The sequence below is a fragment of the Brevundimonas sp. 357 genome (genome assembly GCF_003938605.1).
GTDB lineage: Bacteria > Pseudomonadota > Alphaproteobacteria > Caulobacterales > Caulobacteraceae > Brevundimonas.
On record NZ_RHWX01000005.1, the window covers coordinates 110192 to 163450 of the forward strand.

Annotated in this window: 61 protein-coding genes, 2 tRNA genes and 1 other RNA gene (2 of these 64 only partly in view); 42 read left to right on the forward strand and 22 right to left on the reverse strand. The window is 68.6% G+C overall.

Features of this window, described 5'->3' with window-relative positions:
- A protein-coding gene (gene nudC, locus EGK63_RS06155; RefSeq protein WP_125900414.1) for an NAD(+) diphosphatase crosses the window boundary here: on the reverse strand, positions 1–116 show its start. It extends 802 nt beyond the left edge of the window; only the first 116 of its 918 coding nucleotides appear in the window; the start codon lies at positions 114–116; its stop codon lies off the left edge, out of view.
- A 71-nt stretch (positions 117–187) separates the two neighbouring features.
- Between nudC and ffs the strand changes: the two genes are divergently transcribed.
- From ffs to EGK63_RS06170, 3 genes are all read left to right on the forward strand, one after another.
- Positions 188–281: signal recognition particle sRNA small type (gene ffs / locus EGK63_RS06160), an RNA gene on the forward strand.
- Positions 282–634: 353 nt separating this feature from the next.
- Complete coding sequence (locus tag EGK63_RS06165) at positions 635–1033, forward strand: DUF3597 domain-containing protein (protein ID WP_125900415.1); 399 nt, start codon at positions 635–637, stop codon at positions 1031–1033.
- Positions 1034–1090: 57 nt separating this feature from the next.
- Positions 1091–2965, forward strand: a complete 1875-nt coding sequence (locus tag EGK63_RS06170; RefSeq protein ID WP_125900416.1) for a DNA polymerase III subunit gamma/tau — start codon at positions 1091–1093, stop codon at positions 2963–2965.
- A 41-nt stretch (positions 2966–3006) separates the two neighbouring features.
- On the opposite strand, the gene EGK63_RS06175 is transcribed toward EGK63_RS06170, so the two are convergent.
- Positions 3007–3621, reverse strand: a complete 615-nt coding sequence (locus EGK63_RS06175) for a malonic semialdehyde reductase (protein ID WP_125900417.1) — start codon at positions 3619–3621, stop codon at positions 3007–3009.
- A gap of 174 nt (positions 3622–3795) precedes the next feature.
- Between EGK63_RS06175 and EGK63_RS06180 the strand changes: the two genes are divergently transcribed.
- From EGK63_RS06180 to EGK63_RS06230, 11 genes are all read left to right on the forward strand, one after another.
- On the forward strand, positions 3796–4125 hold the full coding sequence (locus tag EGK63_RS06180) for a YbaB/EbfC family nucleoid-associated protein (RefSeq protein ID WP_003166260.1): 330 nt from the start codon (positions 3796–3798) through the stop codon (positions 4123–4125).
- Positions 4125–4742, forward strand: a complete 618-nt coding sequence (gene recR / locus EGK63_RS06185; RefSeq protein ID WP_125900418.1) for a recombination mediator RecR — start codon at positions 4125–4127, stop codon at positions 4740–4742. Before EGK63_RS06180 ends, recR begins: the two co-directional genes overlap by 1 nt.
- A 64-nt stretch (positions 4743–4806) precedes the next feature.
- Positions 4807–6021, forward strand: coding sequence for a DNA recombination protein RmuC (locus EGK63_RS06190; protein ID WP_125900419.1), 1215 nt, complete (start codon positions 4807–4809; stop codon positions 6019–6021).
- 93 nt (positions 6022–6114) lie between these two features.
- Positions 6115–6543: a hypothetical protein gene (locus EGK63_RS06195; protein ID WP_234287598.1), complete on the forward strand. Its 429-nt coding sequence runs from the start codon at positions 6115–6117 to the stop codon at positions 6541–6543.
- Between the two features lie 10 nt (positions 6544–6553).
- A complete protein-coding gene (locus EGK63_RS06200) occupies positions 6554–6997 on the forward strand; it encodes a hypothetical protein (RefSeq protein WP_125900420.1) in 444 nt (147 codons plus the stop codon).
- Entirely contained in the window at positions 6994–7191 is a 198-nt protein-coding gene (locus EGK63_RS06205; RefSeq protein ID WP_003164157.1) for a helix-turn-helix transcriptional regulator, read from the forward strand. Before EGK63_RS06200 ends, EGK63_RS06205 begins: the two co-directional genes overlap by 4 nt.
- A 37-nt stretch (positions 7192–7228) precedes the next feature.
- Positions 7229–8182, forward strand: a complete 954-nt coding sequence (locus EGK63_RS06210) for a TraB/GumN family protein (protein WP_243637596.1) — start codon at positions 7229–7231, stop codon at positions 8180–8182.
- Positions 8183–8277: 95 nt separating this feature from the next.
- A tRNA-Gly gene (locus tag EGK63_RS06215) sits at positions 8278–8352 on the forward strand.
- A gap of 29 nt (positions 8353–8381) precedes the next feature.
- On the forward strand, positions 8382–8801 hold the full coding sequence (locus EGK63_RS16455; RefSeq protein ID WP_165906544.1) for a hypothetical protein: 420 nt from the start codon (positions 8382–8384) through the stop codon (positions 8799–8801).
- Between the two features lie 42 nt (positions 8802–8843).
- Positions 8844–9275, forward strand: a complete 432-nt coding sequence (locus tag EGK63_RS06225; protein ID WP_125900422.1) for a TadE/TadG family type IV pilus assembly protein — start codon at positions 8844–8846, stop codon at positions 9273–9275.
- A 16-nt stretch (positions 9276–9291) separates the two neighbouring features.
- Positions 9292–10932: a TadG family pilus assembly protein gene (locus tag EGK63_RS06230; protein WP_165906545.1), complete on the forward strand. Its 1641-nt coding sequence runs from the start codon at positions 9292–9294 to the stop codon at positions 10930–10932.
- A 37-nt stretch (positions 10933–10969) separates the two neighbouring features.
- On the opposite strand, the gene EGK63_RS06235 is transcribed toward EGK63_RS06230, so the two are convergent.
- A complete protein-coding gene (locus tag EGK63_RS06235) occupies positions 10970–12325 on the reverse strand; it encodes a M23 family metallopeptidase (protein WP_125900423.1) in 1356 nt (451 codons plus the stop codon).
- Positions 12326–12658: 333 nt separating this feature from the next.
- Here EGK63_RS06235 and EGK63_RS06240 point away from each other — a divergent pair, with 333 nt between their 5' ends.
- From EGK63_RS06240 to EGK63_RS06255, 4 genes are all read left to right on the forward strand, one after another.
- Positions 12659–15847, forward strand: coding sequence for a YdbH domain-containing protein (locus tag EGK63_RS06240; RefSeq protein ID WP_243637597.1), 3189 nt, complete (start codon positions 12659–12661; stop codon positions 15845–15847).
- Positions 15848–15935: 88 nt separating this feature from the next.
- A complete protein-coding gene (locus EGK63_RS06245; protein ID WP_040346241.1) occupies positions 15936–16124 on the forward strand; it encodes a YnbE family lipoprotein in 189 nt (62 codons plus the stop codon).
- Positions 16125–16144: 20 nt separating this feature from the next.
- Positions 16145–16504: a YdbL family protein gene (locus tag EGK63_RS06250; RefSeq protein ID WP_125900424.1), complete on the forward strand. Its 360-nt coding sequence runs from the start codon at positions 16145–16147 to the stop codon at positions 16502–16504.
- A gap of 8 nt (positions 16505–16512) precedes the next feature.
- Positions 16513–16821, forward strand: a complete 309-nt coding sequence (locus EGK63_RS06255; RefSeq protein ID WP_125900425.1) for a hypothetical protein — start codon at positions 16513–16515, stop codon at positions 16819–16821.
- Positions 16822–16825: 4 nt separating this feature from the next.
- Here EGK63_RS06255 and EGK63_RS06260 read toward each other — a convergent pair whose 3' ends face one another.
- On the reverse strand, positions 16826–17974 hold the full coding sequence (locus EGK63_RS06260; RefSeq protein ID WP_125900426.1) for a DNA cytosine methyltransferase: 1149 nt from the start codon (positions 17972–17974) through the stop codon (positions 16826–16828).
- Positions 17975–18070: 96 nt separating this feature from the next.
- Between EGK63_RS06260 and EGK63_RS06265 the strand changes: the two genes are divergently transcribed.
- The 5 genes from EGK63_RS06265 (at position 18071) to EGK63_RS06285 (ending at position 21733) form a co-directional block, all read left to right on the forward strand.
- Positions 18071–18523 carry a COG3650 family protein gene (locus EGK63_RS06265; RefSeq protein ID WP_125900427.1) on the forward strand — a complete coding sequence of 151 codons (453 nt, stop codon included), beginning with the start codon at positions 18071–18073 and terminating at the stop codon, positions 18521–18523.
- An 82-nt stretch (positions 18524–18605) separates the two neighbouring features.
- Complete coding sequence (locus tag EGK63_RS06270) at positions 18606–19739, forward strand: acyltransferase (protein WP_125900428.1); 1134 nt, start codon at positions 18606–18608, stop codon at positions 19737–19739.
- Between the two features lie 32 nt (positions 19740–19771).
- Positions 19772–20302, forward strand: coding sequence for a CHAP domain-containing protein (locus EGK63_RS06275; protein ID WP_125900429.1), 531 nt, complete (start codon positions 19772–19774; stop codon positions 20300–20302).
- Positions 20303–20360: 58 nt separating this feature from the next.
- Complete coding sequence (locus EGK63_RS06280; RefSeq protein WP_003166213.1) at positions 20361–21203, forward strand: tryptophan 2,3-dioxygenase; 843 nt, start codon at positions 20361–20363, stop codon at positions 21201–21203.
- Between the two features lie 59 nt (positions 21204–21262).
- Positions 21263–21733, forward strand: coding sequence for a PA2169 family four-helix-bundle protein (locus EGK63_RS06285; RefSeq protein ID WP_243637598.1), 471 nt, complete (start codon positions 21263–21265; stop codon positions 21731–21733).
- 154 nt (positions 21734–21887) lie between these two features.
- On the opposite strand, the gene rplS is transcribed toward EGK63_RS06285, so the two are convergent.
- The 4 genes from rplS to EGK63_RS06305 form a co-directional block, all read right to left on the reverse strand.
- Positions 21888–22304 (reverse strand): 50S ribosomal protein L19, encoded by a 417-nt coding sequence (rplS, locus tag EGK63_RS06290; protein ID WP_125900431.1) that lies wholly within the window; start codon positions 22302–22304, stop codon positions 21888–21890.
- Positions 22305–22320: 16 nt separating this feature from the next.
- Complete coding sequence (gene trmD / locus EGK63_RS06295) at positions 22321–23031, reverse strand: tRNA (guanosine(37)-N1)-methyltransferase TrmD (protein WP_125900432.1); 711 nt, start codon at positions 23029–23031, stop codon at positions 22321–22323.
- Positions 23032–23102: 71 nt separating this feature from the next.
- Positions 23103–24941, reverse strand: a complete 1839-nt coding sequence (locus tag EGK63_RS06300) for a DUF885 family protein (RefSeq protein ID WP_125900433.1) — start codon at positions 24939–24941, stop codon at positions 23103–23105.
- A 98-nt stretch (positions 24942–25039) separates the two neighbouring features.
- Positions 25040–26704, reverse strand: coding sequence for a thiamine pyrophosphate-binding protein (locus EGK63_RS06305; RefSeq protein WP_125900434.1), 1665 nt, complete (start codon positions 26702–26704; stop codon positions 25040–25042).
- Between the two features lie 96 nt (positions 26705–26800).
- On the opposite strand from EGK63_RS06305, the gene EGK63_RS06310 reads away from it, so the two are divergent.
- The gene (locus EGK63_RS06310) at positions 26801–26938 is read left to right on the forward strand and encodes an entericidin A/B family lipoprotein (RefSeq protein WP_125900435.1); all 138 of its coding nucleotides are present in this window, start codon (positions 26801–26803) and stop codon (positions 26936–26938) included.
- A gap of 32 nt (positions 26939–26970) precedes the next feature.
- Positions 26971–27441, forward strand: coding sequence for a YidB family protein (locus tag EGK63_RS06315; protein ID WP_256375761.1), 471 nt, complete (start codon positions 26971–26973; stop codon positions 27439–27441).
- A gap of 9 nt (positions 27442–27450) precedes the next feature.
- Here EGK63_RS06315 and truA read toward each other — a convergent pair whose 3' ends face one another.
- The 6 genes from truA to EGK63_RS06345 form a co-directional block, all read right to left on the reverse strand.
- Positions 27451–28200: a tRNA pseudouridine(38-40) synthase TruA gene (gene truA, locus EGK63_RS06320; RefSeq protein WP_125900436.1), complete on the reverse strand. Its 750-nt coding sequence runs from the start codon at positions 28198–28200 to the stop codon at positions 27451–27453.
- Positions 28200–29123, reverse strand: a complete 924-nt coding sequence (gene fmt, locus EGK63_RS06325; protein ID WP_125900437.1) for a methionyl-tRNA formyltransferase — start codon at positions 29121–29123, stop codon at positions 28200–28202. The genes truA and fmt overlap by 1 nt, the downstream gene beginning before the upstream one ends.
- 27 nt (positions 29124–29150) lie before the next feature.
- A complete protein-coding gene (locus EGK63_RS06330) occupies positions 29151–29366 on the reverse strand; it encodes a hypothetical protein (protein ID WP_125900438.1) in 216 nt (71 codons plus the stop codon).
- Entirely contained in the window at positions 29366–29938 is a 573-nt protein-coding gene (def, locus tag EGK63_RS06335; RefSeq protein WP_125900439.1) for a peptide deformylase, read from the reverse strand. Before def ends, EGK63_RS06330 begins: the two co-directional genes overlap by 1 nt.
- Positions 29939–30011: 73 nt before the next feature.
- Positions 30012–30416, reverse strand: coding sequence for an acyl-CoA thioesterase (locus tag EGK63_RS06340; RefSeq protein WP_125900440.1), 405 nt, complete (start codon positions 30414–30416; stop codon positions 30012–30014).
- Between the two features lie 81 nt (positions 30417–30497).
- On the reverse strand, positions 30498–31265 hold the full coding sequence (locus EGK63_RS06345) for an alpha/beta hydrolase (RefSeq protein WP_125900441.1): 768 nt from the start codon (positions 31263–31265) through the stop codon (positions 30498–30500).
- Between the two features lie 60 nt (positions 31266–31325).
- Here EGK63_RS06345 and EGK63_RS06350 point away from each other — a divergent pair, with 60 nt between their 5' ends.
- Positions 31326–32402: an iron ABC transporter permease gene (locus tag EGK63_RS06350; RefSeq protein ID WP_243637599.1), complete on the forward strand. Its 1077-nt coding sequence runs from the start codon at positions 31326–31328 to the stop codon at positions 32400–32402.
- The gene (locus EGK63_RS06355) at positions 32399–33184 is read left to right on the forward strand and encodes an ABC transporter ATP-binding protein (protein WP_125900443.1); all 786 of its coding nucleotides are present in this window, start codon (positions 32399–32401) and stop codon (positions 33182–33184) included. Before EGK63_RS06350 ends, EGK63_RS06355 begins: the two co-directional genes overlap by 4 nt.
- Before the next feature lie 229 nt (positions 33185–33413).
- Here the strand turns inward: EGK63_RS06355 and EGK63_RS06360 are convergent, their stop codons facing one another.
- From EGK63_RS06360 to EGK63_RS06375, 4 genes are all read right to left on the reverse strand, one after another.
- On the reverse strand, positions 33414–34484 hold the full coding sequence (locus EGK63_RS06360; protein WP_125900444.1) for a YncE family protein: 1071 nt from the start codon (positions 34482–34484) through the stop codon (positions 33414–33416).
- A gap of 20 nt (positions 34485–34504) precedes the next feature.
- Complete coding sequence (locus EGK63_RS06365; RefSeq protein ID WP_243637600.1) at positions 34505–35644, reverse strand: ABC transporter substrate-binding protein; 1140 nt, start codon at positions 35642–35644, stop codon at positions 34505–34507.
- 288 nt (positions 35645–35932) lie between these two features.
- Positions 35933–36163, reverse strand: a complete 231-nt coding sequence (locus EGK63_RS06370; protein ID WP_125900446.1) for a hypothetical protein — start codon at positions 36161–36163, stop codon at positions 35933–35935.
- A gap of 101 nt (positions 36164–36264) precedes the next feature.
- On the reverse strand, positions 36265–36801 hold the full coding sequence (locus EGK63_RS06375; protein ID WP_125900447.1) for a hypothetical protein: 537 nt from the start codon (positions 36799–36801) through the stop codon (positions 36265–36267).
- A 153-nt stretch (positions 36802–36954) separates the two neighbouring features.
- On the opposite strand from EGK63_RS06375, the gene EGK63_RS06380 reads away from it, so the two are divergent.
- Positions 36955–38157: a threonine ammonia-lyase gene (locus EGK63_RS06380; protein ID WP_125900448.1), complete on the forward strand. Its 1203-nt coding sequence runs from the start codon at positions 36955–36957 to the stop codon at positions 38155–38157.
- Positions 38138–38680, forward strand: coding sequence for an FKBP-type peptidyl-prolyl cis-trans isomerase (locus tag EGK63_RS06385; RefSeq protein WP_125900449.1), 543 nt, complete (start codon positions 38138–38140; stop codon positions 38678–38680). The genes EGK63_RS06380 and EGK63_RS06385 overlap by 20 nt, the downstream gene beginning before the upstream one ends.
- Before the next feature lie 177 nt (positions 38681–38857).
- Here the strand turns inward: EGK63_RS06385 and EGK63_RS06390 are convergent, their stop codons facing one another.
- The 3 genes from EGK63_RS06390 to EGK63_RS06400 are packed head-to-tail and all read right to left on the reverse strand — an operon-like array spanning position 38858 to position 40637.
- Positions 38858–39448, reverse strand: coding sequence for a demethoxyubiquinone hydroxylase family protein (locus EGK63_RS06390; RefSeq protein WP_125900450.1), 591 nt, complete (start codon positions 39446–39448; stop codon positions 38858–38860).
- Positions 39449–39460: 12 nt separating this feature from the next.
- Positions 39461–40000 carry a disulfide bond formation protein B gene (locus EGK63_RS06395; protein WP_125900451.1) on the reverse strand — a complete coding sequence of 180 codons (540 nt, stop codon included), beginning with the start codon at positions 39998–40000 and terminating at the stop codon, positions 39461–39463.
- Positions 40001–40055: 55 nt separating this feature from the next.
- Complete coding sequence (locus EGK63_RS06400) at positions 40056–40637, reverse strand: YqaA family protein (protein WP_125900452.1); 582 nt, start codon at positions 40635–40637, stop codon at positions 40056–40058.
- A gap of 224 nt (positions 40638–40861) precedes the next feature.
- Between EGK63_RS06400 and hppD the strand changes: the two genes are divergently transcribed.
- The 13 genes from hppD (at position 40862) to EGK63_RS06465 (ending at position 52961) form a co-directional block, all read left to right on the forward strand.
- Positions 40862–41947, forward strand: coding sequence for a 4-hydroxyphenylpyruvate dioxygenase (gene hppD, locus EGK63_RS06405; protein ID WP_125900453.1), 1086 nt, complete (start codon positions 40862–40864; stop codon positions 41945–41947).
- Complete coding sequence (locus tag EGK63_RS06410) at positions 41948–42133, forward strand: hypothetical protein (protein ID WP_125900454.1); 186 nt, start codon at positions 41948–41950, stop codon at positions 42131–42133. It begins immediately after the preceding gene.
- A gap of 155 nt (positions 42134–42288) precedes the next feature.
- Positions 42289–43371, forward strand: coding sequence for an isoaspartyl peptidase/L-asparaginase family protein (locus EGK63_RS06415; RefSeq protein WP_125900455.1), 1083 nt, complete (start codon positions 42289–42291; stop codon positions 43369–43371).
- Complete coding sequence (locus tag EGK63_RS06420) at positions 43368–43736, forward strand: cupin domain-containing protein (protein WP_125900456.1); 369 nt, start codon at positions 43368–43370, stop codon at positions 43734–43736. The genes EGK63_RS06415 and EGK63_RS06420 overlap by 4 nt, the downstream gene beginning before the upstream one ends.
- On the forward strand, positions 43733–44203 hold the full coding sequence (locus tag EGK63_RS06425; RefSeq protein WP_125900457.1) for an isoprenylcysteine carboxylmethyltransferase family protein: 471 nt from the start codon (positions 43733–43735) through the stop codon (positions 44201–44203). Before EGK63_RS06420 ends, EGK63_RS06425 begins: the two co-directional genes overlap by 4 nt.
- Entirely contained in the window at positions 44194–44493 is a 300-nt protein-coding gene (locus EGK63_RS06430; RefSeq protein WP_125900458.1) for a hypothetical protein, read from the forward strand. The genes EGK63_RS06425 and EGK63_RS06430 overlap by 10 nt, the downstream gene beginning before the upstream one ends.
- Positions 44494–44564: 71 nt before the next feature.
- Positions 44565–45572, forward strand: a complete 1008-nt coding sequence (locus EGK63_RS06435) for a fumarylacetoacetate hydrolase family protein (RefSeq protein ID WP_125900459.1) — start codon at positions 44565–44567, stop codon at positions 45570–45572.
- A 103-nt stretch (positions 45573–45675) separates the two neighbouring features.
- Positions 45676–45760: transfer RNA gene (locus tag EGK63_RS06440), tRNA-Leu, on the forward strand.
- Between the two features lie 412 nt (positions 45761–46172).
- Positions 46173–46727 carry a TetR/AcrR family transcriptional regulator gene (locus EGK63_RS06445; protein ID WP_243637602.1) on the forward strand — a complete coding sequence of 185 codons (555 nt, stop codon included), beginning with the start codon at positions 46173–46175 and terminating at the stop codon, positions 46725–46727.
- Positions 46724–48415, forward strand: coding sequence for an MFS transporter (locus EGK63_RS06450; protein ID WP_125900461.1), 1692 nt, complete (start codon positions 46724–46726; stop codon positions 48413–48415). Before EGK63_RS06445 ends, EGK63_RS06450 begins: the two co-directional genes overlap by 4 nt.
- A gap of 13 nt (positions 48416–48428) precedes the next feature.
- On the forward strand, positions 48429–49556 hold the full coding sequence (locus EGK63_RS06455; protein ID WP_165906546.1) for an HlyD family secretion protein: 1128 nt from the start codon (positions 48429–48431) through the stop codon (positions 49554–49556).
- Between the two features lie 104 nt (positions 49557–49660).
- A complete protein-coding gene (locus EGK63_RS06460) occupies positions 49661–50938 on the forward strand; it encodes a multidrug effflux MFS transporter (protein WP_125900462.1) in 1278 nt (425 codons plus the stop codon).
- A gap of 52 nt (positions 50939–50990) precedes the next feature.
- Positions 50991–52961, forward strand: coding sequence for a M1 family metallopeptidase (locus tag EGK63_RS06465; RefSeq protein WP_125900463.1), 1971 nt, complete (start codon positions 50991–50993; stop codon positions 52959–52961).
- Between the two features lie 6 nt (positions 52962–52967).
- Here EGK63_RS06465 and EGK63_RS06470 read toward each other — a convergent pair whose 3' ends face one another.
- Positions 52968–53259 carry the 3' portion of a DUF488 family protein gene (locus EGK63_RS06470; protein ID WP_125900464.1) on the reverse strand. The gene runs 140 nt beyond the window's last position, so the window shows 292 of its 432 coding nt (coding positions 141–432); its start codon lies beyond the right edge, outside the window; its stop codon occupies positions 52968–52970.

A 53259-nucleotide genomic window follows, 5' to 3' on the forward strand; every position in this document is an offset into this window, starting at 1 on the left:
AGGATCATGGCCAGGGCTTCGGGGTTGGCCTCCTGCTCGGCCAGCCAGGCGGCGTCGTTGCGAAGGTCGCCGGAGCGGTCGAGCGGATTGCCGGAAAAGACGTTGCGATGGGACATGACGCTTCATAGCCTTGAGCGCGCGTGCAGGGGAGGGCTTGATTCCCGCGCCGTCCGCCGTCATATCCCCTCTCGGAGATCGCGGGCGAAGGCTTCGCCAACCTGGTCAGGGCCGGAAGGCAGCAGCCACAACGAATTCCCCTTCGGGTCGCGGTCTCCACCTTTCCTGATTTTTTAGTGCGCTATCGTCGATCACGCGGTGATCGACTGCTTGAGCGCGTTTATGCGCTATCGCTCGTGACGCGGTCACGAGCTGCTTGAGCGCGCCGTCCCCTACATCTCCACCGCACCCGCATCTCCGCCGTCATCCTCGGGCTTGACCCGAGGATCGAGTTAAACGGCGTGCTCTGTCTTGCCGATGCCCCGCAGACAGATGGCCCGATCCTCGGGTCAAGCCCGAGGATGACGGCGAGGGAGGGGCGAACGGCGGCGTGGAAGGCCCATCGCGCAAGCTTCACGGAACCGGGCCGCGCCTCATTCGCTGAAAGGGCTTCGATCCCCTCATCAGGAGCAGGCGAATGAGCATTCTCGGCAAGATTCTCGGCGGCGTCTTCAGGAAGAAGGAGGCCCCGGCGGCGGCGCCCGCAGCCCCCGCGCCCGAAGCGGCGGCCCCGACCCCGGCGCCCGCGCCCGCCGCAGCCGCCGTCGCGCCCCAGCCCGCGGCCGAGGTCGATGTCGCCGGCATCCTCGACTTCATGAACGAGCAGCGCGCGCAGAAGCTGAACTGGCGCACCTCCATCGTCGACCTGATGAAGCTGATCGGCCTGGAATCCTCGCTGGCCGAGCGCAAGGAGCTGGCCGACGAACTGGGCTACACCGGCGACAAGTCGGACACGGCGAGCATGAATATCTGGCTGCACAAGCAGGTGATCCAGAAGATCCGCGACAACGGCGGCCAACTGCCCACCGATCTCTGAACCTCTCTGCGGCGCGAGGGGGTGCGCGACGGCGCCCCTTCGCGCTAAGACAGGACCATGAGCGACGCCGATCACAGTCTCGATGGTCCTCCGTGGGAGGAAGACGCGCCCGAAGTCGAGGAGCGCGACCCCAACACCGACGACATGTTCGGCGCCCCGCCGCCGTCCGCTGCGCCTGCCGCCGCGTCCGAACCCGCGCCTGAACCGAAGGCGGAGCCCGCGCCGGCGCCCGCTCCCAAGGCGTTCGAGGCCCCGCCCGCCGAGGGCGAGGCCTACACCGTTCTGGCCCGCAAATACCGGCCGCGCGCGTTCGAGGATCTGATCGGGCAGGAGGCGATGGTCCGCACCCTGACCAACGCCTTCGCTACCGGGCGGATCGCCCACGCCTTCATGCTGACCGGGGTGCGGGGCGTCGGCAAGACGACGACGGCCCGCCTGCTGGCTCGCGCGCTCAACAACGAAACCGAGACCATCGACAAGCCGTCCCTGGCCCTGAGCCCCACCGGGCGGCACGACGCCGCCATCATGGCGGGCCAGCACATGGACGTGATGGAGATGGACGCGGCGTCGCACACCGGCGTCAACGACATCCGCGACATTCTGGAAAGCGTCCGCTACGCGCCGGTCGAGGCCCGTTACAAGGTCTATGTGCTGGACGAGGTCCACATGCTGTCGACGCAGGCGTTCAACGCCCTGCTGAAGACGCTTGAGGAGCCGCCGCCCCACGCGAAGTTCATCTTCGCCACCACCGAGATTCGCAAGGTGCCGGTGACGATCCTGAGCCGCTGCCAGCGCTTCGATCTGCGCCGCGTCGAGCCTGAGGTTCTGGTCGGCCACCTGGGCCGCGTCGCCGAGCGCGAAGGCATGAAGATCGAGCAGGAGGCGCTGGCCCTGATCTCGCGCGCGGCCGAAGGGTCGGTGCGCGACGGCCTGTCGCTGCTGGATCAGGCGCTGGTCCAGGCCGAGCGCGGCGCGGTGGTCGAGACGGCCACGGTGCGCGACATGCTGGGTCTGGCCGACCGCACCCAGACCATCGCCCTGTTCGAACAGACGATGGCGGGCAAGACGGCCGAGGCGCTGACGACCTTCCGCACGCTTTACGGCTACGGCGCCGATCCGGTGCAGGTGGCCAACGACCTGCTGGAGCACTGTCACGCGGCCTCGGTCGCCAAGATGCTGGGGCCGAACGCCACCCGCCTGCCGGGCGATCAGGCGCAGAAGCTGGCGGCGCTGGGCGCGGCCATCTCGGCCGGGACGCTGTCGCGGACCTGGCAGATGCTGCTGAAGGCGCTGGACGAGGTGCGCCGCGCGCCCAATCCGGCCGATGCGGTGGAGATGGCCATTGTGCGGCTGGCCTACGCCGCCGACCTGCCGGGACCGGAAGAGGCGTTGAAGGCGATCCAGTCGGGCGGCGTGCCCGGCGGCGGGGCCGGTCCTCGCGGCGGCGGTTCAGGGGGCGGAGGCGGCGGCGCCTCGGCCATGCTGGCGGCGCGGCCGATGCAGGCGCCCGCCCTGCCCGATCCGCAGAGCTTCGAGGCCGTGGTCGCCCTGATCGGCGAGAAGCGCGAGATCACCCTGCAGATGGACGTGGAGCGCTACGTCCGCGTCGTCAGCTTCCGCCCCGGCGCCATCACCTATGAACCGGCCGAGGGTTCGCCCCACGATCTGGCGCGGCGTCTGGCTGGCCGCTTGAAGGAGTGGACCGGCCGCACCTGGCTGATCGCCGCCAACGGACAGGGCGGCGGCGAGACCCTGATCGAGGTCGAGAAGAAGGCCCGCGCCGCCCGCCGCGCGGCGGTCGAGGCGGACCCCTTCGTGGTGTCGGTCATGCAGGCCTTCCCCGGCGCCGAGATCAAGGAGATCGTCACCCTGGCCCCGGCCGTCGAGATGCCCGCCATCCCCGACGACGGCGAGGCGGGCGAAGACGACTGAGGTCTCACCTCCCCGCCAAGTGGGGAGGAGGGAGACGCCGCTTACAGAATCTGGGCGGCTTCTTCGAAGTCGAGGCGAGGCGAGCGGGGGAACAGGTTCTCGTCCGTGCCGTAGCCCAGATTCATGATGAAGTTCGGCTCGACATTGCTGTCGGGGAAGAACTCGGCCTTCACCCCCGCCGCGTCGAAGCCCGACATCGGACCCACGTCCAGACCCAGGGCGCGCGCGGCGATGGTCAGATAGCCGCCCTGCAGCGAGGCGTTGCGGAAGGCGGCTTCACGACGGCCCGCTTCTTCCGGGAACCAGTCGCGGGCGCCCGGCGCGTGCGGGAACAGCTTGGGCAGGGTCTCGTGGAAGTCGACGTCCTGGGCGATGATCAGATTGACCGGCGCGGCCAGGGTCTTGGCGCGGTTGCCTTCGGCCATGTGCGTCGACAGCCGGGCCTTGGCCTCGGGCGAGGTGACGAAGACGAAGCGAGCCGGGGTCATGTTGACCGCCGTCGGGCCGAACTTGGTCAGGTCGTAGAGTTTGCGGATCAGGGCCTCGGGCACGGGGCGATCGCTCCAGCCGTTGCGCGTGCGCGCCTCGGTGAACAGCTGGGCCAGGACCGGTTCGGAGACCGGCATGTCACGGGTCGGGAAGGCGTCAAAGGCCATCAGAGCTTCTCCAGAAACTGATTAGTAACTTCAAGTGTGGCTAATTAAGCGTGCGTCGCTGCGCCGTCAAGGGGATCGGCCACATAAGTTGTGACGGATGCGACGTCGCCGGGCGCGGCGCGCTTTCTTCGCCGGGGTCTGGAGCCGCGCGGCGCTTCGCCCTATCTAGGGGCTATGAAAGACCTCAACGCCCTGATGCAACAGGCCCAGGCGATGCAGCAGAAGCTGCAGGACGCCCAGGCGAAAATGGCCGAATCCACCGCCGAGGGCACCTCGGGCGGCGGCCTTGTCACCATCGCCTTGAAGGGCCCTGGCGAGATCACCTCGGTGAAGATCGACGACAGCCTGATGGCTCCCGGCGAGGGCGAGATCCTGGCCGACCTGATCGTCGCCGCCCACGCCGACGCCAAGCGCAAGCTGGACGAGATCAACAACGCCCTGATGCGCGACGCCGCCGGGCCGATGGCCGGGATGAACATCCCCGGAATGCCGAAACTCTTCTGATGGCCGCCTCCGCCGGGCCGGAAATCGAACGGCTCATCAGCCTGCTGGCCAAGCTGCCGGGCATGGGCCCGCGCTCGGCCCGGCGCGCGGCGCTGGCCCTGTTGAAGCGGCGCGAGCAACTGCTGGTCCCGTTGGCGGCGTCTCTGGCCGAGACGGCGGACAAGGTCGTCAACTGCTCGGTCTGCGGCTCGCCCGACACGCGCGATCCCTGCTCGGTCTGTTCGGATCAGGCGCGCGACAACACCCTGATCTGCGTGGTCGAAGAGGCCGGCGCCCTGTGGGCGATGGAGCGGTCGGGCGCCTTTCGCGGCAAGTATCATGTGCTGGGCGGCCTGCTGTCGGCGCTGGACGGCGTCGGCCCTGAGCAATTGCGCATCGCCGAACTGATCGGCCGCGTCAAAGGCGGCGAGATGGGCGGCGGGAAGGCTCGGGAGGTCGTTCTGGCCCTGCCCGCCACGGTCGACGGCCAGACGACCGCCCACTACCTGGCCGAGCGCCTGTCGGCGGCGGGGGTGCAGGTCACGTCGCTGGCGCGCGGGGTTCCCGTCGGCGGCGAGCTGGACTGGCTGGACGACGGCACCATCATTCAGGCACTGCGGGCTAGGCGTCCCGCCTGACGCCTCCCTCTCCCGGGAGAGAGGGAGGCTATTATCCGCTCCCGACTCCCGCTAGGAACGGAGCATGAACACGCTTGAGCTCATCCTGCTGATCGTCGCGCTCATGGCGGGCGGCGGTTTCCTGTGGGCCTTCATGGGCTGGCAGAAGACGAAGGGCGCGCTGGACGCCGCCGACGCCCGGCTGGAGCTGATGGAGGAGAGCCGGGACTCCATGGCCGAGTTCCTCAAGGCCCAGGCCTCCCAGTCGGCCGAGGCGGTGGCGTCCAAGCTGGTCGCTCGCGCCACCGAGACCTTTCAGGCCCAGGACCGCGTCGCGCGCGAGCGGATGGAGGCCCAGCTCAAGCCGGTGTCCGAAACCCTGGCCAAGTTTCAGCAGCACGTCACGGCTCTGGAAAAGGCGCGCGCCGACGAAACCGGCGGCCTGAAGGAGCAACTCAACCTGCTGATGGCCGCCTCCACCGCCACCCGCGACGAGGCGCGGCGCCTGACCGAGGCGCTGAAGGGCAACACCGGCCGGCGCGGCCGCTGGGGCGAACAGACCTGCCGCAACGTCCTGGAGGCGGCGGGCATGGCCGGCCGCTTCGACTTCGAGGAGCAGAACTCCTCGGCCACCGATGAAGGCCGCCAGCAGCGCCCGGACTTCATCGTCAAACTGCCCGGCGGCGGCATGTTCGTCATCGACGCCAAGGTGTCGCTGGCCTTCGCCGACGAGGCCGACGGCGACGAGGAAGCCCAGGCCCGCGCCATGTCCCTGCGCACCGCCGCCAGCATGAAGACCCATGTGCGCCAGCTGTCGTCCAAGGCCTATCAGGACCAGTTCAAGCCCAGCCCCGACTTCGTCGCCATGTTCGTGCCGGGCGACGCCTTCCTGGCCGCCGCGCTGGACCACGAGCCGGACCTGATGACCACGGCCATGGCCTCGCGCGTGGTCATCGTCACGCCCACCACCCTGTTCGCCCTGTGCAAGGCTGTCGCCTACGGCTGGCGCGCCGAGGAGCAGGCCCGCAACGCCGAGGACGTCGCCAGGCTGGGCAAGGAGCTCTACAAGCGGCTGTCGGTCATGGGCGGCCACGCCGCCTCGGTCGGCAAGGCGCTGGACGCGGCGGTTTCCCGCTACAACCAGTTCGTCGGCTCGCTGGAAAGCCAGGTCATGGTCTCGGCGCGCCGCTTCGAGGATCTGAAGGTCGATCACGAGGGCAAGGAGCTGCCCGAACTGAACGCCGTCGAGCAGTCGCCTCGCGCCCTCAGCCGCCCGGAGCTGCTGAACGCGCCGGAGTGACGGCTGCGTGTGACAAACATGCTTGACGCCCTGCGGTCGGGCTGTAAAACTTGCTTGTCAAATCAGTTTACGCGCGGCGAGCCTATGAAATCGATGAAACCTCTCGGCCTGAAAGGCGTCGCGGCCATGTTCGGCCTGGTGGTGCTGATCGGCTTCTTCGGCGGACTTGGCAGCGGCTTCTTGGCCGACCAACCCGGTACGGTGGCGTTCTGGACGACTGTCGCCTTCACCGCCGTCACGATGGCCGCCGTCCTGGGCGTGTCCTACTGGTGGTGGAGCCGTCTCGACGAGGCTGCGCGCGAGGCGCACAAATGGGCCTGGTACTGGGGCGGCAGCACGGGAATGTTGGTCGGTCTCGTCCTCATGTTGATGCTGACCACGCGCCCGGGCGACATCGTTCTTCCCGCCAGCCTGGGCGAGACGCCCGCTGATCTGGTCGCCGCCGGCATGATCATGATCTTGGGCTTCCAGCTCATCGGCTACGGCCTGGCCTGGGTCTGGTGGTGGCTGGGCCGTCGTTGAGGAGAATGCCGTGAGCGACTGCGCTTTCCTGGGCGACAAGCCCTTGGCCCGAACCGGTGTGTTGTTCCTGCTGAAGATGGCGGCGGGCGTCGTCTGGCTCGCCGGCGCCGCCTGGGGCGGCGCCTACCTGTCCAAGGGCGGCGACGCGCTGCCTTTGAAGGCGCTGGCCGCAGCCGCCGTGGTTCTGCCTGTCTTCGTCTGGATCGCCGTGCTTCGCCGACAGGCGGCGATCGATGAGCTGGAAGAGCGTTTGGCCCTGATGGCGCAGGCCCAGGGCGGCTGGTGGGCCCTGGCCTACGGCTCGACCCTGTTCGTCATCTCGAGCCTGATGGGCGATGGAGTGAGCCCTGTCATGCTGGCGACCCTGCCTGCGGGGGGTTTCCTGTTCGGCGAGGCGATGGCCCAGGTGGCGCGTTTCAACCTGTCGCGTCCCGGCCAGGAGAGACGCGCATGAAGAACCGCCTCAAGGTGCTGCGCGCCGAGCGCGACTGGAGCCAGGCGCACCTGGCCGATGAACTGGGCGTGTCGCGCCAGACGGTGAACGCGCTCGAGACCGGCCGCTACGACCCTTCCCTGCCGCTGGCGTTCAAGATCGCCCGGCTGTTCCAGATGCCGATCGAATCCATCTTCATCGACGAAGAAGGCTGACGGCTGTTTCTCCCCTGCGACCCCTAGGAGCCTGACCATGATCCGCCGACTCTGGAGCCGCGCCGCCGCCTCCGTCTCCGCCGCCGCCCTGACCGCCGTCCTGCTGGCGCCGACGACGCCCGCCTTCGCCCAGGCCGCGCCCGCCGCCGCCGATCCGGCGGCCGTGACCGCCGCCCCGGCCGGGTCCGGTCCGCGCCTGTGGGTGGTCAAGGATGCGGACTCCACCCTCTATCTGTTCGGCACCGTCCATGTGCTGAAGCCCGAGACGCCGTGGGGCAGCGCCAAGCTGGACCGCGCCTTCGCCGGCGCCGACGAATACTGGTTCGAGATCGCCGACCTGAACGACGCGGCCGGCGCCGTGCCGATCATCCAGTCCAAGGGCGTGTCGCCCGACCGTCCCCTGTCCAGCCTGCTGACCGCAGAGGAACAGGCCGACCTCGACGCCGCCGCCCGCTCCATCGGCGCGACGGCGGCCCAGTTGGACCCGCTGCGTCCGTGGTTCGCGGCCCTGCAACTGGCCATGGCCAGCATCACCAAGGCCGGCTACCTGCCGCAGAACGGCGGGGATCAGGTGCTGCACGCCCGCGCCGCCGCGACGGGCAAGCCGATCAAGGGTTTCGAGACCATGCCCCAGCAGATCGGCTTCATCGCCGACATGTCGGAAGAGGCGCAGCTGGCCATGCTGCGTTCGGGTCTGAAGGAGTTCGATCAGGCGCCGGAGTTCCTGGGCCGCATGGTCGGCGCCTGGTCGACCGGCGACGTCGACGGCCTGGACGCCCTGATCGGCCAGGAGATGAAGGCGGAATCGCCCGAGATGTACGAGGTCATGCTGACGCGTCGCAACACGGACTGGACCAATCAGATCGTGACCCTGCTGGAAGGCTCGGGCACAGCCTTCATCTCGGTCGGCGCCGGCCACCTGGCGGGGGCCGACAGCGTCCAGGCCATGCTGGCCAAGCGCGGCGTCACGGTCGAGGAAGTGCGCGACTGACCCGTCGCGTTCTCTGTCAAAAAATCCAAAGGCCCGGTTCGCCGGGCCTTTTCTTTTGGTCCGCGCCCTATATCTTCGCCGCTCGCTTCGGCGACGCGGGTATAGTTCAGAGGTAGAACGTCAGCTTCCCAAGCTGAATGTCGCGAGTTCGATTCTCGCTACCCGCTCCAACACTTAGCTGGTCTTTTACAGGCGATTTTTGTCGCCGGTTTTGCGTTTTCTTCCTCCGTTCGGCTTGGTCGATGTGCTGGATGGGTTCGTCGCGCTTCACGTACCGGTCGATAAGTCGCTCCACGCGGACCTCGCACCAGCCCATGACATCCGCGATTTCGCGAGGTGTTGGCTCTGCGCGATAGAACCTCGTTGCCGCCGTCCCTCTCAAGTCATGGAAGTGAAGACCCTTGGGGCGCGCTTGATTGCAGAGTTCCAGGACGCCCTGAAGCCGGCGCCCAACGGCGACATCCTCCTGGCGTCCGTGAACTGCGTACTCCTGCTGATGTCGCTGATCATCGTCTTGGGTCGGTGGGAGTGGCGCGCGTACGCTCCGCTGCGTGACGCGACTTCGCGACGTCAATTTCAATCCTGGCCTGTGGTATTGAGCGCCTTCATTCTCTCTTAAGTTGAATTGAAGCATCCTGTCGGCTCAATCAGGAGCCCAACGATGCAGAAGGCGTGTGGTTCTGGAGGGCGGGGCGTGCGGCGGCGCGAACGGCGCGGCGCGGCCGCCATAGAGTTCGCCATCGTCGGCCCGTTTTTCCTGCTGCTGGTCGTAGGCATGATCGTCTATGGCGGCTGGCTGTGGATGGCGCACTCGGTACAGGCGGCAGTGTCCGAGGGCGCGAGGGCCGCCGTCGCCGGACTGGATGCGGCCGAACGGGAAGGGCTGGCCCGCGACGTGGTCGCCGATCATCTGCGTGATCTGGGGCTGAGGAGCGGCGACGCAACGGTCGAGATCGATGCGGATGGTCGCTTCTTCCGCGTCGTAGTGGCCTATGACGCTGGACGGCATCCGTTGATGGCGCTGGCGCCGCTGACCGTGGCGCCGCCCAGGGTCATCCGCCGCACCGCCGTCATTCAGATCAGCGAGGCGTGATATGCTGAGACGACTGATGGAACGAAGCCTGCCCGCGCGCCTGCGTCGGGATCGGCGCGGCGGGGTGACGATCATGTCCGCGGTGTTCGGCGGCCTGATCTGCGTCAGCGCGGCCCTGGCGGTCGATGTCGGGGTGGTCGTTCTCAAGGGGCGCGAGCTTCAAGGCGCGGCCGATCTGTCGGCCCTCGCCGCCGCCGGCGCTCTGAACGACGCCGAGACGGCCGCCGAGACGACGGCGCGCGCCAACATCGCTGATCTGTCAGACGTTCAGGTGGAAACGGGAGTATATACGCCTGATCCGGCCTTGCAGCCGTCAGAACGATTCGTTGCCGGCGGGACTGACGTCAACGCGGCGCGGGTCGTGGCGACAGCGCCCGCGCCGTTGTTCTTCGGCCGGTGGATCCTGGGCCGAGAGACAGTCAGCGTCACCAAGCAGGCGACGGCGGCGCGGCCGGGCGGGGCGCCTACGGCCATGTTCTCGATCGGATCGCGCCTGGCGTCGCTGGACGGGGGCTTGGCCAACGCCCTGCTGTCGGCGCTGTTGGGTGCAAGCGTGTCCCTGACCGCGATGGACTATCGCAATCTGGCCGACGCCCAGGTCAGCCTGCTGCAGTTTTCGGACGCTCTGGCCGTGGACCTGGGCGTGACCGCCGGCGACTATGACGCCCTGTTGAAGCATGAGATGGAGACGCGCCGTGTCCTGCGGGTGCTTGAAAGAGTCGCGGGCTCTGACGCGAAAGGCGTGTTGGGCAAGCTGGTCGGCGCGCCCGCCGATGCACGCCTGAAGCTGGGTGATCTGATCGGGGTGGAAGCCGAGGCGCGCCACGGCCTGCGCGAGCGCTTGAACGCGCAGGTGTCGGCCTTGGATCTGCTGATGGCGACGCTGCAGACGGCGAACCAGGAGCGTCAGTTGGCCCTGGACGTCGGCGCTCGGGCCGGGCTGGCGGATCTGGACGTCATGCTGGCGATCGGCGAGCGCCCGAACCGTTCGTCCTGGCTGACGATCACCGGCAAGGGCGAACCGATCATTCGCACGGTGCAGACGCGGCTTTACCTGAAGGCGACGGCGCTAGACCGTGTTCCTCTGGTAGGTGCGCTGGCCCAGGTGAAAGCGCCGGTCCTGGTCGAAGTCGCCGGGTCGGAGGCGCGGTTGAAGTCCATCCATTGCGGGGCCTCGCCGCGTGTTCTGGTTGAGGCGAAACCGGGCGTGGCGCGGGTGCGGCTAGGGCAGATCAACGAAAGGCGCCTGCACGATTTCAAGTCCGAGTTGACGGTATCGCCGGCCGCTCTGGTCTCCGTCCTGCTGATCAAGGTTGAGGGCAAGGCCGACATCCAGGTTGCGGACATGACCTGGAGCGAGCTGGGTTTCACCGGCTCGGATATCGGTTCGAGCGAGCCCAAGACGGCGCAGTCGAGCGGTTTCATCAACGGCTTGATGGTCAGTCTGCTTCGCGATTTGGAGCTGACGGCCCTGGGGTTGCCGCTGCACATCGTCACCCAGCCGCTGGGCGTGGTGCTGACGCCGCTGGGGCCGGCGCTGGATGCGGTGGTTCAGCCGCTGCTGCAACTGTTGGGCGTGGGGGTGGGCGAAGCTGACGTATGGGTGCACGGCGTGCGCTGCCCCAACCAGGGCGGGACGCCGCAACTGGTCGGTTGAAGCGGGAGCGGGGCGGCGACTTCGGCCCCGCTCGACGTCAGCCTTCGGTCGGGCGCAGGCCGGTGGCGGCTTGCTGCACCGCGGCCGGACGACGTTGGCCGCCGGCGGCGATGACGCGGTCGATGCGGGCCTTTTCGGCGCGGAAGGCGGCCAGATCGGCGCCCGCCAGGACGGTGCCTTCCTGGGTCTTGATGCCGGCCGGATTGATCCGCTGGCCGTTGCGCCAGATTTCATAGTGCAGGTGCGGGCCGGTGGAAGCGCCGGTCGAACCGACGTAGGCCACCACCTGGCCCTGGGTCACGCGCTGACCGGCGCGCATGCCCGAGGCGAAGCGCGACAGGTGGCCGTAGCCGCTTTCCAGCCCATTGGCGTGGCGGATGCGCAGCCAGTTGCCGTAACCGCCCCAGCGACGGGCCTCGACCACCACGCCGTCGGCGGGGGCCACGACCGGCGTGCCGGTGGAGGCGGCGAAGTCCATCCCCTGGTGCATCTTGCGATAGCCCGAGATGGGGTGGGTGCGGACGCCGAAGTTGGAGCTGACGCGGCGGAAGTTCTGCAGCGGGGTGCGCATCATGGCGGTGCGCGTGTTCTTGCCCGTGGCGTCGAAATACTGGGCCGTCTTCGAGCCGGCGGGCTGGAAGCGGTAGAAGGCGTGGCCCTTCAGCTCGGCGTAGAGCAGTTCGCCGGTCTCCACCGTGCGGCCCGATTCCGTCACCGTGCGGTCGAAGACCAGGGTGAACTCGTCCGAGGCGCGCACGTCGCGCTGCATGTCGAACTTGTGGGCGAACAGCTGGCTGGCGCGGCGCACCACGGCCGAGGTGGCGCCCAGTTCGCGAGCGCTGGCGGACAGGGAGCGCTGCACCTTGTCGTTGGCGACGACGGTTTCCTCAGTGACCTTCTCGTCCAGCGAGCGCAGGCGAAGCGCGCCGTCGAAGCTGCGCGACACGGTCAGCTGGCTGGCCGGGCCGGTGCGCATGGTCAGGCCGATCAGGCGGGCGTCGCCCAGGCCGCCGCGCGGCTTGGACACGGCGGTCTCGAAGCGGAGACCCGCGCGCAAATCCTTGAGATCGAAGGCGCTGGCGACGGTGTCGGCGACAGCGCGGGCTTCATCGGCGCCGACGCCGGTGCGTCGCACGGCCTGTTCGAAGGTTTCGCCGCGACGAATCTGGACCGGAATGGCTTCCGGGGCGGTCATGCCGGCCGGCGCGGCGGCGGCGGCGTAGGCCTGCGCTTCAAGCGATTCGATCTGTTCCGCGGTCAGGACCGGAACTTCCTCGGCCTTCACCTGTTCATATCCACGACCGGCCAGCAGGGCGATGCCCACGGCGGCGCAAGTCGTCAGCAGGTGCGGCGCAAGCCGAACGGGCTGGCGGCGAGGATCGAACTGAGCCATGGGTCCCCGGCATATCGACGACGCTTAAAGCGCCAGACCAGTCGAAATTAGATTCACGCCGGACATTCCTGACCGACAGTGAAGCGAGCCGTATAGCCCGCCTGACCCATATTGGGAAGCGGGTGCGTTACATTCAGTTAACTTGGCGGGGGATCGGCGCAGTATTTCAGCGTTCGTTTTGGTGCGGATGTGAATCTTCGCCATTTTTAAGGTCTGGTGGTCCTGTAGTGGCGACATGGACACGGTATAGTTGTCGTGCTGCAACGACTGTCATCGTGGCGCATTTTGTGGCGTTGTCGCCCTCAACCACTAAACGAAGATCGTTCCGCGACCTTGACCGAAGACGCCGATCCTTCCCCGCCGCGCGCGCAGACACGCAAACGCACTGCTTCGATCGCCCTTCTGAAGGGGGCGGGCGTGGCGCTGATGGTTCTGCTGATCCTGGCGGCGACGTTGTATCTGAACCGCCGGGCGGCGGCGCGGGAGCTGCTGGTCGGCTGGCTGGACCGCAAGGGCATCGACGCCGATGTCGAGGTCGAACGGCTGGAGCTCAACGGCTTTGTCGGCAAGGTCTCCATCGGCGATCCCAAGAACCCCGACTTCAAGGTCGAGCGGGTCGAGGTCGACTACGCCGTGGGGCTGCCGTGGTCGAAGGCCGGGCTGGGGGTGACGCCCAGCCGCGTCCGTCTGGTCCGCCCGATCGTGCGCGCGACGTGGAAGAACGGCGAGCTGTCGCTGGGCAGCCTTGATCCCCTGGTTGAGGAGTTCACCGGCAAGCCGCCCAAGCCGGATTCCCGCGCGCCCCTGGTCATCGTCGAAGGCGGCCAGGCGCGCCTCGACACCGAATACGGTCCGTTGCGCCTGCTGGCGGACGCGCGGATCGACGACGGCAAGCTGATGCGGCTGTCGGGTCGGATGCCCGCCGCCTCGCTCAAGAGCGGCGATACCGAGGCGCGCGGCCTGGCCGGCGTCATCGAGGTGACGACCGTGGGCGACCGTACGGCGGTGAAGCTGGACGCCCAGGCCGAGCGCTTCGTTGCTGCGGGCTTCGGCGGGCAGGGGGCGGCCTTGAGCCTCAGCGGCGATCTGCCCTACCCGGACATGAAGACCCGGCGCGGCGACGGCCGGGTCGGCCTGACCGCGCGATTGACGGCGGATGAACTGGCCAGCGCCGGGACGACGGCGCGTCAGGCGGCGGCGACGATGGAATTCGCCGGGGCGGTCGAAGGCTGGCTCAACGCCTATAGCCTCAAGGGCGAGGCCAAGACGGCGGCGACGGCGGACCGGCTTCAGGGCGAGGGGATGGAGGTTCGCCAGGCGGCGCTGGACCTCAGCCGCGTGACCCTGTCGACGTCGGGCGGGACGGAAGGCCAGGAGATGAAGTGGCGCGCGGCCTCGCCCCTGCGGCTGACGGCGGCGTCGGGTCGGTTGGGCGAGGCCCGCCTGACCCAGGCGGTCGTCGCTTCAAGCGCGATCGAGGCGGGCGGCAGGGGCGGCGCCTTCGAGGTGCGGGGTCCGGCGACCCTGAGCGCGCAGCGGCTGGCGACCGGCGATGTGGCCCTCAGCGGCGCGCGCGGCCGCCTGGACTTCGATCTGGTGCGGGACTCCATCACGCGGATCAGCGCGACCGGCGCGCTGGGGGCCGATCGGGTTTCGGCGCCGGTGCTGGGCGCGCCGCTGGCCGGCGATCTTCCGGAACTGGCCGAGTTGAAGCGGGCGCTGGGCGCCTTCGCCGTGGATGCGCCCCAGGTGCGGCTGGTCAGCGACAACGCCGGGGTCGAGCTGACCCTGCTGCGGCCGATCACCGCCCGCCCGGCCAACGGCGGCGAGCTGAGACTGTCGGCGGCGACGGGGCCGGTTCTGTCCCTGACGGCGGACGGAGCGACGCGCGGGGCTTTCAGCGTGGCGTCCAAGCGCGGCGGCGGCCTGCCCGAGGCGCGCTTTGACGGCGTTGAATGGCGGCTGACGCCGGGCGGCTTCGCGGCGAAGCTGAAGGGGCAGGCGGCCCTGGACTTCGGCCCGGCGCGCGGGATCGCCTTCAGCACCCAGGGCGAACTGGCCTCGGCGGGCGGGCGCCTGACCTATACGGCAAGCGATTGCATTGCGGTGACGCTGGACAAGCTCGACCTGGGCGAGAACTCGGTCGAGGCCGTGTCCGGCCGCGTGTGCCCGACGTCGGCGCCCCTGTTCGCCGCCCGGAACGGCGCCTGGCGCGCTCAGGCGCGTCTGGCCGATGTGGCGGCGACGGCGCCCGTCTTCGAGATCGGAATCTCCGGCGCCGAGGGCGATCTGGTCGTCGACGGCGCGGCCAAGGGGCTGTCGATGCGGGTGGGCGTCAGCAAGGCCCAGGTCGCGGATACGGCCGATCCGGTCCGCTTCCTGCCGCTTCAGGCCAAGGGCGAGGCGCGGCTGGCGGGCGACGTCTGGACCGCCGGATTTGATCTCAGCCGACTGGAGCACGCCATCGGCCGCGTCGAGGTGCGCCACGACGTTCAGGCTGAAGCGGGCGGGGCGGTGATCTCGGCGCCCAGCCTGGCCTTCACCGAGCATGGGCTTCAGCCGGACGACCTCAGCCCGCTCGTGGCCGACTATGTGAAGTCGCCGGTCGAAGGTTCGGCCGGGTTCGAGGGGCGTTTCGACTGGGCGGCCGAGGGGGCGACCAGTTCGGGCGTCCTGATCGTGCCGGAGCTGGATTTCACCAGCCCGGCGGGCAAGGTCCAGGGGCTGAAGGGGCGGGTGGAATTCACCAGCCTGACGCCGCTGATCACCGCCCCGGACCAGAAACTGACCGCCGATCGGGTGCAGACGGTGACGCCGCTGACCGATCTTCAGCTGTCCTTCGGCCTGGACGAGAAGGCCCTGACCATCGGCGGCGGCCAGATTCAGGCGGCGGGCGGGCGCATCAGCGTCGAGCCCCTGTCCCTGCCGCTGACGCCGGGCGAAGGCTGGGGCGGGGTGGTCGTGGTCGAAGGCGTACAACTGAACGAATTGCTGAAGAGCGCCAATCTTCAGGACAAGGCCGAGTTCGACGCCGTGGTGTCGGGGCGGCTGCCTTTCACCTATGATCCCAAGGACGGCTGGCGCATTGTCGGCGGGGTGCTGAACGGGGTGCGGCCCGGCCGTCTGTCGATCGAGCCTCAGGTGTTCGACGACCTGGCCGCCGGCGGCGGGGGCGAGGCGGGCGTCCCGCCTAACGCCATGCAGGATCTGGCCTATCAGGCCATGCAGGATCTGGCGATCAGCGACCTGACCGCCGAGGTCAACAGCCTGGATCAGGGGCGTCTGGGCGTCCGCTTCCGCATCAACGGCCGCCACGATCCGCCCGAGCGCGAACAGCTTCGCCTGACCTTCTTGGAACTGATCCGCCGCGACTTCATGACCAAGAAGCTGAATCTGCCGTCGGATACGCCGATCGACCTGACGCTGGACACGACCTGGAACGCCAACCAGATCATCTCGGATCTGCTGGAATATGCGCGTCGCGGGGAGACGCCCGTGCTGACGACGGATGAAACGCCTTGAGTCACGGCTGCGCTTTGTTCAGAACCCATTCACACGCCGCTGCGTTTAATGGCGGTGACTTCCAACGCCGCCTTCGGAGACCGGCCTCATGATCAGCAAGCGTCAGATCGTCGCCATGCTCGGCCTCGGCGCCGTCAGCCTGGCCGCATGCGCGCCTACGGTGAACATCAAGTTCAGCGAGCCGCTGCAGATCTATGCCAAGCTCGACGCCGACATCCGCATCAAGCTGGACCAGGAACTGCAGAACCTGCTCCGCGAAAACCCCAACCTGTTCTGAATGTGAAAGGGGGCTTTGACATGACTTACCGCAAACTCTTCGTGGCCGTGGCCGCTGTCGCTGCTCTGGGCGTCGCCGCCGGTGCCGCCGTGGCTCAGACCGCCTCGCAAAAGGCCCTGGTCGATCAGGCCAAGGCCGCCGGCGCGGCCGGTGAGCAAGCCGACGGCTACGTCGGCGTGCGCACCTCGGTGAACGCCGACACCCAGGCCGCCATCAGCGCGACCAACGCCGGTCGTCGCCAGGCCTACGCCCGCAGCGCCGCCGACGCCGGCACCTCGGCCGAAGTGGCCGGCGCCCGGATGTTCGAGACCCAGCTGCTGCCGCGCATCAGCTCGGGCCAGTGGTACAAGAACGCCCAGGGCCAGTGGGTCCAGCGCTGAGCTGAGCCATGAAGGCGACCTTCAGGAGCGGGCGACTTGTCCGGCTTCTGCGGTCGCTGGTTCTCGCCGTCGCCATATCGGCCGTCAGCACGCTTGGGCTGGCGGCCTATTGGCGTCTGATCGGCGGGGGCGAGATGAGCCTGCACGGCTGGATCGCCATGGGGCTGGGCGTGCTGGGCACGGTCGGCCTGGCTTGGGGACTGATGGCCCTGGCCTTCCGCTCTGATCGCGACGGCTGGGACGATCAGGTCGACAATAGCTTCGACCCCGGCATCGAGAGCGCCGAGGACCGCAAGGACGACGACCTCTACTATTAAGGCTTCAGGCGGCGGCTTCCGCCTGGCCGGAGAGGGCGGGCAGGAACAGGCCGCGCGCCAGGGCGTCCACCACCGGCACGGCCACGGCGTCGCCCATCAGCTTCAGCGCCGCGCTTTCGCTGGCGGGCAGGCGATAGGCGTCGGCGACCCCCATCAGCCGCGCGGCCTCGCGCCCGGTCAGTCGACGCATGGCGACGCGGCCGCCGTCGACGATCACGACGTACTGGCGCGATGAACCGCCTGACGGCGTGCGCAGGCATCCGGCTAGACCGTCGAAGCGCATCTCCAGCCGTTGCAGCTTTTTTCCGTCCTTGGTTCGCACCCGGCGGAAGGCTGCGCCGACGCGCCGCTCTCCTGAGGCTTTGAGCGTCTCCAGCCGCGCTCGGTGCAGCGGCGACAGCATTGTCAGCAGGGTCTGCGTCTCCGCTTCGCTGAAACAGGGCGCCTCGGCCTCCAGCACGGCCGCCAGATCCAGGTTGCGGCGCGGCGGAACGGCCAGCCGCCACCAGGCCCAGTTCGCCTTCGCCGCTTCGGGCAGGCGCTCCCAGGCGGCGATCAGGCGCGAGGAATGGAAGGGCTGGACCGGGGCGGGCAGGCGCGGCCCCTCGACACCCCGCATGGCGACGATGAACAGGCGCGGCCGCGACTGGGGCAGCCACAGCCCGGCGTCGATCTCCAGGGCGCCGACCGTATAGCCGGCCTCGGCCATGGCCCCGCACACGGCGGCGAAATCCTGGCCCTCGCCCGAGGTCAGCAGGCCGACGACGTTCTCCAGCACGATGATGGGCGGGGCGCGGCCTTCGGCGTCCAGACCCTGCATCAGCTTCCAGAAGCCCCAGAAGGCGCCCGAGCGCTGGGCCTTCAGCCCGCCGCGCGCGCCCGCCAGGCTGACGTCCTGACACGGCGACGACGCCCAGCACAGGTCAGGCGCGCCTGGAACCTGATCCGGCGTCATCGCCCAGACGTCGGCGTGGATCAGCGAGGTCTCGGGATGGTTGGCGCGAAAGGCGCGGGCCTTGGCCGCGTCGATGTCATTGGCCAGGATGGTGCGGAAGCCTGTCAGTCCCAATCCCGCTAGTCCGCCGCCCGCGAAGAACTCGCAGGCCGTGAAGGGGGCGCCTGCGTTTGCTGCGGGGTCATGACGAATCGGCATGAGGGGACATTAACCCAGGCGAGCCGCTTTGGCGCCTGTCTTGACGGGGAGAAGGCAAACCGGGACTTTGGCCGCGAATTTCCAGAAAGGACCGCCATGCGCGTCGCCCTCCTCTCCGCCGCCGCCCTCTGCCTGGCCTTGGCCGCCTGCTCGCAGCCCGCTGAAAAGGCGTCTGAGCCCGTCAAGGCCGAGCCGCGCGCCCTGGCGGGCGTCGATCTGGACCAGCCGGTGCGGGTGCTGGGAACCGAGCCCTTCTGGGCGGTGGAGATCAAGCCGGACGGCCTGACCTATTCCGGCGTCGACCGGGCCGAGCAGAAGGCCGCCAACCCCGGCCCGAGCCTGCAGGGCACGGTCGCCAGCTGGAGCACCAAGACCGAGGCCGGGACGGATCTGACCGTCATCCTGACGGCGACGGACTGCTCGGACGGCATGAGCGACCGCACCTATCCCCTGACCGCCAAGGTCGAGATCGGCGATGAGACCCTGACCGGGTGCGCCGCCGCCACGGCCGCCATCGAGAGGGCCGGGGAGAGCGGCCGCGTAGAATAAGGCGAAGCTGGCGCCCGGCTTGCATTGAGCGCTGTTATGCGGCCGGGCTGTCCCCGGTCGGTTCACAGGCCAGGATGGTCCCATGACGCCCGTAGCGACGCCGATCGACATCCGTCCCCTGACTTCGCTCAGGTTCCTCGCGGCCCTGTGGGTCGTGGTCTATCTGATGTGGCCCAACCTGGCGGTCGGCGGCATGCCCGCCCTGGCCGCCAAGGGCTACCTGGGGGTCGAGCTCTTCTTCGTCCTGTCGGGCTTCATCCTCAGCCACGTCTATCTGCAGGCGTTCGGTGAGAAGCGCTTCGACTACAAGGGCTTCCTGTGGGCGCGCATCGCGCGGGTCTATCCGCTCCACCTGTTCACCCTGTTCGGCGTCATGGCCCTGGGGTTGGCGGCGACGGCGGCGGGCATGGCGATCGACGCCGGCATCCTCAGCTGGAAGACGCTGCTGCCCAACCTGCTGATGGTCCACGCCTGGGGCTTCGCCGGCGAGGCGGGATGGAACCACCCGTCCTGGTCGATCTCGGCCGAGTGGTTCGCCTATCTGACCTTCCCCGTCTTCGCCGCCGCAGCGTGGAAGTTGCGGAACCGACCATGGCTGGCGACGGGGGCGGCCGCCCTGCTGCTGGTCGCCCTCTACGTCGGGTTTGAGCGCGTCGCCGGCTATCGCCTGACCGAGGCGACGTTCAAGTGGGGGGCGCTGCGGATCGTGCCCTGCTTCGCCTACGGCTGCGCCCTCTACCTGGTCTATCGCCGGGCGCCCTTGCCGCGCGCGGGTCTGCTGGCTCTGGCGGCGGCGGTCGTGACGGCGCTCAGCGCCTCGCTGATGAGCTGGGACGGGATCACCGTCCTGTCCGGCGGCCTGCTGATCCTGGCCCTGGCCAGCATTCCGGCGAACAAGGCGGGCGTGCTGGGCTCCGCGCCCGCAGTCTATCTCGGCGAGATCAGCTATGCGGTCTATATGCTGTGCGCCCCGTGGCAGATCCTGGCGGTCAATGTCGCGGCGCGCCTGACCGGAGCGGAAGACAAGCAGCTTCCTCTCGTATTGTGGCTGGCGATCATCGCGGGCTTGATTGTCGCGGCCGCGATTGTTCATCAACTGATCGAGCGCCCGGCTCGTCGTTTCCTGCGCGGATGGGCGGCGAGGCGGCGATCATCTGTGGATCAGCCGGGGAAACAGTCGGAAACAGTTCTTCAACATTCTGACCCTATCGTCTAAGGCTTGTCCGCGTTCAGTCGGGAGCACGCCAGATGATGAAACGGCTCACAGCCGCCGCCCTTGCGGCAAGCCTAGGCTTTTTCGCCTTCACCACGACCCCGGCTCAGGCCGGCGATCCCTACTGGCAGTGCGTGACCTTCGCGCGCATGTTCTCGGGCATTCAGATCTTCGGCGACGCCTGGACCTGGTGGCGTCAGGCCGTCAGCAAGTTCCGCACCGGCGACGCGCCTGAGACCGGCTCGGTGCTGGTGTTCCAGCCCCACGGCCGCATGAGCGCCGGCCACGTCGCCGTCGTCTCCGACGTCCTCACCGACCGCGTGATCCGCGTCACCCACGCCAACTGGGGCGGCAGCCGCGGCAAGGTCGAAGAAAACGTCACCGTCGTCGACGTCTCGTCCTCGGGCGACTGGAGCCGGGTGAAGGTCTGGTACAACCCGATCAACGATCTGGGCACGACCGTCTATCCGACCTACGGCTTCATCTACAACAACGCCCGCGACGCCTTCGCCAACGGCCGTCAGATGGCCGCCAACGCCGCCGCCGAAGACCGCGCCGCCAACTAGGCTTCTCGCGTCGAAAAAGGGTCTGGTCCCGCTCGGCTGATCGGGCGATAGCTGACGTATGACCGAAGCAAACGACATTCGCGGACACGCTATCGAAACGGCCAAGCATGAGCCGCAGGGCGTGACCTACGCCGGCTATCTGGCGCTCGACGACATCCTGTCCGCCCAGAAGCCGCGCTCCGACCAGCACGACGAGATGCTGTTCGTCATCATCCACCAGACCAAGGAACTGTGGCTCAAGCAGATCCTGCACGAGGTGGCGCTGGCGCAGACGCTGGTGCGCGCGGGTGATCTGGTGCCCGCCTACAAGAGCTTGGCCCGCGTCAGCCGCATCCAGTCGGTGATGACCCAGAGCTGGGACATCCTGGCCACCATGACGCCCGCCGACTATCTGAAGTTTCGCGGCGACCTGGGCGCCAGTTCGGGCTTCCAGAGCGACCAGTTCCGTCGTCTGGAGACCATGCTGGGTCTGAAGGATCCGCGCTTCCTGCGCTTCCACGCCGAACGCCCGGACGCCCATGCGGCGCTGCAGGCGGCCCTGGAGGCGCCCAGCCTCTACGACGACGCCCTGCGTCAACTGGCCAAGGCGGGCCTGCCGGTGCCGGAGGCCGTGCTCAACCGCGACGTCAGCCAGTCCTATGAGGCGAACGAGGGCGTCGAGGCCGCCTGGCTGGAGGTCTATCGCGACACCGAACGCTGGTGGCCCCTGTACCAATTGGCCGAAAAGCTGGTCGATCTGGACGACGCCCTGCTGACGTGGCGGCACAAGCATGTGGTCACGGTCGAGCGCATCATCGGCCGTCGTCAGGGCACGGGCGGCACCGACGGCGTCGGCTATCTGGTCGAGACGCTGAAGCGTCGCTGCTTCCCCGAGCTGTGGTCTCTGCGCACCAAGCTGTAACGCTGGAAACCTTCGCCGCTGGCAGGGGTTTCTCTCTTGAGCAGCAACGGAGGTTTCCGATGGCCGGCAACAGCCACGACATCAAGGTCCTCAACGGTTTGGTCGAGGGGCTGATCGACAGCGCCGACGGCTATCATGAAGCGGCGGTCGAAACCGCCGACGCCGCCTATCGCACCTGGTTCGAGGCGCGAGCGGCCGAGCGCCGTCGGTTGGCCGAAGAGTTCAAGGCGGCCGTGCGTGAACGCGGCGGATCGCCCGAGGAGGACGGCTCGATCCTGGCCAAGGCGCAGCGCGCCTTCATGGACGTGAAGCACGCTTTGCTGCGCAACGACGCTTCGGTGATCGACACGGTCGAGGGCGGCGAGGACCAGTTGAAGGCGCGTTTCGAGCGGGCGTTGGCCGACAGCGAGCTGTCGGCCACGACCAAGGAGACCGTCCGCCGCGCCTATGGCGAAGTCCGCGCCGGCCACGACCAGCTCAGCGCCTTGAAGCACAGCCTCGATGTTCGAGGGGGCGCTGCGGGAAGCTAGCGTGTCTCTCCCTCCTCTTGAAGGGGAGGGAAAGGGCGCTCAAGCAGCGAGCCGCCGCGCGGCGAGCGATAGCGCACTTATAGATTTCCCAACAAAAAAGCCCCGGCGTTTCCGCCGGGGCTCTTGATCTTCAGCGCGAAGCCGAAGCCTGAAATCAGGCCTCGTCGCCGGCCTTCTCGGCCGTGCCGGTGGCGGGGACGGCGACCTTGCGGGCCGTTTGGCGCTCGGCGATACGGGCCGACTTGCCGCGACGGTCGCGCAGGTAATACAGCTTGGCGCGACGAACGACGCCGCGGCGCTTCACTTCGATGGACTCGACGTTCGGCGACAGGATCGGGAAGCGACGCTCCACGCCTTCACCGAACGAAATCTTGCGGACCGTGAAGGTCTCGTTGACGCCGCCGCCGTCACGGGCGATGCAGACGCCTTCGAACGCCTGGATGCGTTCGCGCTCGCCTTCCTTGATGCGCACGTTGACGCGCAGGGTGTCGCCCGGCTGGAAGTCGGGGATGGTCTTGCCTTCGAGCAGACGGGCTTTTTCTTCGGCAGCGAGCTGCTGGACGATGTTCATAGTGTCTCTCCGGAGCTTATTTGCTCTTTAGCTGTAAGTTGGCGAGATGCCGCTCCCAGAGATCCGGGCGCCGCTCCCGCGTGGTCGTTTCCCTTTGTTCCTGACGCCATTTGGCGATCTTCTTGTGATCGCCTGACAACAGGACTTCCGGGATGTCGTGGCCCTCGAACGTCCGCGGCCTAGTGTACTGCGGATGCTCAAGCAGGTCGTCCTCGAAGCTCTCGGTGGACAGGCTTTCCGCCGCACCCAGAACCCCCGGAACCAACCGGACGCACGCCTCGATCGCCACCATGGCCGCCGCCTCGCCGCCGGCGAGCACCGCGTCCCCGACGGAGACCTCCTCGAACCCGCGGGCGTCGAGCACCCGCTGATCCACCCCCTCGAAACGGCCGCACAGGACGACGATGCCGTCGGCCTTGGCCCATTCCGTAACCCGCGCCTGCGTCAGGGGTCTGCCGCGTGCGCTCATGTACAAAAGCGGCCGGGATGGGCCTTCCAGGCTGTCGAGAGCCCTGGCCACCACGTCCGCTTTAAGCACCTGACCGGGACCGCCACCCGCAGGGGTGTCGTCCAGGAAGCCGCGCTTATCTTCGGAAAACGCGCGAATGTCCAGCGTCTGCAAATCCCACAGCCCCTTCTCGCGCCAGGCGGTGCCGATCAGCGACACCCCCAGCGGTCCGGGAAAGGCCTCGGGGAACATGGTCAGGACGGTGGCGGTAAAGGGCATGGCGGCGGCTCATACACCAGAAACGCGGAATCCACACTGTCGACCCTCTCCCGGTGGGAGAGGGAAGCAGGTCAGACCGGCGCGCCGCCGCCCTTGGCGATCCAGGCGTCGACCAGGTCGCCCAGAACGTCCAGCGGCACGGCGCCCGAGCCCAGGACCACGGTGTGGAAGTCCTTGATGTCGAAGCGGTCGCCCAGCGCCGTCTCGGCCTTGGCGCGCAGCTCCTCGATCTTCAGCTCGCCGATCTTGTAGCTGGTCGCCTGGCCGGGGTTGGTGATGTAGCGCTCGACCTCCTTCTGGATGTCGCGCTCGGACAGCAGGGAGTTGTGGCGGAAGTAGTCCATCGCCTGCTCGCGGCTCCAGCGCTTGGCGTGCAGGCCGGTGTCGGTCACCAGACGCACCGCGCGCCACAGCTCGGTCGAGAGGCGGCCGAAGTCGGAATAGGGATCCTGATAGAAGCCCATCTCCTTGCCCAGGCGTTCGGAATACAGGCCCCAGCCTTCGGAATAGGCGCCGTAGCCGCCGAAGCGGCGGAAGCTGGGCAGGTGCTCCATCTCCTGCGCATAGGCGATCTGGAAGTGGTGGCCCGGCGCGCCCTCGTGATAGCTGATGCCCTCGATCTGGGGCTTCAGCACCTGGGTCATGTCCGACAGGTTGACGTAGTAGATCCCGGGGCGCGAGCCGTCGGGCGCGGGCGAGTTGTAGAAGGCGATCGAGGCGGTCGCTTCGCGGAAGGGTTCGACCGCACGGACCTCCAGCGGGGCCTTGGGCAGGTTGGAGAACCACTGCGGCGCCACGGCCATGACCTGGGCCACGAAGGCGCGGGCGTCGGTCAGATAGGCTTCCTTGCCCTCCGGCGTGTTCGGATACTGGAACTGCGGATCGGTCTTCAGGAAGGCGAAGAAGTCCTGCAGCGTGCCGGTGAAGCCGACCTGGGTCTTGATCGTCTCCATGTCGCGCTGGATGCGGGCGACTTCGTCCAGGCCGATCTGGTGGATCTGGTCGGCGGTCAGGTCGGTGGTGGTCGAGAGCTGCAGGCGCGCGTTGTAATAGGCCTCGCCCTGCGGCAGGCGCCACACGCCCGCGTCGCTGTCGGCCTGGGTCTGCACCTGGCCCAAGGCGGTCAGCACCGTGTCGAAGCCGCGCTTGTAGGGGCCGGTCAGGGCCGTGCGGGCCGAGGCCAGCAGGCGGTCCTTGGTCGCCTGATCGGCGTCCAGGGCGGCGATCTTCTTCTGGAAGTCGGCCCAGACCGGGTTGTCGGCGCCGCCGTCGAACGGGGCGCCGGCGATCACCGCGCGGGTGTTGTCGATCGAGGGCTCGAACACGAAGCGCGGCGAGACCACGCCCTTGCCGGCGCGCGCCGTCAGGGTGTCGGCCACCTGGCCCATGTAGCGCTCGGCGGCGTTCAGGCGGGCGATATAGGCCTCGGCGTCCGAAACGCTGCCGATGCGGTGGTTGTTGATCAGGAAGACCGGCAGGCTGGTGGTCGGGTTGCCGTTGGCGGCGAACTGGAAGCCCCAGTCGCGCCACTGGTTCGACAGGCGGGCCTGCTGCACCCCGTGTTCGAACAGGCGCCAGGACAGGCGGCTCTGCTCGCTCAGCTTGGTCGGGTCGAACTGGGCCTTCATCTGCGCCAACTGGGCTTCCTGCAGGGCCAGCGAGCGTTCGGCGGCGGCGTCGGAGACGTCGTCCAGCTTGTCATAGTCGGTCTTGCGGCCCAGCGAGGTCATGCGCTGAGGGCTGAGGGCCACGCGCGCCTCGAAGGCCTGTTCGAAGAAGGCGTTGAGCCGGGCGTCCTCGTTCTGGGCCTGAACGGTTGCTGCGGCCGGCGCGGCCCCCTCGGCCATGGCGGCGGGCGCGGCGGCGCAGAGCGCCAGCACGGCGGCGGATGAAATCAGAAGACGACGCATGAGAAAGACCCCCCTCGGTACAATAAGGGCGGCACTCTTTCGCGAAGCGTGGCCGGGCGCAAGCCGGGAAGGGGTCACCCTCTCCCGCCGGGAGAGGGTCAGCCGCCGCGCAGGTCGGTGATTGTCCGGCCCGGCGCGATCTGTTCGGCGTCGGTGATCAGGTGGACCAGGGCGGGACGACCGCTCGCCGCCGCCTCGCGCGCCGCCGCCAGGGCCGCCGGGAAGTCGCCGGTCGTCTCGCAACGCACGGCGAAGGCGCCGAAGGCCTCGGCGAACTTCACGAAGTCGGGGTTCTTCAGCTCCGTGGCGATGACGCGGGTCGGGTATTCCCGCTCCTGGTGCATGCGGATGGTGCCGAAGGTTCCATTGTCCACGACCACGACAATGACGCCCAGCCCGTACTGGGCGGCGGTGGCCATCTCATTGGCGCTCATCATGAAGTCGCCGTCGCCGGCGATGCAGACCACTTCGCGCGACGGATGGACCGCCTTGGCCCCCAGCGCCGCCGGATAGCCGTAACCCATGGCGCCCGAGGTCGGGGCCAGCTGGGTGCGGCGGGCCTGATGGCGGTGGAAGCGGTGCAGCCAGGCGGCGAAGTTCCCTGCGCCGTTTGTCAGGATGGCGTCCTCGGGCAGGGCCTGCGCCAGATGGGCGATGACTTCGCTCATATTGACCGCGCTCTTGACCTCGATGGGCGAGGAGAAGGCGAGGAAGTCGGCATGGGCCGTCGCGCCCTGTTCGGTCCAGACGCGGCCCGGATCGATGGTCGACAGGGCCTGGGCCGCCAGCGAATTGTCCGCCGCCGCCGACAGGGCGGGCGCCCAGACGCGGCCCAGCTCTTCGGGCCCCGGATGGATGTGGATCAGGGTTTCGGCCGTCCGGGTGCGGTCCAGCAGGGTGTAGCCCTGGGTCGGATTCTCGCCCATGCGCGCGCCGATCACCAGCAGCAGATCGGCGTCCTTGACCCGCGCCACCAGCTTGGGGTTTGGCCCCAGGCCGAGGTCGCCGGCATAGCCGGGGTGGTCGTTGCGGATCAGATCCTTGCGACGGAAGGACAGGGCGACCGGTAGGCCCAGGCGTTCGGCCCAGCCGGAGATCGCGTCGGTCGCCTCATCGGTCCAACCCGAACCGCCCAGGATCAGCATGGGGCGTTCGGCGCGCGACAGGCGCTCGCGCACCTGTTCGACGAAGGCCGGGTCCAGCGCGGCCTTGGCCAGGATGACGGGACGGATCGGCGAGGGGCCGCCGTCCTCGTGCAGGATGTTCTCGGGCAGGGCGACGACCACCGGGCCCATGCGGCCCTGCTGGGCCGTGGCGAAGGCGCGTTCGACGACTTCCACCGTGCGCTCCGGGCTCTCGATCTCGGTCGCCCATTTGGCTAGGCCGCCGAACACTTCGCGGTAGTCGACCTCCTGGAAGGCGCCCCGGCCGCGGTCGGTCAGGGCGATTTGGCCGACGAACAGGATCATCGGCGTCGAATCCTGATGCGCCGTATGCACGCCGATGCTGGCGTGGGTCGCGCCCGGCCCGCGCGTGACCATGCAGACGCCGGGGCGGCCGGTCAGCTTGCCGTAGGCCTCGGCCATGTTGGCGGCGCCGGCCTCGTGGCGGCAGACGATGACCTCGATCTTGTCCTGGACGTCAGCCAGGGCGTCGAGCACGGCGAGATAACTCTCGCCGGGCACGCAGAAGACCTTGTCGACCCCGTTCATCACCAGGGTTTCGACCAAACGGCGGGCGGCGGTTCCGGAAGCTTGCGTCATGCTTTCGCCGTTAGCAGATTGAAGGATGAATTGGCCATGCAACCTTATGGTCAAGCTTCACGTTGAAGCGTCAAATCGATCCACGGGGATTTCATCATGCGCAAGTTCATCGTTCTCAGCGTCATCGCCGCCGCCCTGACCACCGCCGCCTGCAACACGGTCGCCGGCGTGGGCCGCGACGTCTCGGCGGTCGGCCAGGCCGTCACCTCGGGCTCGGAGCGCGCCAAGAGCTGAAACTGACGGCGACGCGGCGGCGTTGCCTTGTTTTGCGTTTTCGCCACAAATCCACAGACGAAGTCCGTCATTCTGACGCGGCAATCGGAGGAATTGAGATGGGACTTCTGGACAATATCCTGGGCGGCCTCGGCGATGACGCCGCCGGCGGTCTGGCCGACCTGCTCAAGGGGCAGGGCGGCGTGGCGGGCCTGGCCGAAAAGTTCGGCCAGAACGGCTTGGGCGACGTGGCGGCCTCGTGGATCGGCAAGGGCGGCAACGCCGCGATCTCGCCGGAACAGATCGCCGCCGTCATCGGCTCGGGCCCGATCGCCGACTTCGCCCAGAAGCTGGGCATTTCGCCGGAACAGGCCAGCGAGACCCTGGCGGGTCTGCTGCCGGAAGCCGTCGATCGCCTGACGCCGGGCGGCAACGCCGACGGCGCGGACGACATGCTGGGCGGCCTGCTGGACAATCTGCCGGGCGGCCTCGGCGGCGCGCTGGGCGGTCTGTTCAAGCGTTAAGGCTTGGCGCTAGGCCTCGGCCTCATAGGTGACGCCCGTCAGATAAAGCCCGTCTGACGGCGCCACCGGGCCGCACCGCGCGCGGTCCCTGGCTTCGAGCGCATCGGCCAGGTCGGCGGGGCGCCAGCGGCCCAGGCCGACCTCGGCGATGCTGCCCGCCATCGAGCGCACCTGGCGATGCAGGAAGCTGCGCGCCTCGAACACCAGATGCACCTCTTCGCCGACTCTGGCGACGCGGGCCACGTCCAGCGTCTTGACCGGACTGGCCGCCTGGCAGGCGGCGTCGCGGAAGGTGGTGAAGTCGTGCAGGCCGATCAGGGCCTGCGCCGCCGCGTGCATGGCCTCGGCGTCCAGCGGCTTCTTGACGTGCCAGACCCGGCCTCGGTCCAGCGCCGGGCGGCCGGGCCGGTTGAGGATGCGATACAGGTATTTGCGTCCATTGGCGGTGAAGCGGGCGTGCCAGTCGTCGCTGACCGGCGTGCAGTCCAGCACCGCCACCGCCTCATTCATCAGATGGGCGTTCAGCGCGTTCATCACCGTGCGCGCGGGCCAGTCGCGCTCCAGATCGACATGGCAGGTCTGGCCCGTGGCGTGGACGCCTGTGTCCGTGCGCCCGGCGGCGGCGATCCGCACGGCTTGGCCGCTGAAGGCGGTGATCGCCGTCTCGATGGCGCCCTGCACGGTCGGCTGGCCGGGCTGAGCCTGAAAGCCGTTGTAGGCCGAGCCGTCATATTCGACAGAGAAACGATACCGGGGCATCAGCCCAGCACGGTTCCAGCGGAGATGGGATAGCCACGCAGCATCTCTTGCGCCGCCTGCGCCGCCTTGCCGGGGCGCTGGACGCGGGCCAGGCGCACAGCGCCGGTTCCGCAAGCGATCGTCAGGGCGTCGTCCAGCACCTGACCGGGTGTCCCTTGTCCTTCGGCCAGAACCGACATCAGGGCCTTGATGCGCACCGGCTCGCCGTCGACCTGGACCTCGAACCAGGCGCCGGGGAAGGGAGACAGGCCGCGGATGTGGGCGTCCACCTCGGCGGCCGGGCGGGTCCAGTCGATGCGGGCTTCGGCCGAAGTGATCTTCTTCGCATAGGTCGGCTCGCCGGCTTGCTGCGTCTCGGTGAAGCCGCCGCGTTCGATGGCGGCCAGGGCGCGGGGCCACAGGGCGGCGCCGACGTGAGCCATGCGGTCGCCCAGAGAGGCCGCGGTGTCGTCGGCGTGGATGTCCATCAGCTCCGACAGGATGACGGCGCCTTCGTCCAGACCCTCGCTCATCCGCATGATCTGGGCGCCGGTCTGGCGGTCCCCGGCCATGATGGCGCGCTGGATCGGGGCGGCCCCGCGCCAGCGCGGCAGCAGCGAACCGTGCAGGTTGAAGCAGCCCAGACGCGGCGCCTCCAGCACTTCCGGTTTCAGGATCTGGCCGTAGGCGACGACGCAGGCGGCGTCGAGGTCCAAGCTCTTGAAGACGTCGATGGCCTCCTGCGCCTTCATGCTGTCGGGTGTGAAGACCGGCAGGCCCATGGCCTCGGCGAAGGCGTGAACCGGCGACGGCGTCAGCTTCTGACCCCGGCCCTTGGGGCGCGGCGGTTGCGAATAGACGGCGACGATCTCGTGCCCCGAGGCGATCAGCTCGGCCAGGGACGGCACGGCGAAGTCGGGGGTTCCCATGAAGGCTAGGCGCATGGGCAGGCCTTTAGACCGTGAGGCCGATTACATCCAGCGGGTATAGACGCCGCCGCCTTCGTCCCATTCGCCGCCTGCGTCGAGCGCGTCGTCGAAATCGAGCAGGCGGTCGATGACCACGCCCGCCACCACGCCGACAGCGGCGACGGCCAGCAGGGTCGCGATGCTGGCGACGCCGACCTTCTCGTTGCGGGTCAGGCGGCGGCGACCGCGTTGATCAATGATGCGGGTCTTGCGAGCCATCAGGCGGCCATCCTCGCGTGTTTCTTGACCTTGGAGACCGCTCGGTCGCGACGCAGGCGCGACAGGTGGTCGATGAACAGGACGCCGTTCAGGTGGTCCAGCTCGTGCTGGAAGCAGACGGCGTACAGGCCCTCGATCTCTTCTTCAATCGTCTCGCCCTGATAGTTCATGTAGCGCACGCGCACGCGCGCCGGACGCTCGACCGCATCGTAATAGGTCGGGATCGACAGGCAGCCTTCCTCATAGGAGAACATCTCCTCGGACGACCACAGGATTTCCGGGTTGACGAAGAAGCGCGGGTTGCGGCGCTCCAGCGCCTCTTCCTCGGTCTGCGGATCGTCAGAAGCGCCCTCGACCGGCTTGTCGCCCAGGTCCATGACGACCACGCGGGTCAGCTCGCCGACCTGCGGCGCGGCCAGGCCGATGCCCGGCGCGTCGTACATCGTCTCCAGCATATCATCCATCAGGGCGCGCACGGCGTCGGTGACGCCGCCCTCGACGGGCGCGGCGACGGTCTTCAGGATCGCCAGGTCGGCGGCGTTATCGATAGTCAGGATACGACGAATGGCCATGCGGGGGAGGTAGGGCCGCCGCCCCCGAACGTCAAGAATTTCCGACCGTGGCGCTCGGACTTCTCGGCCGGCTTCAGGCGGGCGGCACTTCGCGCGGCTTGCGGTCCTGGTCGATGGCCACATAGGTGAAGACGCCCTCAGTCACGCGGACCGACTGGGCCTCGGCCTGGCCGCGGGCGCGCTTCCACGCCTCGACATGGACGCGGATCGACGTGCGGCCCGTGCGGATGATCTTGGCGTAGATCGACACCTCGTCGCCGACCGACACCGGCTGGTGGAAGACCATGCCGTCCAGGGCCACGGTGGCGCAGCGGCCGCCCGCACGCTCGAACGCCGGGGTCGCCCCGGCCAAGTCCATCTGCGCCAGCAGCCAGCCGCCGAAGATGTCGCCTTCGGGGTTGGTGTCGGCGGGCATGGCGATGACGCGGCCGACAGGCTGGCCTTCAGGCAGGGTGGCGATGGGCTTGTCGTCAGGCACGGCGATTTCTCGATCAGGCAAAGGGGAGGGTGGATTTCATGCGCCCTTGGCCGTCTGGTCGCAAGTTCGTTGCGGCTTCTTTCAGGGACGCGCGACGAAACGCAGGATGGCGGGCAAGCTGGCGAACGGAGCCGACCCGTGGTCCTCGTCGGCCAATATGGTCAGGGGCGCGCCGGTGGTCGCCGCCAGATCGCGCAGGTTGGAGACCATGCGTCGCGCCAAATGCGGGCCGGGCAGGCCGGGAGCCTCTTCTTCGGCGCCGACGGCCAGGAACAGGTCTCTGCGGCGCTGTGGCGGCTGGGTTTCGATGACGGCGGGGTTCCACCAGATCGACGGGCTGACGGCGGCGAAGCGGGCGAAGGGGACCGAGCGGGCGCGCGCCTCCAATACGAACTGGCCGGACATCGAGTGGCCCATCAGGGCGGCGCGCGCCGGATCGGCTCCATACCGGATCGCCAGCGGCAGGACGCCTGCGACCAGTCGGCGCAGCAGGTCGGGCCCGCGCGCCTCCATGGTTCGCCCGCCCTTGTCGGCGCCGGAAACGAAGGCGAAGGCGCCCAGACGTTCGGCGTCGGGCGCCAAGGCGACGCCCAGCACCATCATCGGCCCCACGCGCGTCTTCTGCGCGCGGCGGGCCAGGCGACGCGCGGCCTCGGCGGCGGCGGTGAAATAGGCCTCGCCCTCCAGCACGATGAGCAGGGGCCAGCCCTGAGCGGGCGGCTCGCCCTCGGGCGCGCTCAGCCACAGGTTCAGGCCCGGGGCGTCGCCGTCGGCGGACAGACTCAGGGCGCGGCACCCGCCGGACAGGGGCGGCGCGGAGGGCGAAAAGACGCAAGAGGCGGAATCCATGGCTTCACCCTAGCCCATCTCGGCCCTGAGATGTATTGCGACGCAGTCGCTGAATGGAGTGTGCTGTTGGCGAGTCTAGACCCTACCGCGTCCAGCGCGACGCCCGATGCGGTCGCGGCCTATGGGCGCGACGTGCGGCTGCGGTTCCTGGCCATCGGCGGGCTGGCGGTTCTGGCCTTGTGCAGCCTGCTGCTGGACGTGGTGACGGGGCCGTCCTCGATCTCGCCGCTGGCCGTGCTTCAGGGCGTGTTCGACCCGTCCAGCCTGTCCACGGCCCAGCAGGCCATCGTCTGGCAGGTGCGCCTGCCCTACGCCCTGATGGCGATGATGGTCGGCGCCGCCCTGGCTCTGGCGGGCGCCGAGATGCAGACGGTGCTGAACAATCCCCTGGCGAGCCCCTTCACCCTTGGGGTGTCGTCTGCCGCCTCGTTCGGCGCGTCGCTGGCCATCGTGCTGGGCGTGGGGGCCGGCTTCATCGGCGCCGACTGGCTGGTGCCGCTGAACGCCTTCGTCTTCGCCTTCGGCTCGGTGCTGGCGCTTCAGGCCCTGGCGCGGATGAAGGGCTCGGGGGTCGAGAACATCGTCCTGTTCGGCATCGCCCTGGTCTTCGCCTTCAACGCCCTGACGGCCCTGGTGCAGTTCCTGTCGTCGGCCGAGGCGCTGCAGCAGCTGGTGTTCTGGACCATGGGGTCGCTGTCGCGCGCCACCTGGGGCAATGTCGCGGCCCTGGGCGTGGTGCTGGCGGCGGTCGCGCCCTTCTCCCTGCTGTCCTCGCGCGGCCTGACGGCGCTGCGCCTCGGCGAGGATCGGGCCATGAGCTTCGGCGTGGACGTGAAGCGCCTGCGTTTCCTGTCTCTGTTACGGGTCAGCCTGTTGTCGGCGACGGCCGTGGCCTTCGTCGGCGCCATCGGCTTCATCGGTCTGGTCGGACCGCACATCGCCCGCCTGCTGGTGGGCGAGGATCACCGCTTCTTCCTGCCGGCCAGCATCCTATCCGGGGCCGTCATCATGTCGCTGGCCTCGGCGGCGTCGAAGATCATCGTGCCGGGCGTGTTGATGCCGGTCGGCATCGTCACCGCCGTGATCGGGGTGCCGGTCTTCCTGGTGCTGATCTTCCGCAACGGGGGACGCGCATGACCGGGCTGGATATCCAGAACCTCAGCGCCGATTACGGCGGTCGCCCCATCGTCAAGGGCCTCAGCCTGCCGCCGCTCAGCCCCGGCGAGGTAGTGTCCGTGGTCGGCCCGAACGGCGCGGGCAAGAGCACCTTCCTGCGGGCCCTGGCGGGTCTGATCCCGGCCAAGGGCGTGATCCGGCTGGACGAGACCGAGCTGACCGGACTGTCGCTGGCCGATCGGGCCAAGCGCGTCACCTACATGCCCCAGACTCTGCCGCAGGGCGTGGCCTTGACGGTGCTGGAGACCGTGGTGGCCTCGATCCGCGCTACGCCTCTGGGCGGCGCCGGCTTCACCGACAGGCAGGCCGTCGAGCGCGCCTATGAGGTGCTGCAGCGCATCGGCGCCGAGACTCTGGCCGGGCAGCGTCTGGACCGGCTGTCGGGCGGTCAGAAGCAGTTGGCGGGCCTGGCCCAGGCCCTGGCGCGCGAACCGCGCCTGCTGCTGCTGGACGAGCCGACCAGCGCGCTGGACCTGCACTATCAGTTGCGGGTGCTGGACCTGGCGCGCGAGGCGGCGGCAGAGCGGGGCATGACGGTGATGATCGTCCTGCACGACCTGCAGGCGGCGGCGCGGGTGTCCGACCGGATCGCCGTCATGGCCAAGGGGCGGTTGGTCGCTTTCGGAACGCCGGACGAGGCGGTGACGCCTGCCATTCTGGCCGAGGTCTACCGCGTCTCGGCCCGCGTTCAACGCTGCGATCGCGGGGTGCTGCAGGTCATGATCGACGACGTGCTGAGCTAGGGCTTCCCTCTCCCGATGGGAGAGGGCTTGAGCCTCCAAGAGCCGGAGGCGATTGGAACAGGCGAAAGGGTGAGGGTTCTGTCCTGTCAGTCGGCGTAAGCCGTCGCAATTGCATGGCGGTCAGCTTGCGCTGACTTCAACCGGGAACCCTCACCCTTTCGCGCAAGAGCGACGGCTACGCCGCCGCGCGCTCAAGCCCTCTCCCAACAGGCGAGGGCGACAAGCGTCTTTACGGACGGATCAGCGTCACCACGTCGCCGGTCGGGTCGACCGGGACCGGCGTGCCGGCCGGGGCGCCGCGCGGCAGGCCGCGGGCCTTGTTCGAGACGTAGACGGCGTTGGTCGCGCGGTCGATGGCGATGGTCTGGGGGAAGGTGCCCGTCTGCAGGTTCGCCTTCACCGCATAGGTGTCCGAATCCAGCACCGTCACCGTGCCCGCCTGACGGTTGGCGACGTAGATCTGCTTGACCGCGCCGTTGTAGGCGACGCTCAGGGCGCCCGCGCCGGTGGCGACCTTGTGGATCAGGGCGCCGGTGTCGGCGTTCAGAACCGTCAGCTCGCCCGACTTCTGATTGGCGACGAACAGGCGGCGGCCTTCGGAATCGACGGCGACGTTGATGGTCGAGTCGCCGTGCGACGGCCACTTGCCGACCGTCTCGCCGGTGGCCAGGTCGATGGCCGCGACTTCATTGCTGCTCATGCCCGTGACGTAGAGGCGGTTGGTCGAGGGATCGAGCGCCGCGCCGGTCAGGCCGCCGACCGTGGCGGTGATGGTGCGTTCGACCGTGTTGGTCGCGCCGTCGATGACCCAGATCAGGTTCGGCTTGGAGGCGTCGCCCGCCTCGCCGCCGACGACGCTGACATAGACCTTGTTGTTCGCCTCATCGACGACGACCTGGCGGACGTGGGCGCCTTCTTCGTCGCCGTTGCGGATGGCGGCGATCACCGCGCCCGTGCGGGCGTTGATGGCCGTGATCACGCCCGAACGGGTGTCGGTGCCGTACAGCACCTGGGTGCGGGTGTTCAGGTTCAGGCCGTAGAGCGGGTTGGCCGAGACGTCGACCGAGGATTCCGGCGCCAGTGTCTGGCCCTGCAGGCGGACGATCTGGGCCTGGTTGGCGCCGCGCGGGCCGACGGCGGCGACATAGAGGTCGTTGTCGGCCGGGTTGAAGACGATCTCGTACAGGCCTCCGGGGGCGACCTTGACGGTCTTCTCGATGGTCTGGGCCGAGGCGGTTGAGGCCATCGCCAGGGCGGCGAAGGCGGCGGCGGTCAGAATGCCGTTGCGAAGGGTGATCATGACGGTTCTCCGGGATGAAATCAGGCGGCCGGGACCAGATCGGTCCAGTAGTCCCCGCGATAGGGGACGGCCAGGAAGTCCTTGTTGATCGTGTCCAGCGTCGCGCGCGGGTCCAGATCGGCGAACAGTTCGGGCTGGATCCACTTGGCCAGAACCTCGGTGACGACGATGTCGATGGGCGAGTTGATCAGCTGGTGCGACAGGCCGTGCACCTTGCCCTCGCGCACCGCCTTCAGGGTCGACAGGCCGCGTCGCCCGGCCACGCGGCGCAGCGAGGCGCGCGAGGTCTCGACGTCATATTTCGGGCCGACGACGAAGCCGCCGGTCTTTTCCAGATGCGGGCCGCCGGTGGCGATGTAGATGTCCGGATCGCGCTCGACCACGAACTCCAGGTTCAGCTTGCCTGACGGCTGTTTCAGCACCTCGGCGCCGATGTTGCGGGCGCCGACGAAGGTCAGATAGTCGCCGATGTTCCCGGCCCCGACCGAGTTGCAGCAGTCCGGTCCGTTGCCCGCGTGAGCCTCCAGGAAGACCGTCGGCTTCTGCGCGTCCTTCAGTCCGGTCACGCGGTCGGAGATGACCTTCAGCCGGGCGGCGCGGAAGGCGTTGTAGGCCTCGGCCTGTTCCTCGCGGCCGATCATAAACCCCAGCAGGCTCAGGCTGCGCGGCTGGTTCTGGAACGGGTGCTGGAAGAAGTCGATATAGGCGACGCGCACGCCCGCCTGCTCCAGTTGGGCCGTCTGGGCGTCGGTCGGGCCGGAATCCAGCGACACCAGGGCCACCTGCGGCTGGGCGCCCAGCACCGCCTCGACGTTGAAGGCGGCGGCCGAACTCGGCGTCTTGGGCAGGGTCGCCAGCGCCGGGGTTTTCTCAAGATAGGCGGCGTAGATGTCCGGGCTGAGGCGGTTCACGTCACCCGCCCATGCGGCCAGCAGGCTGACCGGATCGGGATGGATCAGCGACAGGGCGATCAGGAAGCGGCTGTCGTCGATCGACAGCTTCGTCACCGGCGGGGTGATCGCCAGCGGCCGGTCGCGCAGGTCGGTCAGCAGGGAGGTCGGTGCGGCCTGGTCCCGGCGCGTGCAGGCGGCGGCCCCGGTCGCCATCAGGGCGGCGGCGCCCAGCAGCAGGGCCCGACGTCCCAGGTTGAAATCGGCCATCAGCCCCATCCTCACAAGTCCCAGCTCATGCCCATCCAATAGCGACGCCCATCGCTTTGGAAGCCGCAATCGACGGCATGCGGCGTCTTGCTTTTCAGACGGAGGCAGGGATGCGTCGCAAGGACGCGGGTGGCCGCGAACGAGGCCAATATGCTTGCGGCGCCGGTCTTCAAGCTGGTCGCTCCGTCCTCAGATCGTGAGGATGGTGGGTAGTAATAATCACTCGCACTTGCAAGCGCGGTGTATCGGACAAGCTGACGAAAGACGCCCGGGGGCATCGAAAAGAGGTTAGGCGGCGGGCGTGGCCTGCAGCGCCGCAGGCGGTTCCTGCACCATGAAGGGCCCCATGGCGAAGGCCGCCACGGCGGCGCCGGCCGACAGGGCCAGAACCGCTACGACGACATAGGCCGTCACGGCGCGCGAACGACGGCGGCGAAACCCTCCCGGCCTGACGTTGCGGACCAGCACATAGGGCTGATTGCTGAAGGCCTCGGAGCCCACGATGTTATGCTGAGACAAGAATACGCTCTCGACTGTCCTGTGACGGACCGTTCAGAGAGCGGCCACATGAGGCCAAAGGATGGCGAACGGCGCTCGGCTTCTACAAAACTACAGCGAAGTCAACTGCCAAGGTTGACGTTGATCGCTCGACCGCCGCGCGTCTGGACCCGGCGCATCACCACCATGATGTCGTCTCCCGCCTTGACCGGAGAGATCAGGAACCAGCTGCCGTCCGGCAGACCGCTGAAGCTGAAGGCGCCGTCGGCGCACGCTTCGGCGCGCTCGAACGAGCGGTAGTCGGCGCCCTGTTCTCCTGCCGAGCGGGCGCGCACTACGGCGGCGGGCACGGCGGCGCGGTCGGTCGAGCCGTACAGGCGCTGCATCCGGGCGCGGGTGTAGGGGGTGTCGGGGATCAGGCCCACATTGCCGACGCAGTTGAAGCTGCGGCCGTCCTGGGCGAAGGCGACGCGGCCGTTGATCGAGGCTTGGCCGGAGCGCGTCGACCAGGTGAAGTCGTCGGCGCTGAACTCGGCCGGGCCGCTCGTTCCGCCGCCCATCGGCGTTGTGGCGCAGGCGGCCAGGGTCAGGCCGGCGGCCGCTGCGGCGGCCAGGGCGGTCAGGCGCGAACGGCGCGCGTTCGAGGGGCGGTCGGTCATCGTGGGTCGGCTCCCGGCTTTCTCGGATCAGGCGAGTTTCGGCATGACCCCCGTCGCAGGGGCGAGTCAAGGTTGCCCGGCGTCGCGGCCTGCTCCACAAGAGGCGTCGGAGACCGGACGACAGAGGCCGGCCGAAGTGAATTCAGGGATTTCATGACCGTCACCATCGACGACATCCGGGCGGCGCAACAACGTATCGCCGGCCAGGTCGACCGCACGCCCGTCCGCTATTCCCGCCGCTTGTCGCAGCTGACCGGGGCGGAGATCTGGATCAAGTTCGACAATCTGCATTTCACCGGCAGCTTCAAGGAGCGCGGCGCCCTGAACCGGTTGCTGCAGCTGACGCCGGACGAGATGAAGCGCGGCGTCGTCGCCGCCTCGGCGGGCAACCACGCCCAGGCCCTAGCCTATCACGGCGGCCGTCTGGGCGTGCCCGTGACCATCGTCATGCCCGAGGGCACCCCCTTCGTGAAGGTGGACGGCACCCGCGCCCACGGCGCTGATGTGGTCATCCACGGCCTCGACTTCTCAGCCTCGACCGAGGAGGCCAAGCGGCTTCAGGCCGAGCATGGCTATGTCTTCGTCTCGGCCTTCGACGACGAGGGCATCGTCGCGGGGCAGGGGGTCTGCGGCCTGGAGTTTCTGGAGGACGCGCCGGACCTGGACGCCCTCATCATCCCCATCGGCGGCGGCGGCCTGATCGCGGGCAGCGCCATCGCCGCCAAGGCGATGAAGCCGGGCATCAAGATCTTCGGCGTCGAGGCCGCCCGCTATCCGTCCTTCACGGCGCGCCGTCGCGGCGAACCGGCCAAATGCAGCGGCCAGACCATCGCCGAGGGCATCGCCATCAAGGCCGTGGGCGAGATTCCCTTCGCCCTGGCCGACAGCCTGATCGACGAGGTCTTCGTCTGCGAAGAGGCTGATTTCGAAAAGGGCGTGGCCCTGCTGGCGACGCTGGAGAAGACGGTGGCCGAGGGCGCCGGGGCCGGCGGCCTGGCCGCCATCCTGGCCAACCCGGAACGCTTTAAGGGCATGAAGATCGGCGTCGAGCTGACCGGCGGCAACATCGACGCCCGCATGCTGGCCGTGGTGCTGAACCGTGAAATGGTCCGCGAGAAGCGGCTGATCGTCTATCGCATCCTGGGCGACGACCGCCCCGGCATGCTGTCGGCCATGGCCGCCGTGATCGGCGGGCTGGGCGGCAACATCATCGACGTGGTGCACAACCGGCTGGCGCTGGACGTGCCCGCCAAGGGCGCCGAGTTCGACATCATGGTCGAGACCCGCGACGCCCGTCATGCCGAGGAAATCGGCGCCGCCTTGAAGGACCAGGGTTATGAACTTCGCATGGGCTAAGCGCCCCCTCGGCGCCGCTATGGCCGCGACCGCCCTTCTGGCTCTCGCCGCTTGCGGCCGTCCCGCCGCCGCGCCTGAAGACCTGGCGAAGAATGCGGCGGAATCAGCCGCCTACATGAAGAAGAACGCCTCGGAAGAGGGGGTGCAGACCCTGCCGTCCGGCCTGCAGTACAAGGTCGTGGCCTCTGGTCCGGCGGGCGGCGTCAGCCCCGATCGCAACGACCTGGTCAGGGTCGATTATGAAGGCACGCTGACCGACGGCACGGTGTTCGACAGCTCGTTCAAGCGCGGCGCCCCGGCGGTCTTCTCGCCCGAGGGCGTGGTGCCCGGTTGGACCGAGGCCCTGCAGCTGATGAAGCCCGGCGACGAGTGGATTCTCTTCCTGCCGCCCGAGCTGGGCTACGGCGAGATGGGCGGCCCGCCGATGATTCCGGGCAACGCCGTGCTGGTGTTCCGCCTGAAGCTGCTGGACGTTGCGCCGGTCCCCGGCGGCGGGCGCGGCGTCGGCTCGGCGATGGGCTGACCTTTCCTTCTCCCCTTGTGGGAGAAGGTGGGCGCCTGAGGCGCTCGGATGAGGGGTGTTATCGCGGCGGCCTGAAGGTTTGATCACGCCGTCGCCGCATCCTTGCTGAATGTCGCGCCGACACCCCTCATCCGTCTCGCTGCGCGAGCCACCTTCTCCCACAAGGGGAGAAGGGCTTTAAATGCGTTCGCTGATCTTGATGGCGGCCTTGCAGCCGACCTTGATGACGCTGCTGAGCAGGCGATAGGCCGGCGCCTTGCGGCTGCCGTGCTCGATGGCGTGGTCGTGGTGGGCCAGTTCCTCTTCGCGGAACTTGGTCAGTTCGGCGGCCAGTTCGGGATCGCGGTCGCGGATCTCCTCGATCTGATCGGCGTAGTGTTTCTCGATGACGCTCTCGACCGCCTCGGTGCAGGCGTGGGCGGCCTTTTCCGAGATCAGGGCCGTGCCCGCGCCCAGGGCCGTCGCCGCCAGCTTCCACAGCGGGATCATGGCCGTGGGGCGCACCCGGTTCTCGTTCAGCAGGGTCTCGAAGCGGGCCAGGTGGACGGCTTCGTGCCCCTCCATCTCCGTCAGGTCGGCGGCGATGGCGTCCTTGCCCTTGCGGCCTTCCAGCACGGCGCGCTGGGCGCGATAGATGTGGACGGCGGCGAACTCGCCCGCGTGGTCGACGCGCAGCATCTCGGCCAGGCGCGCCTTGTCCTGACCCACGCCGGGGCGAGCCAGGGGGATGCGGCGGGCGGCGGAGACGGCTTCGGCTGATTGGGTCATGACGCCTCTATCCTAGCTCCTCGGCGCGCGGGCGTCCTTGGGACGTTTCGCCGCCAGCAGGCTGAAGATAGCCAGCGCCAGGGAGATCACAAAGTTCCAGCCCGCCATCGACAGGCCGGCGAAGCTCCACGGAATGTCGCCGCAGGAGACGAAGCCCGTGCTTCCGCCCGTGCCGTCGACCAGGGCCGTCAGCGCCGACAGGTCGATGGTGGTGCTCGGCGCGGCCATGCAGGTGGCGGGCAAGGCCCACCACTTCAGCTCGCCCCCGGCGTGATAGCCCGCCGTGATCGCTCCGGTCAGGAAGATCGCCGCCAGCAGGAAGGAGGCGATGCGCGGCGTGCCCCGGCTGGCCCGGCTGAACAGGGCCCAGAAGGTGGCGGCCCCGGCGATGGCGACGGCGGCCCAGTAGACCTCGCGCTGCTTCAGGCACAGGTTGCAGGGCGCCAGGCCGCCGAACCGCTCGAACGCATGGGCCGCGCCCAGCATGGCCAGGGCGGCGGTCAGGGCGAAGGCCGTCCACCAGCGGGTCAGCAATTTGTAGATCGCGCTCATCTGCGCCTCACAGGAACCAGGCGCCTCTCATAAACTGAGCGGGGACCGGCGTCGATCAGTGACCGATCAGCTTGACCATAAAGAAGGCGCCGACCAGCAGCGCCAGGAACAGCACGGTGAACAGGGCTAACCGCTTCTCGACGATCGCCAGCATCGGCGGGCCCCAGCGCTTGAGCACGAAGGCCACCAGGAAGAAGCGGGCGCCGCGCGTCACGACGCACAGGGCGATGAACAGCGCCAGATTGAACTGGAAGATGCCCGAGGCGATGGTGATCAGCTTGAAGGGGATGGGCGTCAGCCCCTTGATCAGGATGACCCAGGCGCCGTGCTGCTGGAACAGGGCCTTGGACGCCTCGAAGGTGTCGGCCTTGCCCAGCAGGGCCAGCATCCACATGCCGACCGGCTCCAGCCAGTAGCCGATGGCGTAGCCCAGAATCCCGCCCAGCACCGAGGCGATGGTGCAGACCGTGGCGTAGAAATAGGCGCGTTCCGGCTTGGCCAGCACCATGGGCGCCAGCATGACGTCCGGCGGAATCGGGAAGAAGGAGCTTTCGGCGAAGGAAACGACGGCCAACGAGCGCGTGGCGTGACGGTGGCGGGCCAGGGAGAAGACCCAGTCGTAGAGCTTGCGAAGCATTCAGGCGTCCCGATCGAGGCCCCCGCCTCTCGTCCTTCGCCCGATAGCAGGCCAGACGAAACGGCGCGAGAGGCGAACGATCGCCTGCGACACCGGAACGTGTGCCGTTTCAGTCCACAGCCGCCTTGCGCCCGACACCGCCCCGCCAGTAGGTTCCGCCCCAATCAGCGGCCGCGCCATGCAGGCCTGAGCCGCGTCAAACCATAAGAGAGAGGAGACGCGCCATGCAGGATGCCGCCAAACTCGACCAGGAAAACCCCCTCGGCGTCGACGGTTTCGAGTTCGTCGAATTCACCGGCCCCGAGCCCGAGGCGATGATTTCGCGTCTGGAGCTGATGGGCTTCACCCCCACCCACGTGAACCCGGCCAACGGCGTGGTGCGCCTGAAGCAGGGCGACATCACCATGCTGGTCCATCGCACGCCCGCCGGTCAGGCGGCGGACTTCGCCAAGGACCACGGCCCCTCGGCCAACGGCATGGCCTTCCGCGTCGCCGACGCCAAGGCCGCCTATGAAGGCGCGCTGGCGCGCGGCGCCCGCAAGGCCGAAGGCGTGAACGGCGGCGCCCTGGCCGGCGACTACCCCTATGTGCTGCAGGGCATCGGCGGCAGCCTGCTCTATGTCGTCGACCAGTACGGCGAGACCGGCTCCCTGTATGACGCCTGGGACGAGATCGAGGGCTGGGAAGAGGCCGAGCGCAAGAACTCCATGGGCCTCGAAATCCTGGACCACCTGACCCACAACGTGCGTCGCGGCGAGATGCGCACCTGGTCGGGTTTCTACAGCTCGGTGTTCAACTTCGAAGAGCAGAAGTATTTCGACATCAAGGGTAAGGCGACGGGCCTGTTCTCCCAGGCCATGATCGCGCCCGACCGCGCCATCCGCATCCCGCTGAACGAAAGCCAGGACGAGAATTCCCAGATCGAGGAATTCATCCGCCGCTACAACGGCGAAGGCATCCAGCACATCGCCCTGACGACCGAGAACATCTTCGAGACGGTCGAGGCCATGCGCGAACGCGGCGTCGACTTCCAGGACACCATCGAGACCTATTTCGAACTGATCGACAAACGCCTGCCGGGCCACGGCGAGGACGTGGAGCGGATGCGCAAGAACCGCATCCTGATCGACGGTTCGGACGAGGAGGGTCTGCTACTGCAGATCTTCACCCAGGACACCTTCGGCCCGATCTTCTTCGAGATCATCCAGCGCAAGGGCAATGAAGGCTTCGGCAACGGCAACTTCCAGGCCCTGTTCGACTCGATCGAGCTGGACCAGATCCGTCGCGGCGTCATCAAGGTCGACGCCTGAATGCGGTTTCGGCCTCCGCACTGGCTGCCCTGGCTCGGCCCGCTTCTGGCGGCCGGGGCCGGGGCCCTGGCGGGCGAGTACTGGCTGGGGGGCGGCTTCTGGATGGTGCTGGCCGCCGCCCTGGTCTGCGGCTTCGCCCCCATCCTGGCCCACCGCCTGTGGCGACGCCTGCATCACAGACGCTAGACTGAGTTGTCCTCCCCACGCCGTGGGGAGGGGGACCGCGAAGCGGTGGAGGGGCCTCTTCAGCGAAAACCGAGCCGCCCCTCCGTCTCGTCAGCGATAGCCGACGATCCACCTCCCCATGTCATGGGGGAGGAGAAAATAATGGGGAGCCTGAAATGAAATCCATCGCCTTGGCCGCCGCTGCGGCCGCCGCCCTGCTGGCCTCGCCGGCCTCCGCCCAGGACGCCCCGACCTGGTCGATCGCCATCCACGGCGGCGCGGGCGTGATCGAACGCGCCCAGCTCAGCCCGGAGCGCGACGCCGCCTATCGCGCGGGTCTGCAGGCCGCGCTGGACACCGGGTCGGCCGTGCTGGCGCGGGGCGGCTCGTCGCTGGACGCCGTTCAGGCCGCCATCGAGGTGATGGAGGAGAACCCCCTGTTCAACGCCGGGCGCGGGGCCGTCTTCACCTCGGCCGGGAAGAACGAACTGGACGCCGCCGTCATGGACGGAACGGAGCTGAACGCCGGGGCCGTCGCGGGCCTGACCCGCACGCGCCACCCCATCGCCGCCGCCCGCGCGGTGATGGAGAAGTCGCCCCACGTCATGCTGATCGGCGAAGGCGCCGAGACCTTCGCCCGCTCGGCCGGGCTGGAGGAGGTGGCGCCCTCCTTCTTCTTCACCGAAAGCCGCTGGCAGGCCCTGCTGAAGGCGCTGCGCGACCGGGGCGAGCCCCTGCCGCCGCGCCCGGAAGGCGCGCCCGCCGAACCGGCCCGCCTGGGCCCGGCCGCGCCGCTGGCCTTCAACCTGCATGAAGCTCCGCTGGACGAGCGCAAATTCGGCACCGTCGGCGCCGTGGCCGTCGACAGCCAGGGCCGCCTGGCCGCCGGCACCTCGACCGGCGGCACCACGGCCAAGCGCTGGGGCCGCGTCGGCGACGTGCCGATCATCGGCGCCGGCACCTACGCTTCCAACGCCGACGGCTGCGCCGTCTCGGCCACCGGCACGGGCGAGTATTTCATCCGCGCCACCGTCGCGCGCGACATCTGCCGCCGCACGGCCGAAGGCGCGACCGTCCAGGAGGCCGCCGACGCCGAGATCGCCGAGGTCGGGACCATCGGCGGGGACGGCGGCGTCATCGTCATGGGCAAGGACGGCGTGCACGCCTTCTCGATGAACACCTCGGGCATGTATCGTGGGTCGGTGTCCTCGAGTGCGCCCGCCCGCGTGGCCATCTACGGCGACGAAGTGTCGCGATGACCGGCCAGGTCGTCGATCTCGAACAGAAGTTCGCGGCCTTCTCCGATCACTGGCGGCCGCGCGTCGCGGCGCAGCTGAACGGTCAGGACGTGCGACTGGTCAAGGTGCAGGGGATTTTCCCCTGGCATAGCCATGTCGAGGCGGATGAGATGTTCCTGGTCTGGAAAGGCCGGTTCCGGGTCGAGTTCCGCGACCGGATCGAGACGCTGGAGCCAGGCCAGTTCATCGTCGTCCCGCGCGGCGTCGAACACCGCACCGCCGCCGACGAGGAGGCCGAGGTGATGATTTTCGAGCCGTCCGAGGTCGTAAACACGGGCGACGCTCCGACTTCCGATTTCACGGCGCCGATGGGGCAGGCGATATGAGCAAGGGCGACCATTCCGGCGTCATCGTTCCGCCGCCCGCGATCTATTTCGCCTTCCTGCTGGGCGGTTGGGGGCTGGGCCAGTGGCTGGTCGAGCCGTCGCTGGGTCTGGCGACCGAGGTTCGGCGCGGCGCGGCCCTGGCGTTGATTCTGGGCGGCCTGTTTCTGGACGGAGCGGCGGCCGGCTATTTCCGTCGTCTGGGCACCCCGCCCGAGCCGTGGAAGCCGACGACGGTCCTGGCCACGGGCGGTCTCTACCGCTTCAGCCGCAACCCCATCTATCTGGGCTTCGCCATTACCTATCTGGGGCTGGCGATCGCCATGGACAGCCCGATCGCCCTCGGTCTGCTGCTCCCCTGCCTGATCGTGGTCGATCGCTTCGTCATCGCCCGCGAGGAACGCTATCTTTCCGTCCGTTTCGGCGCCGAATACGACGCCTATCGCCAGAAGGTCCGTCGATGGCTGTGAGCCCTGAAACCCCCGCGCCCCACGCCGACGAACTGTCCGAAATGGCGCTGGAGGAGCTGGACGCCGCCTGCGCCCTGCGCTGGGTCGAGCTGAAGGCCGTCACCCCCTGGGGCGATACCTATGAGGGCATGGCTCCATCCGGTCGCGAAGTCGAGGTCGAGCGCCGCTACTTGTGGGCGCATGAACCCGCCGGCGCGATCATCGTCGAGGTCGAGGTGCGCGACCCGGCCAAACGCACCGGGGCCGAGGCTCGCGCCGTCATCAGTCCGCCGGGCGTCGAAACGCGCTGAACGGCGTCTTCATGCGCTGATCTTCGCTCAATCCGCTTTCCAAGCTTCGCTCTCAAGACTAGCTTCTTCTCATGAAACTCGCCTCGCTCAAGCACGGCCGTGACGGCCGCCTCGTCGTCGTCTCCAACGACCTGAACTGGTTTACGGACGCCTTCCTGATCGCCCCGACGCTGCAGGCGGCGCTGGATGACTGGGAGCGGTGCGAGCCGCTGCTGCGCGCCCTGGCCGAAAGCCTGGAGCACGAAGGCGTGCCGCGCGGCCGCTTCCACGAGCGCGACGCCGCCGCCCCCCTGCCGCGCGCCTATCAGTGGGCGGACGGCTCGGCCTATGTGAACCATGTCGAGCTGGTGCGTAAGGCGCGCGGCGCCGAGATGCCGCAGAGCTTCTGGACCGACCCGCTGATGTATCAGGGCGGCTCCGACGGCTTCCTGTCGCCGCGCGACGCCATCCCGCTGAAGGACGAGGCCTGGGGCTGCGACCTGGAGGCCGAGATCGTGGTTGTGACCGGCGACGTGCCGCTGGGCGCGACGCGGGAAGAGGCCCTGGCGGCGATCCGTCTGGTCGGCCTGGTCAACGACGTCTCGCTTCGCAACCTGATCCCGGCCGAACTGTCCAAGGGCTTCGGCTTCGTCCAGTCCAAGCCGGCCAGCGCCCTGTCGCCGGTCTTCGTCACGCCGGACGCCCTCGGCGACCGCTGGAAGGACGGCAAGCTGTCGGGCGCGCTGCTGGTTCAGATCAACGGCCAAGACTTCGGCAAGGCCGACGCGGGCGTCGACATGACCTTCGACTTCGGCACGCTGATCGCCCATCTGGCCAAGACCCGCTCCTTAAGCGCCGGGACGATCATCGGCTCGGGCACGGTGTCGAACAAGGACGCCGACGGCGGCCCCGGCAAACCGGTATCCGAAGGCGGCCTGGGTTACAGCTGCATCGCCGAGATCCGCACGGTCGAAACCATCCAGACCGGCGCGGCCAAGACCCCCTTCCTCAAGCACGGCGACACCGTCCGCATCGAAATGCTGGACGACAAGCACCACACCCTGTTCGGCGCCATCGAACAGACGGTGGCGGCGGCCTGAGCCTTCAGGCCTCCCTCATCCGATAAAAACTGGCGGCGGCGGCGCTTCACCGATTGACGGAGGCTTCGCCGCCGCTAGATTGCGCCGCCTTGAGCCTAGCCGTGCCGGTGTGGTGAAATTGGTAGACGCGCCGGACTCAAAATCCGGTTCCGCAAGGAGTGTCGGTTCGAGTCCGACCACCGGCACCAGCTGACTTCAAGTCTCCGCTGAGGATTGGAGCGACGCTCTCCTCGGCGCATCGTATCGCGCATGACGACCCGCTAGCGGGATCGCGGACGCTTCAACGGACAAGGGCGCGGCGCCGACCAGGGCGCCGCCCTCGGCGCAGAACGGATTCATCTGCCGCTCCCAGCCGCCGTTGAGCGAGCAGGAATAGCAGCCCGACAGCATCACGCAGACGCCGAGGACCGCGAGGGCTTTCCATGGGCGTGCGGGCATCATCGTCCTTCCTCGTCCCTCGTCTGCAACGCGACTTGTAGCACGGCGATGCGCCCGACGGGCCGTCGCGGCGCAGCTTGCGCGCGTCTTGCGCATTCAAGAGACGAATGCCTCTTGAACAACCGGACACAAGTGTCCACTTAGCGTCTCATGAACCGTCCCTTGCGACAAGACGCCGCGGAACGCCGCGAAAGGCTGCTGAAGGCGGCCGAGGAGGCCTTTGCGCGCGACGGGCTGGACGTGCCCCTGCACCTGATCGCCGAAAAGGCCGGGGTGGGGCGGGCGACGCTGTATCGAAACTTCGCCGATCGGTCGGCGCTGGTGCTGGCGATCTTCGTCGAGCAGATCGAGGATCTGGGCCGCCGCACGCGCGCTCGGCTGGATGATCCCGACGCCTTCCTGTGGTTCCTGGAACAGCTGGTCGCCCTGATGATGACCAGCGCCGGCCTGTCCGCGCTCATCCGCGACCTGAAGGTCGAGGCGATGGAGCCGGTGCGCCAGGGCGTGCGCGAAGCCGGGGCCGAGGCCCTGGCCGTGTCCCAGGCGGCGGGGCGGGTGCGGCCCGACCTGACGGTCGAGGACATTCGCGTCCTGGCCCTGATGCTGGGGGCGCCGTCGCGGGCGGTCGTCTCGCCCGAGGACCGCATCGCCCTCAGCCGCCGCTCGCTGGAGCTGGCGCTGGACATGGTGCGCCCGCAAGGCGGGGCCCCCGCATGAGCCGCCGTCACTGGAATCTGCCGTGGGAGGACTTCTTCGCCACGCTGAAGCCGCACGAGCGGCCGGTCATGCCCGGCTCGCCGTCCACGCCGGACCACGCCATGCCCTGGCGTCTGGCCTATGGCCTGGTCGGCGCCCTGGTCACTCTGACCGGCAGCCTGGGCAATGCGGCCGTGACGGCCAGCCAGCCGCAACTGGCGGGATCGCTGGGCGTGACCCTGGCCGAGGCGGCCTGGCTGCCGGTCATCTTCGTCATGACCAATGCGAGCATGAACCTGCTGCTGGTCAAGTTCCGCCTGCAATACGGTCTGCGGCTGTTCGCCGAGATCGTGCTGATCGTCTTCCTGGCCGCCGCCCTGGCGCACCTGTTCCTGCAGGACTTCGTCTCCACCCTGGTGGTTCGCGCGGTCGCCGGAGTCGCGGCAGCGGGCATGACGACCCTGGGCATCCTCTACATCATCCAGGCCTTCCCGGCGCAGCACCGCCTGAAAAGCATTATCCTGGGCGTCGGCCTGTCTAGCCTGGCCATCCCCATGGCGCGGCTGGGTTTGACCGCCCTGCTGGACCGCGACCTGTGGCGGGCCTTCTACATGTTCGAGGTCGGGCTGGTGCTGGTGACGCTGGCCGCCGTCTTCGCCCTGAAGATGCCGCCCGCCCAGCGCATCAAGAGCTTCGAGCCGCAGGACTTCATCACCTTCGCCCTGTTCGCGCCGGGCATGGCGCTGCTCAGCGCCGTGCTGGGCCTGGGGCGGATCGTCTGGTGGCTGGAGGCGCCGTGGGTCGGCTGGGCCCTGGCCGCCGCCGTCCTGTTGCTGTCGGCCGCCGCCATCCATGAATACAACCGCGCCAACCCCCTGATCGACCTGCGCTGGCTGGCCGGGCGCGACATCGTGCGGCTGATGCTGGCCATCCTGCTGGTGCGGATCGTGCTGTCGGAACAGACGACCGGCGCGGTCGGCTTCCTGCAGCAGATGGGGCTGGGCAACGACCAGATGCACGACCTGTTCTGGGTCATGCTGGCGGCCACGGCGGCGGGGTCGCTGGTCAGCGCCTTCACCCTGAACCCGACCAAGCTGTGGAAGCCGATCTCCATCGCGCTGGGCCTCATCGCCCTGGGCGCCTATCTGGACAGCCACGCCACCGTGCTGACGCGGCCGGGCGAGCTGTACGTCAGCCAGGCCCTGCTGGCCTTCGCCGCCGCCTTCTTCATCGGGCCGACGATGATCATCGGCTTCGGCAAGGTGTTGCAGGGCGGCGGCAAGAGCTTCATCAGCTTCATCATCTTCTTCTCCCTGTGTCAGAACGTCGGCGGCCTGATGGGCTCGGCCCTGATCGGCACCGTCCAGACCCTGCGCGAGAAGTTCCATTCCAACCAGCTGGCCGAGGGCATCGGCCTGGGCGATCCCGAGACGGTGCAGCGACTGCAACAGCTGGGCGGCGCCTACGCCCATGTCATCGACGACCCGGCCCTGCGCCAGGGCGCGGCCCTGCGCCTGCTGCACCAGCAGGTCAGCCAACAGGCCCAGGTGCTGGCCTACAACGACGTCTTCCTGATGATCGCCGTGGTCGCCGCCGTCGGCGCCGTCTGGGTCGCCGTCAACCATTACCGCCCCCGCATCGAGGCGCTGTGCGCCCGCCGTCGCGACGCCGCCCAGGCGAGCCAAGCGCCGGCGCCCTCCGCCGAGTGAACCGGATACGACCATGACCGACGCCTCCCCCTCCGCCCCGCCGCCTCCCGCCCAAGCCCCAACGCCGGCTCCGGCGCCGCCGCCCGCCGCGCCCCCGCCTCTCGTCTCCAAGGAGCGGCGGATGATGTGGGGCGTGGTCCTGGGCGTGATCGCCCTGATCGGGGCCGGACTGATCCTGCACGCCTGGGGCCTGCCGCCGTTCTCGGGCGGACCGCAGACGACGGACAACGCCTATGTGCGCGGCCAGGTGACGATCATCAGCCCCCAGGTCAGCGGCTACGTCACCTCGGTCGAGGTGCAGGACTTCCAGACGGTGAAGCAGGGCCAGTTGCTGGCCACCATCGACGACCGCATCTATCGCCAGCGGCTCGAGCAGGCGCAGGCCTCGCTGCATTCGGCCGAGGCGGCTCTGACCAACTCGGCCCAGAGCCAGGCCTCGGCGCGCGGATCGGTGGCCCAGACGCGCGCCGCCATCGCCGCCGCCCAGTCGGCCGTGACCAAGGCCCGCGCCGATGCGACGCGCGTGCGCACCCTGTTCGAGGGCGGCTGGGTCGCCCAGGCCCAGGTCGACGTGGCCCAGAACGCCCTGCGCGCCGCCGAGGCCCAACTGGCCGAAACCCGCGCCGCCGAGGACGTGGCCCAAACCGGCGTGACCTCGGCCGTGGTCAGCCGGGGCTCGCTGGAAGCCGCCGTCGAGAACGCCCGCGCCCAGGTGCGGCTGGCCCAGATCGATCTGGACAATACCCGCATCGAGGCGCCGCGCGACGGCCGTCTGGGCGAGATATCCATGCGTCAGGGCCAGCAGGTGGCGGTCGGCACGCAGATGACGGCCCTGGTCCCCGACGTGGTCTGGGTCACGGCCAATATGAAGGAGAACCAGATGCGCGACGTGCGCGTGGGCCAGCCGGTCAAGATCACCGTCGACGCCCTGGGCGGCCGCGTCCTGACCGGCAAGGTCGAGCGCATCTCGCCCGCCACCGGCTCCGAGTTCAGCGTCATCCGTCCCGACAACGCCACCGGCAACTTCACCAAGGTGGCTCAGCGCATCCCCGTCCGCATCGCCGTCGATCCGGGGCAGGAAGGCGTCGAGCGTCTGTCGCCCGGCATGTCGGTGACGGCGCGGATTCAGGTGAAGGACTAGGCTCCAGGTCTGGTCCCGCTCATCGCCTGACTTATTGTTGCAGCGCGAAAAAACTTCACCTTTGCAGGGTTGCGTCAGCCTGTCGCAGGCTGCATCTGCTCTGCATGACCCGAGCCCCGACCCCGCCCGCCGAGATCGAGGCCAAGCCGTCGCTTCCCGCCAAGGGGCCGGGCTTCGCCGAATTCGTCTGCCTGATCGCCGTGATGATGGCGCTGAACGCCCTGGCGATCGACGCCATGCTGCCGGCTCTGCCCCACATCGGCGAAGACCTGGGCGTGACCAATGAGAACAGCCGCCAGTGGGTGATCACCGCCTATCTGCTGGGCTTCGGCGTGGCGCAGCTGCTCTACGGCCCGTTGTCGGATCGATACGGTCGCCGCCCAGCCCTGTTCGCGGGCATCGGGATCTACGTCGCCTTCAGCGTGCTGGCCGCCTTCGCCCACACCTTCGACATGCTGATCCTGTCGCGGGTCGGCATGGGGATCGGGGCCGCGGCGACGCGGGTGCTGGCCGTCTCCATCGTGCGCGACCGCTATGCCGGGCGGACCATGGCGCGGGTCATGTCGCTGAGCTTCCTGGTCTTCCTGGGCGTGCCCATCCTGGCCCCCGCCGTAGGGCAGATGATCATGCTGGTCGCGCCCTGGCCGTGGATCTTCGGCGTCTTCGCGCTGGCGGGCGGCGCCTTCATGATCTGGGCGGGGCTGCGCCTGCCCGAGACTCTGCACGCCGAGGACCGGATGCCGATCAATCTCGGTCGCATCGCCGGCGCCTTCCGCTTCGCCCTGACCAGCCGTCAGGGCATGGGCTACACCCTGGCCATGACGGTCATCAGCGGGGCGCTGTTCGGCTTCATCAACTCCTCGCAGCAGATCTTCTTCGACGTGTTCAAGGCGCCGGGCCTGTTCCCCGTCGTCTTCGCCCTGGTGGCGGCGGGCATCGCCGTGGCCTCGATCCTGAACGCCCGCCTGGTCGAGAAGCTGGGCTCGCGCCTGATCGCGCATACGGCCCTGATCGGCTTCATCGGCTTCAGCGCCCTGCACGCCGTGATCGCCTGGCTGGGCCACGACAGCCTGTGGATGTTCGCCGCGCTTCAGGCCTGCAAGATGTTCTGCTTCGGTTTCATCGCCGGCAATTTCGGCGCCATGGCCATGGCGCCGATGGGCCATATCGCGGGCACGGCCTCCTCGGCCCAGGGCTTCATCTCCTCGATCGGCGGCGCCTTGCTGGGTTTCGCCATCGGCCAGCAGTTCGACGGTTCGACCGTGCCGATGACCGTGGGCTTCGTCCTGCTGGGCGTCGCGGCGTTGGCGCTGGTGCTGGCGGCCGAGAAAGGGCGGCTGTTCAAGGCGCAACACCTGCCGCCGCCCGCAGCAAAGGCTTGATCTTTCGGGCGCGAGGGGGCCTTTTCGGGCGCATCTGAATACGGAGCGTTCGATGACCCTGAAGCTGGTCGGGCGGGTTTCCGCCCTCGCCCTCGCCGCCGCCCTCGCCACGTCCCTGGGCGCCTGCGCCACGACCGGAGAGATCACCCCCATGACTCCTCTGGTCCCCGCCGCGCCGGCCCCGGCCCCCGCGACCGACTACGTCAACGACGCCCACTCCTACGCCCGCCCGGCCGAGGCGCGGGTGACGCACGTCGATCTGGACCTGGCCGCCGACTTCGCCGCCAAGACCTTGGCGGGCAAGGCGACGCTGGACGTGACCGGCCGTCCCGGCGCGACCGAGGTGGTGCTGGACGCCAAGATGCTGGACATCAAAGGCGTGACCGACGCTCAGGGCCGCGCCCTGCAATGGAGCCTGGGCGCGTCGGATCCGATCAAGGGCCAGCCCCTGACCGTGCGCATCCCGGCCTTCCAGGGCGGCGAGACGCAGAAGATCGTCATCGACTATTCCACTCGCCCCGACGCCTCGGCCCTGCAGTGGCTCAGCCCGCAGCAGACGGCGGGCGGCCAGAAGCCCTATCTGTTCAGCCAGGGCCAGGCGATCCTGACCCGCACCTGGATTCCGACCCAGGACAGCCCCGGCGTCCGCCAATCTTATAGCGCCCGCATCACCGCCCCGGCTGATCTGACCGTCGTCATGTCGGCCGAGCAGCTGACGCCGAAGGGCGAGGCGGCCGGCGCCGGGACCAAGGCCTGGCGCTTCAAGCTGGACAACCCGATCCCGCCCTATCTGATCGCCATCGGCGTCGGCGACCTGGCCTTCGCCCCGTTCGACGAGCGCACCGGCGTCTGGGCCGAGCCGAGCCAGCTTCAGGCCTCGGCGCACGAGCTTCAGCCGACCGCCGAGATGGTGGACGCGGCCGAGGCCCTGTACGGCCCCTATCGCTGGGGCCGCTACGACCTTCTGGTCCTGCCGCCCAGCTTCCCCTTCGGCGGCATGGAGAACCCCATGCTGACCTTCGCCACCCCGACCATCATCGCCGGGGACCGCTCGCTGGTCTCGCTGGTGGCGCACGAGCTGGCGCATAGCTGGTCGGGCAACCTCGTGACCAACGCCACCTGGGACGACTTCTGGCTGAACGAAGGCTTCACCTCCTATTTCGAGAACCGGATCATGGAGGCCGTTTACGGCCGCGACGCCGCCGTGCAGGAACAGGTTTTGGCCTGGGGCGGGCTGCAGGACGAGCTGAAGGCGCTGGCCCCCGCCGACACCCGCCTGCATCTGGAGCTGACCGGGCGCGATCCCGACGACGGCATGAACACCATCGCCTATGACAAGGGCGCCGCCTTCCTGCGGACCATCGAACAGATCGCCGGGCGCGAGAAGTTCGACGCCTGGCTGCGCGGCTATTTCGAGCGCAACGCCTGGCGGCCGATGACGTCGGAACGTTTCCTGGAGGATATCCGCACGCACCTGATCAAGGGCGACGCGGCCCTGGAGCAACGGCTGCAGCTGAACGCCTGGGTCTATGAACCGGGCCTGCCGTCCAACGTCCAGGCGCCGGTGTCGCACGCCTTCGAGCCGGTCGATGCGGCCGCGCGCGCCTTCTACGTCGCCAAGGGCCCGGCCTCGGCCGTGCCGTGGAAGGACTGGAACACCCAGCAGCGCCTGCGCTTCCTGTCGTGGCGGCCCGAGGGGCTGGCGGCGGGCGCCGACTGGCTGACCCCGGCCCAGCTGGCCGATCTGGAAAGCACGCTGAAGCTGGACCGCGAAGGCAACGCCGAACTGGTCTTCGCCTGGCTGCAGGCCGCCCTGGCCAACCGCTACGAGCCCGCCGTCGCCACGGCCGACCGCTTCCTGACCAGCCAGGGGCGGCGCAAATTCGTCCTGCCGCTGTTCCAAACCCTGTGGGCCGAAGGCGACTGGGGCCGCCCCATCGCCACGCGCATCTACGCCAAGGCCCGACCGCTGTATCACCCGGTCACCAGCAACTCGGTCGATCAGGTGGTGGGGCGTCCGTAAGACCGCCTAGAGGTTCGTCACCTCCGCCCCGTCCTCGCGCGCCAGCCGGTCTGCGAGGATGGAGCGGTGGCAGCCGCAGGCGTCGGCTTCGAAGCACAGCAGGGCGACGCGCCGTTCGCCCGCCGCATGGCGCAGTCGCTGGAAGGCGGCCTCGGCGTCCGGCTCCTGCATATGGGCGCTGAAGACGGCGCGCATGGTCGCGGCGTCGCCCTTGCGCGCCGCGTCGCGCCCGGCCTTGGGCGTGCCCAGGGCGCGCAGTTGCAGATAGTCGAGCCCCTCGGCCTTCAGACTTTCGCCC

Bases quoted from the DNA above. Each gene is read 5' to 3' on its own strand.
- truA (WP_125900436.1), bottom strand. From the start codon at position 28,200: ATGCCCCGGTATCGTTTCTCTGTCGAATATGACGGCTCGGCCTACAAC.
- EGK63_RS06305 (WP_125900434.1), bottom strand. From the start codon at position 26,704: ATGACGCAAGCTTCCGGAACCGCCGCCCGCCGTTTGGTCGAAACCCTG.
- EGK63_RS06460 (WP_125900462.1), top strand. From the start codon at position 49,661: ATGACCCGAGCCCCGACCCCGCCCGCCGAGATCGAGGCCAAGCCGTCG.
- EGK63_RS06235 (WP_125900423.1), bottom strand. From the start codon at position 12,325: ATGGCTCAGTTCGATCCTCGCCGCCAGCCCGTTCGGCTTGCGCCGCAC.
- fmt (WP_125900437.1), bottom strand. From the start codon at position 29,123: ATGCGCCTAGCCTTCATGGGAACCCCCGACTTCGCCGTGCCGTCCCTG.
- EGK63_RS06425 (WP_125900457.1), top strand. From the start codon at position 43,733: ATGAGCAAGGGCGACCATTCCGGCGTCATCGTTCCGCCGCCCGCGATC.
- def (WP_125900439.1), bottom strand. From the start codon at position 29,938: ATGGCCATTCGTCGTATCCTGACTATCGATAACGCCGCCGACCTGGCG.
- EGK63_RS06365 (WP_243637600.1), bottom strand. From the start codon at position 35,644: ATGGCCGATTTCAACCTGGGACGTCGGGCCCTGCTGCTGGGCGCCGCC.
- EGK63_RS06265 (WP_125900427.1), top strand. From the start codon at position 18,071: ATGCGCGTCGCCCTCCTCTCCGCCGCCGCCCTCTGCCTGGCCTTGGCC.
- EGK63_RS06300 (WP_125900433.1), bottom strand. From the start codon at position 24,941: ATGCGTCGTCTTCTGATTTCATCCGCCGCCGTGCTGGCGCTCTGCGCC.
- EGK63_RS06225 (WP_125900422.1), top strand. From the start codon at position 8,844: ATGCAGAAGGCGTGTGGTTCTGGAGGGCGGGGCGTGCGGCGGCGCGAA.
- EGK63_RS06360 (WP_125900444.1), bottom strand. From the start codon at position 34,484: ATGATCACCCTTCGCAACGGCATTCTGACCGCCGCCGCCTTCGCCGCC.
- EGK63_RS06435 (WP_125900459.1), top strand. From the start codon at position 44,565: ATGAAACTCGCCTCGCTCAAGCACGGCCGTGACGGCCGCCTCGTCGTC.
- EGK63_RS06275 (WP_125900429.1), top strand. From the start codon at position 19,772: ATGATGAAACGGCTCACAGCCGCCGCCCTTGCGGCAAGCCTAGGCTTT.
- hppD (WP_125900453.1), top strand. From the start codon at position 40,862: ATGCAGGATGCCGCCAAACTCGACCAGGAAAACCCCCTCGGCGTCGAC.
- trmD (WP_125900432.1), bottom strand. From the start codon at position 23,031: ATGCCCTTTACCGCCACCGTCCTGACCATGTTCCCCGAGGCCTTTCCC.
- EGK63_RS06165 (WP_125900415.1), top strand. From the start codon at position 635: ATGAGCATTCTCGGCAAGATTCTCGGCGGCGTCTTCAGGAAGAAGGAG.
- EGK63_RS06310 (WP_125900435.1), top strand. From the start codon at position 26,801: ATGCGCAAGTTCATCGTTCTCAGCGTCATCGCCGCCGCCCTGACCACC.
- EGK63_RS06270 (WP_125900428.1), top strand. From the start codon at position 18,606: ATGACGCCCGTAGCGACGCCGATCGACATCCGTCCCCTGACTTCGCTC.
- EGK63_RS06195 (WP_234287598.1), top strand. From the start codon at position 6,115: ATGAAACCTCTCGGCCTGAAAGGCGTCGCGGCCATGTTCGGCCTGGTG.
- EGK63_RS06205 (WP_003164157.1), top strand. From the start codon at position 6,994: ATGAAGAACCGCCTCAAGGTGCTGCGCGCCGAGCGCGACTGGAGCCAG.
- EGK63_RS06175 (WP_125900417.1), bottom strand. From the start codon at position 3,621: ATGGCCTTTGACGCCTTCCCGACCCGTGACATGCCGGTCTCCGAACCG.
- EGK63_RS06345 (WP_125900441.1), bottom strand. From the start codon at position 31,265: ATGGATTCCGCCTCTTGCGTCTTTTCGCCCTCCGCGCCGCCCCTGTCC.
- EGK63_RS06285 (WP_243637598.1), top strand. From the start codon at position 21,263: ATGGCCGGCAACAGCCACGACATCAAGGTCCTCAACGGTTTGGTCGAG.
- EGK63_RS06330 (WP_125900438.1), bottom strand. From the start codon at position 29,366: ATGGCTCGCAAGACCCGCATCATTGATCAACGCGGTCGCCGCCGCCTG.
- EGK63_RS06280 (WP_003166213.1), top strand. From the start codon at position 20,361: ATGACCGAAGCAAACGACATTCGCGGACACGCTATCGAAACGGCCAAG.
- rplS (WP_125900431.1), bottom strand. From the start codon at position 22,304: ATGAACATCGTCCAGCAGCTCGCTGCCGAAGAAAAAGCCCGTCTGCTC.
- EGK63_RS06415 (WP_125900455.1), top strand. From the start codon at position 42,289: ATGAAATCCATCGCCTTGGCCGCCGCTGCGGCCGCCGCCCTGCTGGCC.
- EGK63_RS06355 (WP_125900443.1), top strand. From the start codon at position 32,399: ATGACCGGGCTGGATATCCAGAACCTCAGCGCCGATTACGGCGGTCGC.
- EGK63_RS06410 (WP_125900454.1), top strand. From the start codon at position 41,948: ATGCGGTTTCGGCCTCCGCACTGGCTGCCCTGGCTCGGCCCGCTTCTG.
- EGK63_RS06390 (WP_125900450.1), bottom strand. From the start codon at position 39,448: ATGACCCAATCAGCCGAAGCCGTCTCCGCCGCCCGCCGCATCCCCCTG.
- recR (WP_125900418.1), top strand. From the start codon at position 4,125: ATGGCCGCCTCCGCCGGGCCGGAAATCGAACGGCTCATCAGCCTGCTG.
- EGK63_RS06380 (WP_125900448.1), top strand. From the start codon at position 36,955: ATGACCGTCACCATCGACGACATCCGGGCGGCGCAACAACGTATCGCC.
- EGK63_RS06465 (WP_125900463.1), top strand. From the start codon at position 50,991: ATGACCCTGAAGCTGGTCGGGCGGGTTTCCGCCCTCGCCCTCGCCGCC.
- EGK63_RS06455 (WP_165906546.1), top strand. From the start codon at position 48,429: ATGACCGACGCCTCCCCCTCCGCCCCGCCGCCTCCCGCCCAAGCCCCA.
- EGK63_RS06230 (WP_165906545.1), top strand. From the start codon at position 9,292: ATGGAACGAAGCCTGCCCGCGCGCCTGCGTCGGGATCGGCGCGGCGGG.
- EGK63_RS06255 (WP_125900425.1), top strand. From the start codon at position 16,513: ATGAAGGCGACCTTCAGGAGCGGGCGACTTGTCCGGCTTCTGCGGTCG.
- EGK63_RS06250 (WP_125900424.1), top strand. From the start codon at position 16,145: ATGACTTACCGCAAACTCTTCGTGGCCGTGGCCGCTGTCGCTGCTCTG.
- EGK63_RS06190 (WP_125900419.1), top strand. From the start codon at position 4,807: ATGAACACGCTTGAGCTCATCCTGCTGATCGTCGCGCTCATGGCGGGC.
- EGK63_RS06450 (WP_125900461.1), top strand. From the start codon at position 46,724: ATGAGCCGCCGTCACTGGAATCTGCCGTGGGAGGACTTCTTCGCCACG.
- EGK63_RS06400 (WP_125900452.1), bottom strand. From the start codon at position 40,637: ATGCTTCGCAAGCTCTACGACTGGGTCTTCTCCCTGGCCCGCCACCGT.
- EGK63_RS06430 (WP_125900458.1), top strand. From the start codon at position 44,194: ATGGCTGTGAGCCCTGAAACCCCCGCGCCCCACGCCGACGAACTGTCC.
- EGK63_RS06260 (WP_125900426.1), bottom strand. From the start codon at position 17,974: ATGCCGATTCGTCATGACCCCGCAGCAAACGCAGGCGCCCCCTTCACG.
- EGK63_RS06385 (WP_125900449.1), top strand. From the start codon at position 38,138: ATGAACTTCGCATGGGCTAAGCGCCCCCTCGGCGCCGCTATGGCCGCG.
- EGK63_RS06245 (WP_040346241.1), top strand. From the start codon at position 15,936: ATGATCAGCAAGCGTCAGATCGTCGCCATGCTCGGCCTCGGCGCCGTC.
- EGK63_RS06420 (WP_125900456.1), top strand. From the start codon at position 43,368: ATGACCGGCCAGGTCGTCGATCTCGAACAGAAGTTCGCGGCCTTCTCC.
- EGK63_RS06375 (WP_125900447.1), bottom strand. From the start codon at position 36,801: ATGACCGACCGCCCCTCGAACGCGCGCCGTTCGCGCCTGACCGCCCTG.
- EGK63_RS06180 (WP_003166260.1), top strand. From the start codon at position 3,796: ATGAAAGACCTCAACGCCCTGATGCAACAGGCCCAGGCGATGCAGCAG.
- EGK63_RS06395 (WP_125900451.1), bottom strand. From the start codon at position 40,000: ATGAGCGCGATCTACAAATTGCTGACCCGCTGGTGGACGGCCTTCGCC.
- EGK63_RS06170 (WP_125900416.1), top strand. From the start codon at position 1,091: ATGAGCGACGCCGATCACAGTCTCGATGGTCCTCCGTGGGAGGAAGAC.
- EGK63_RS06210 (WP_243637596.1), top strand. From the start codon at position 7,229: ATGATCCGCCGACTCTGGAGCCGCGCCGCCGCCTCCGTCTCCGCCGCC.